The organism is Embleya hyalina, from assembly GCF_003967355.1.
Lineage (GTDB): Bacteria > Actinomycetota > Actinomycetes > Streptomycetales > Streptomycetaceae > Embleya > Embleya hyalina.
Genome location: NZ_BIFH01000028.1, coordinates 1 through 56,586, shown reverse-complemented (window position 1 = coordinate 56,586; position 56,586 = coordinate 1). Strand labels below are relative to the sequence as shown.

The window sequence follows — 56,586 nt, the reverse complement described above, 5'->3', positions numbered from 1 at the left end:
GGCCTGCGAGGTGTAGAGCCTTGCGGCGGTACGGGTGAAGTGCAGCTCCTCGCTCAGCACGACGAAGCACTCCAGCTCCCGAAACTCCACACTCATCCCGTTTCCCCTCCCGCGCTCGACCCCGGGCACCGAGCCCGAGCGGGCCGTCTCCCACGTGGCGACCTGCGAGCATAAGCCGCCCCTATGCTCGCATGCGATCTTCGCCGTTGTTCGGGATCGGGGCCGTGCCCAGGGTGGAGGGCATGTCCAACCCCGTCGTCGACACCGACGCACCCCTGCCCACTCCCGCCGAACCCGCCCCCATCGATCCGCCGCCCGAGAGCGCGTCGTTGCGGTCCTGGCTCGCCGTGGCCGCGATCGCCGTCGGCACCTTCGCGGTGGTCAGCACCGAGATGTTGCCCGTCGGCCTGCTCACCCCGATCTCGCACGGCCTGCACGTCTCCGACGGCGCCACGGGCCTGGCCATGACCCTGGCCGCCGTGGCCGCCGGATTCGCCGCCCCGACGGTGTTGGTCGCCGCCGGGCGGGTGGATCGGCGGATCGTGCTCGCCGCGATGATGATCGTGCTGTTCGCCGCCAACACGATCGCCGCCCTCGCGCAGAACTTCGCCACGCTGCTGGTGGCGCGCGTCCTGGTGGGCGTCAGCATCGGCGGCTTCTGGGCGATCGGCGCGAGCCTGCCGGTGCGACTGGTGCCGGCCGGTTCGGTCGGTCGGGCCTCGGCGGTGATCTTCGGCGGCGTGTCGGTGGCCTCGGTGGTCGGCGTGCCGGTGGGCACGATGATCGGCGAGTGGGCCGGCTGGCGGGTCGCCTTCGCCGCGATGGCCGGGCTCAGCGCCGCCGTACTGGTCGCCCTGCTCGTCCTGCTCCCGCCGCTGCCCGCCGAACGGGCGGTGCGGCCGCGCGACATCCCGGCGCTGCTGCGGCGCGGCGGGGTCGTGGCCGGTGCGGCGGCGCTGGTCCTGGTGATCGCCGGGCACTTCGGCGCGTACACCTACGTACGACCGGTCCTGGAGGAGGCGGGCGGCCTGGGCCCGGGGCCGATCGGCGCGCTGCTGCTGGGCTACGGCGTGGCCGGGGTGGTCGGGAACGTACTGGCCGGGGCATACGCGGCCCGCCCGCCGCACCGCACGCTCGCGTTGGCCGCCGGGCTGCTCGCCGCGGCGGTCGTGGTGCTCGCGGTGTCGGGGACGTGGACCCCCGGGACCGCGGCGGCGATGCTCGTGTGGGGGTTGGCGTACGGTGCGGTCCCGGTCGCCTTGCAGGGGTGGATGTCGCGGGTGGCGCCGGACGCGCCCGAGGCGGGCTCGGCGGTCTTCGTCACCGGGTTCCAAGTGGCCATCTCGCTGGGTTCGCTGCTCGGCGGGGTCGCGGTGGACGCGGTGGCCACGTCGAGCGTGTTGTGGTTCGGCGCCGTCCCGGCGGCGGCGACCACGCTGCTCGCGCTGGTGTGGGGCCGGCGTGCCGGGCGCTGAGCCGAGCCCGCCGGGCGTCGGGCCGTCTCGGCGACACGTCCGATTCGTTCAAGACCACGATCGCCGCGGCCGGCTAGCGTGCGGGCATGACTTCTCCCACTCCCCGCTTCCACTTCATCGGGCTCGTGGTCGCCGACATGGCCGCCTCGCTCGCGTTCTACCGGGCCCTGGGCCTGGCCGTCCCGGCCGACGCCGACGCCGAGCCGCACGTCGAAGTGACGCTGCCCGACGGCCCGTTGCTGGTTCTCGACACGATCGCGACGGTCCGCTCGTTCGCCCCGGACTGGACCCCGCCCACGGGCGGCCACCGGGCCTCGCTGGCCTTCGCGTTCGCCGACCCGGCGGAGGTCGACGCGAAGTACGCCGAGCTGGTCGCCGCCGGGTTCACCGGATACCGGGCGCCGTGGGACGCGTTCTGGGGACAGCGCTACGCCGTACTGCACGACCCGGACGGCAACGGCGTGGACCTGCTCGCACCGCGGACCGCGTAGCCGGCGCGGGGCCGCGCGCTCAGCCCAGCAGGGTGCGCAGCGGCACGCCCGCCAGTGCCTTGACGTCGCGGGCGAAGTGGGCCTGGTCGGCGTAGCCGGTGCCCGCCGCGACCCGGGCCGGCGGCATCCCGCCGCGGGCCAGGTCGAGCGCCCGTTCCAGGCGCAACACCCGGGCCAGCGTCTTGGGCCCGTAGCCGAAGGCGGCCAGCGAGCGGCGGTGCAGTTGGCGCTCGCTCAGTCGCACGCCGGCGGCGACCGTCGCGACGTCGGCGCCGGCCCGCAACCCGTCGACCACGGTGCCGGCGAAGCGGGCCGCCTCGGGGTCGCGGTCGCGCAGCCGCGCGGCGGCCAGTTCCTCCAGGAAGGCCGCCGGGTCGGGGGCGGCGGCGGCGCGTTCGCTCAGGATCCGCACGTCGCGCTCGCCCCACACGTCGGCCAGCGGGATCCGCCGGTCGCGCAGCGCGTCGGCGGGCGTCCCGAGCAGCGCCGGCCCGACCCCGGGGGCGCAGCGCACCGCCGCGTAGCGCGCCCCGACCCGGTCCTCCACGACGTGCGCCGACGTGTCGGGACCGGCCACGACCAGCTCGTCGCCGGACCAGATCAGGTCGATGCAGCCGTCCGGGAGCACCCGCGCGGATCCGTCCGCCTCGACGGTTCGGGTCCAGACGATCAGCGGAGCCAGGCGGGAACGACGTTCGACGTACACGACCCCATTATCCCCGCGCCGCCGGAGGTACCGTTGAGCCGTCAAGCGGGCACGGCCTGAACAGGGCAGGGGTTACTCATGGACAACGAACGACGGTCCGACCTCGAACGACAGCCGGACGGCGAAGCACGACCCGACACCGGACAACGACCCGACGCCGAGCGAGGCGACGACCACCCGCGACCGCCGGCCGCGGCGGGCACGGCGGCCGATCCGGACGCCGACCAGGCCGCCCGCGCCGCGCGTTGGGGGCACCTGCCCGAGCGGGTGGCATCGGCCGACCTGGTCGAGGAGAAGCCGGCCGACCCACCCAACGACCCCGACTTCGGCCGCGACCCGGACCGCGACTGGCTCCTGCGTTACACGCCCTGACCGGCGAAGCGCCGCGCCGAGCGATCGGGCACTACCCCGCCGCCCGGCGCGCCGCCGGCGCCGTCGGCCGCAGCGACGCGTATTCCAGCGGCGCCGACGGGTCGATCGAGACGTCGAGGGGGGCCGGGGCGGCGCCGGCGCGGATCAGCAGGTCGCCGACGGCGGCGATCATCGCGCCGTTGTCGGTACACAGGCGCGGCGGCGGTACCCGCAGTGCGATGCCCGCCGCCGCGCAACGCTCCGCCGCGAGCGAGCGCACCCGGGAGTTGGCCGCGACGCCGCCGACCACGACCAGGGTGCGTACGTCGTGGGCGCGGCAGGCCGCGACCGCCTTGCGGGTCAGCACGTCGGCCACCGCCTCCTGGAGCGCGGCGGCGCCGTCCGCGACCGGGAGTTCGGCGCCCTGCGCGCGCACGCGTTCGGCCCAGCGGGCGGCGGCGGACTTCAGGCCGGAGAAGGAGAACGCGTACGGGTCGTCGCGCGGGCCGGTCAGTCCGCGGGGGAAGGCCACGGAGTCGGGGTCGCCGTCGCGCGCCGCCCGGTCGATGGCCGGGCCGCCCGGGTAGGGCAGGCCGAACACCCGGGCCACCTTGTCGAAGCACTCCCCCGCCGCGTCGTCGAGGGTGTCGCCGAGGTGCACGATCGGGTCGCGGGCGAGGTCGCGCACCAGGAGCAGCGAGGTGTGTCCGCCGGAGACGATCAGCACCACGCTCGGGTCGGGCAGCGGCCCGTGTTCGAGGGTGTCGGCGGCGACGTGTCCGGCCAGGTGGTGCACCCCGTACAGGGGCACGTCCAGGGCGAGCGCGAAGCCCTTGGCGGCGGCCACGCCGACCTGGAGCGCGGTGGCCAGGCCCGGCCCCGTGGTCACCGCCACCGCGCCGATGTCGCCGCGCCGCAGGCCCGCCGACTCCAGGGCGGCCCGAACCGTCGGGGTCACCGCGTGCACGTGCGCGCGGGCCGCGATCTCCGGCACCACGCCGCCGAAGCGCACGTGTTCGGCGATGCTCGTGGACACGGCGTGGCCGAGCAGTCGGCCGTCGCGGACCAGGCCGACCCCGGTCTCGTCGCAGGACGATTCGATGCCGAGGACGATGGGTGATGCGCTCATGCGCCGAGCCTAGTTGCCCCACCGAGGTAATTGCACATCACACGCAACACGCCTGCGGCGGCGGCCCGGGCCACTCCGCGATCGCCGGCGAATCCTTGACATCACCTGTCAGGGACCCCTCCATACCGTGGCGGCATGAACTACGACGACATCGTGATCACCGGCGCCCGGGAACACAACCTCAGGAACGTCTCGCTCCGCATCCCCAAGAATCGGATCGTGGTGTTCACCGGAGTCTCCGGATCGGGCAAGTCGTCGATCGTGTTCGACACCATCGCCATCGAATCACAGCGGCAACTCGCCGCGACGTTCCCGGCGTTCATCCGCAACCGGCTGCCCAAACACGAGCGGCCCCGGGCCGATTCGATCGAGCACCTGTCCACGGCGATCGTCGTCGATCAGCGCCCGATCGGCGGCAACTCGCGGTCGACGGTGGGCACCATGACCGACATCCATCCGCTGCTCCGGGTGTTGTTCTCCCGGCACGGCACCCCGTCGGCGGGGCCGGCCAACCACTATTCGTTCAACGCGCCCGGCGGCATGTGTCCGACCTGCGAGGGGCTGGGCCGGACCGTACGGCTGGACCTGGACGCGCTGATCGACCCGTCCCGGTCGATCCGGGAGGGCGCGATCCGCCACCCGGGGTTCCCCGTCGGCGGCTGGCAGTGGCAGCTGTACTCGCACCACGGCCTGTACCCCACCGACGTACCCGTGCGCGAGTTCACCGACGAGCAGTGGCGGTTGTTCCTGCACGGCACCGGAGCCAAGGTGGAGATCGTCAACAGCAACGGCCGGCACCACATCGACTACGAGGGTCTGGTCGACCGGTTCAATCGGCTCTATCTCAAGCGGGACACCTCGGCGCTGGCCGAGAAGAGTCGCGAGACACTGGCCCGGTTCGTCACCGAAGGGCCGTGCCCGGACTGCGCGGGAGCCAGGTTGAACGCGGCGGCGCGGGCGTCGCTGATCGAGGGGCGCTCGTTGCCCGACTACGCGGCGATGGAGATCGCCGACCTGGTGCCGGTGCTCACGGGGCTGAGCGATCCGGTCGCGCGTCGGGTGGCCCGGCCGGCCGCCGTCGCGTTGGAGCGGATCGTCGCGATCGGGCTCGGCTACCTGCATCTGGACCGGCCCACCTCGACGGTGTCCGGCGGGGAGGGGCAGCGGCTGAAGATGGTGCGCCACCTCGGGTCGAGCCTGACCGGGATGACGTACATCTTCGACGAGCCGAGCGTGGGCCTGCATCCGCGCGACGTGGTCCGGCTGTGCGACCTGCTCACCCGGTTGCGGGACAAGGGCAACACCGTGCTCGTGGTCGAACACGACCCGGACGTGATCGCGATCGCGGACCACGTCGTCGACGTCGGCCCGGGCGCGGGCGTCCACGGCGGCACCGTGGTGTTCGAGGGCCCGTTCGCCGACCTGCGCACGGCCGACACACCGACGGGGCGGGCGCTGCGCCGGCCCGCCGCGCTCAAGCCGATCGTGCGCACCGCGACCGGCGCGCTGCCCATCCGCGGCGCGAACCTGCACAACCTGCGCGACGTCGACGCGGACATCCCCACCGGCGTGCTCACCGTGGTCACCGGCGTCGCGGGTTCCGGCAAGAGCACGCTGATCTCGGACGTCCTGGTCGCCGCGCATCCGGAGGCGGTGGTGGTGGACCAGTCCGGCGTGGGTACCACCTCGCGCTCGACGCCGATCACCTATGTGGGTGTCCTCGACCGGCTGCGCCGGTTGTTCGCCAAGGCCAACGACGTGGACGCGGGATGGTTCACCTTCAACTCGACCGGCGCGTGCCCCGAGTGCGAGGGGCGCGGCGTGGTCCGCACCGACATGGCGTTCATGGACCCGGTGACCACCCGCTGCGAGGTGTGCGAGGGACGCCGGTTCCGCAACGAGGTGTTGGCGTACACCCTGCGCGGCAAGTCGATCGTGGACGTGCTGGCGCTGACCGCGGACGAGGCGGTGCACTGGTTCACCGAACCGGAGTTGCGCGCCCGGGTGAGCACGCTGGTCGAGGTCGGCCTCGGCTATCTGACCCTGGGGCAGCCGCTGTCCTCGTTGTCCGGGGGCGAGGCGCAGCGACTCAAGCTGGCGAGCGAGCTGCACAAGACGGGCAGTGTGTACATCCTCGACGAGCCGACCACCGGCCTGCACATGGCCGACGTGGACACCCTGGTCGGGCTGCTCGACCGGCTCGTGGACGCGGGCAACACGGTGGTGGTGGTCGAGCACAACCTGGACGTGATCCGGCGCGCCGACCATGTGCTCGACCTGGGTCCGGGCGGCGGCAAGCACGGCGGCACGGTCGTGTTCGAGGGCACCCCGGCCGAGTTGGTCGAGGCGGAGCACTCGGCGACGGGCGAGTTCCTGCGGGCCGCGTCGGCTTCGGCCGAGCGGGCACGGGTGGGCTGACCCGCCCACCGGGGCCGCGGGCGGCCGGGGTCGCGGGTCGCCGGAGTCGCGGGGGTCGTGGGCCGCCGGGGCCGGCGTCGGGGCGACACGATAGGCATGTCGGATGGCAAACACGACTGTCGACCCCCGTGACCAGTGGTTCTCCTCCGCGCTGGGCGGCCTCGTCACCGGCTCGGGTATGTGGTACCACGGGATCCTGGCGGGTTTCACCCGGGTCGGCGGCTACCTCGGCGGCACCTGGACACCGTCCGCCGAGTCCGACGGGCCGGGTCGCGTCGGCGACGGGTCCTGGCCGGCGCTGATCGGCCGGATCGAGGCGGTCGCGCTGCGCGCGGCGGCACCGTCGACCGGGCCCGAGCGGCGCGAGGCGCTGCTCGCGCTGCTCGAGGTGTGGGCGGACACGGTGTTCGCCGACCCGACGGTACGGATCCGCACGGGCAACGCGCGCGCCGACGCGACGGCGGTGCGCGACGAGCGGGGGGCCACCATCGCGACCTCGTGGCCCCGGGACGGCCGCTGCGACGTGCTCCAGGTGTGGACCGGGGACGCCGCGCCGCCCGAGTTCGGAGGGCCGGTGGAGTGGGTCGACGCGCCGCGCGGCTGGGGGGACGCGGGGCAGTTGCGCCGGTTGGTCGAGACGGTGCGCGCCCGCGGGCCGATGCCGTGGGTGGCCGAAGCGGGCGCCCGGCTGGCCGAGGCGACCGGGGTGTCCCGCGCGGCGTCCGCGCTGCTGCTGACCGGCAACGCCGGGGGCATCAACACCCTGCCCCGGATGGAGCCGGACCAGCGCCGGGAGTTGGGCCTGGGCCCGGCCGAACTCGAAGCCGGCTTCGACGAGTTGCGCCGCCTCACCGAGACCGACCGACTGGAGGTGTGCGCGGGCACGCTCCCGGACGATCCGGCCGAACTGTGGGAGCCGACCGGCGCCGACGCGCTCGCCGAGCGCGTCGGCGCCGCGTGGGTGGCCCGGTTCGGGCGCACGATCCCGGTTCCGGAGGAGACGCTGGCGGTACTGGCCGAACTCGACCACGCCACCCTGCACACCCCGGCCGCGCAGATCTGTGGCGCGTTCCTGGCCCCGGCCGATCACCCGCTGAGCGGCGTGGACCACGACCCCTGGCTGGCCGAGGGCCTCGGCGGGGTGTACTGCACCAGCGAGGGACAGGGGGTGCGCTGGTTCGAGGAGTTCCTGAAGTCGCTCTCCGGCGCACTGCCCGTGGTCTACGCCGAGTTGCCCGCCGGGGACCCGGTCCGGGCCGGACTGCCCGCCCTGCTGGCCGAGTTGCGCGCCCGGTTCGACCACCCGGGCCTGCTCCTCGACGCCGGCTACACGGCGCGGATGCGCGACTCCGCCGACCGACTGCGCGCGTTGTTCGGCGATCGTCCCTACGTCGGCCCGATCCCGCTCACCACGGCGACCTTCGACGACGGCCTGACCATCGCCTCGATCGCCGAGCCCACCGAGCGCCACCCCGACCCGAGCACCCGTCTGTACTTCCGGCCCGCGTACTACGCCGACGACGAACGTTCGGCGCTGCTGCGCGAGGTGGCCTCCGGCGGGGCGTACACGCGAGACGTGGTCGACCTGATCCGGGGCGACTGGAGCAGGCGGGTGGCGGAGCGCATCACGAGCGACGCGCTGCCGCCGGGCGGATACGAGTGCGACCCGGCCGTCGCCGCGCCCGAGACGGTGGCCCGGGTCGCCAAGGCGCTGTCGGTGGACACCGACGCGGCGGCCCTGTACCTGCAACTCCTCGCCCTCGAACGCCCGAGCGATCGCCGGGTGCGCCGCTGGAACGGCTGGAACACCGCACGCCACAAGCGGGCCGCCGCCGCGCTGGAGACGGCCGGCGTCGTGGTCGCGGACAAGCGCGCCCGAGCCGGGCGCGGTGTCTTCCTGCCGGGCGACTGGGCCAGGGCGACGCACAAGTCGCTGTGGCCGATGGAGGTGTGGAAGGCGAGGCTGCTCGGCGTGCGCGTGATCGGCGACCGGGTCTGGGACCACCACACGTGGCACCTGACCCTGCCCGAGTTGTTCGCCCACGCCTGGGACGTCGTCGAGCGAGGCGACGGCCCGGCCTGACCGGGCCGCGCCGACCGCCGACCGCCGACCGCGAGGGAACTCGGTACGCTGTACGAAACCACTCCGCATGCCGTACGGTACGCCATACGGAGTTTTCGGCGAAGGGCGTACGAGTGGCACGGGAACGGGGTGGGCGCGCGGATCCCGCGCGTACGCTCGCACTGTTGTGGCGTACGGGCGAGGGGCCCACCCGGGGGCCGAAGCAGGGGCTGACCGTGGATCGTGTCGTGCACGCCGCGATCGAACTCGCCGACGCCGACGGGCTCGACGCGTTGTCGATGCGCGCCGTCGCCGAACGCCTCGGCGTCGGCACCATGTCGCTCTACACCTACGTGCCGGGCAAGGCGGAGCTGCTGCACGTCATGTTCGACACCGTGCTGGGCGAGTCCGCCCTGCCCGATCCGACCGGGATCGGCTGGCGCGCGGCGCTCGAACAGCGCGCCCGATCCGACCGGGAACTGGCCCGCCGTCATCCCTGGGTGGTGCGCCTGTGGGGCCCCGGGCTGCTGCTGATGGGCCCGCGGCTCACCGCCCGGGCCGAGGCGGGGCTGCGCACGGTCGCCGATCTCGGGCTGTCCGACGCCGAGATGGCGCACGTCGTCGACCTCGTCGACGGCTACGTGCGAGGCGTCGCCCAGGTCACCGTGGACGTCGGTCGAGACACGCTCGCCGGCGGCGCCGGCTACGACGACTGGTGGGCGGAGAGCACCCCCTACCTGGAGCAACTGATCCGGCCCACCCGCTTTCCCACCCTCACCCGGGTCTGGGAGGCCGGCGTCTACGACCAGGCCCCCGACGCGGGCTTCGAGCTCGGCCTGCGCCTGGTCCTGGACGGCATCGAGAACCTGATCCGCTCGCGGCGATCCGCCGCCGCGCCCCCGGCACCCCAGGAGTAACGGACATCGCCACCCACACCCCGCATCCCCCGCTCGATCCGACCCGCCACGCGGCCACCTTCGCGCCCGCCGATCCGCCACGCGCCGGCACCGTCGCGTTCTGGCCGCACGCGGACGGCCCGGACACGATCACGGTGCTCGACGCCGACGGGGTGGCCCACACCCATCCCGCCGTACGACTGCCCGTCACCGACGCGATCCGGGTGCTCTCCCGGGCCCGACGCGCCCCCGGCGCGCATCCGGCCGCCGCGTTCTGGGGCGCGGCCACCGTGCTCGCCCTGCAACTGGTGGCGCGCGGGCGCATGTTGCCCGGGATCTCCGCCGCCGACCACGACGCGTGGCGGGCCGGTCCGCTGGACGCCGCCGACGTCGAGCGGGTGCGGGCGCTGGCCGACGCGATGCCCGGCGAGGCGCGGGCCATCCCGACCGACGGCGGCACCCTGCTCCCGGCGGCGACCCCGCTGGTCCGGGCCTTCCTGGACGCGGTCGCCGACACCATGCCGCGCACCGCCGCCGGGCCGCACGCGGGCGACGGCGCGTTCGCCGCGCCCGCCGCGCGGAAGTTGCCCGCGCTGCGCCCCTGGTCGGACCGGGTGGCCGCCGGGCACGACCGGGGTGTGCGCGTCTCGTTGCGGCTGGAGAGCAACGACGTCGAGCGCGCGCCGTTCGTGGCGATCGTCCAGGCGCACTCGCTCGCCGACCCGACCGCCGTGGTCGACGCCGACACGTTGTGGACCGGCACCGACCCGCGCTTCGGCGAGCGGGCCCGGCCCGACGTGCTGGTCGCGCTGCGCCGGGCGGCCCGGATCTGGCCCGCCCTGGAGCCGCTGCTCACCGCGAGCGTCCCGGACCGCGTGGTGGTCGCCGACGACGACCTGGGCACCCTGCTCGGCGCCGCGACCGCCCGTCTCGCCGCCGCCGGCGTCGAGGTGCACTGGCCCCGCGACCTCGTCCGCGACCTCACCGCCCGGGCCGTGATCGGCGCCCACGACCACGCGCCCCGGGACCTGCGCGCCTTCCTCGGCGGCGACACCCCGCTCGGCTTCGACTGGCAACTCGCGCTCGGCGGCGCCACGTTGACCGCCGCCGAACTGGACGCGCTGGCCGAGTCGCACCGCCCGGTGGTGCGCCTGCGCGACCGCTGGGTACTGGTCGATCCCGCCCTGATGGCCAAGGCCCGCAATCGTTCGATCAAGCCGCTCACCCCGATCGAGGCCCTGACCGGCGCGCTGACCGGCGGCATCGAGGTGGCCGGCAAGCGCGTCGAGGTGGGCACGTCGGCGTGGCTGGACGAGTTGCGCGCGCGGATCGCCGACCCGGACGGCGGCGGCGAGCCGATCGGCGCGCCCGCCGCGCTCGCCGCGACGCTGCGCGACTACCAGCTGCGCGGGCTGCGCTGGCTGGACCGGATGACCTCGCTGGGCCTGGGCGGTTGCCTCGCCGACGACATGGGTCTGGGCAAGACGATCACGCTGATCGCGCTGCACCTGCACCGCGCGGCCGACGCCGAGGACCCGGCCGGCGCCGCACCGACCCTGGTGGTCTGCCCGGCGTCGCTGCTCGGCAACTGGGAGCGGGAGATCACCCGTTTCGCGCCGGGCACACCGGTGCGCCGCTTCCACGGCGGCGCCCGCAGCCTCGACGACCTCACCACCGGGTTCGTCCTCACCACCTACGGCACGATGCGCCTGGACGCGGCCCGCCTGGCCGCCGTGCCGTGGGGCCTGGTGGTCGCCGACGAGGCGCAACACGTCAAGAACCACACCTCCGCCACCGCCAAGGCACTGCGCCGCATCCCGGCGCGGGCCAGGATCGCGCTCACCGGCACGCCTGTGGAGAACCGGCTGACCGAGCTGTGGGCGATCCTGGACTGGACCACCCCGGGCCTGCTCGGCACCGCGAGCGTGTTCCGCCGGCGCTGGACCAAGCCGATCGAGGCGGACCGCGACGGGCCCACCGCCGAGCGACTGGCCAGGCTGGTCGCGCCGTTCCTGCTCCGCCGCCGCAAGTCCGACCCGGGCATCGCGCCCGAACTGCCCGCCAAGACCGAGACCGACCAGCCGGTCCCGCTCACCCGCGAGCAGGTCGGCCTGTACGAGGCGGCCGTGCGCGAGGCGCTGGCCGAACTCGACGCCGCCGGCTCCGACATGGCCCGGCGCGGGCGCATCGTCAAGCTGCTCACCGGCCTCAAGCAGATCTGCAACCACCCGGCGCAATATCTGAAGGAACCCGAGCCCCGCCTCGCGGGTCGCTCCGGCAAGCTCGAACTGCTCGACGAGTTGCTGGACACCATCCTGGCCGAGGACGGCTCGGTGCTGGTGTTCACCCAGTACGTGAGCATGGCCCGACTGCTGCGCACCCACCTGACCGCGCGCGGCATCGGCAACCAACTCCTGCACGGCGGCACCTCGGTGGCCCGCCGCGACGCGCTGGTCGCGCGTTTCCAGGAGGGCGCGGTCCCGGTCTTCCTGCTCTCGCTCAAGGCCGCAGGCACCGGGCTCAACCTCACCCGCGCCGACCACGTGGTGCACTACGACCGCTGGTGGAACCCCGCGGTGGAGGAGCAGGCCACCGACCGGGCGTACCGGATCGGGCAGACCCGACCCGTGCAGGTGCACCGCTTCATCGCCGAGGGCACCATCGAGGACCGGATCGCCGAGATGTTGCGGGACAAACGCGCGCTGGCCGACTCCGTGCTCGCCCACGGCGAGACCGCGCTGACCGAACTCTCCGACACCGAACTCGCCGACCTGGTCGAGCTGAGGAGTGCCCGATGACCGCCGCCGCGTCGGCCCGCGCCTTCCCCGCCTTCGCCCCGCGCACCGCCCAGCGGGTCACGGGCCGGACCTGGTGGGGCCGCGCCTGGACGGAAGCCCTCGAACACGCCGCGCTGGACGGCCGGCCGCTGCGCAAGGGTCGGGCGTACGCCGCCGCCGGCCGGGTCGGGCCGATCACGATCGCACCGGGCCGGATCACCGCGCGCGTGTCCGACGCCGACGGCACGTCGTACCGCACCGAGGTGCGGATCGAGCCACTGGACGACGCGCGCTGGGAGCGCCTGCTCGACCAGGTGGCCGCCGAGGCGGGGCACCTGGCCGCGCTCCTGGAACGGGAGTTGCCGCGCGAACTGGTGGCCGCCGCCGCGGACGCGGACGTGTCCCTGCTGCCGGGCATGGACGAGCTGGATCACGAATGCGACTGCCCCGACTGGGAGTTGCCGTGTCTACACGGCGCCGCTCTGGGCTACCAGACGGCCTGGTTGCTGGACGCGGACCCGTTCGTGTTGTTGCTGATGCGCGGCCGGGACGAGCCGGCCGTGCTGGAGCGGTCGCGCGCGTGGCGGCCACGTCCCACCGCGCCGCCGGGGGACGCGGTCGGGGTCGACGCGCGTGCGGCGTACCGTGCGGTCGACGCCCTGCCGGCCGACCCGCCGCCGGTGCACGAACCCGCCGCGCCACTGCGCGTCGCCCCCGCCCCGGGCATCCCGGCCGGCGAGCTGGAACGCCTGGCCGCGGCGGCGGCGCTGCGGGCCCGGGAACTGCTCGCGGAGCGGGACGAGACCACCATCCACAATCCGCCGGCGGGGGAGGAGGAGATAATCCGATGATCGTGCGCGGGCTCCGGCTCTAGGATGATCGGCGCAGTGTCGCCGACCGGACAGAGATGAATCGAACATGCACACGACACCGGCCTCCCCTCGTCAGGTCCTGATCTTCGACGCCGACGACACGCTGTGGGAGAACAACATCCTGTTCGAGCGAGTCATCGAGAACTACCTCGACTGGGTCGCCCATCCCACCCTGGACCGGACCCAGATCCGGGCGATCCTCAACGACGTGGAGGCCGCGAACGCGATCACCCACGGCTACGGCAGCAAGATGTTCCTGCGCAGCCTGGGCGAAACGCTGGAGCGGCTGTACGCACGCTCCGCGACCGAGGCGGAGTTGCGGCACATCGACACGTTGGCGGTCGCGCTCCTGGAGGACCGGATGGAACTGGTGCCCGGCGTGGTGGAGACGCTCACCACGCTCGGCGCCCGGCACGACCTGATGTTGCTCACCAAGGGCGACACCGAGGAGCAGCAGCGCAAGATCGACGCCTCCGCGCTGGCCCCCCATTTCCGCAGCACGCACATCGTGCCGGAGAAGGGCGTCGACACGTACGTCGACCTGATGCGCGCCCACGAGCTGGCGCCGGAAACCACGTGGATGATCGGCAACTCCCCCAAGTCGGACATCCTGCCGGCGCGCGGCGCGGGCCTGGGCGCGGTGTTCATCCCGAACGCGCACACCTGGGTCCTGGAGCAGAGCGAGCTGGATCCGCACGACGAACGGGTACTGACGCTGACCGCGTTCCCCGACCTGCTCCGGCACTTCTGATGGCCGCCGACCGGGCCGCGGACCGGCCCGCCGGGCCCTCGGTGTCCTGCGTCTTCGTCTGCCACGACGGCGCCGGGCGGGTGCTGCTGGCCCGTCGGGCGGCCGCCGCCCGGGACGAGCCCGGCACGTGGGACACCGGTGCCGGCGCGCTGGAGTGGGGCGAGACGTTCGAGGAGGCGGTCACGCGCGAGGTGCGCGAGGAGTACGGCACCGAGCCGCTGTCGATCGAGCCCCTCGGCGCCCGCAACGTCCTGCGCGGCGACCCGATCGCGTCGCACTGGGTCGCGGTCGTCTTCGCGGTCCGCGTCGACCCGGAGCGGGCGACCATCGGCGAACCCAACAAGTTCGACGCCCTGGGCTGGTTCACCCCCGAAGCCCCGCCCGCACCGCTGCACTCGCAGTGTCCGGCCACGCTCGACCTCTTCCGCACCCACTCCCCCTCGGCGCGCCGACCGCCCGACTCCGACGCATGACCCCGGTCGACCGCCTGCCGCTCTTCATACGACACGTGTCAATGCGCGCCGGTTGACCGAAAAGCGGTCGATATTCAGTGAATGAGCCAATCATGCGGATCTCGATGCCATCGATCGATCCGCCTGTGTACGTTCGTGCTCGGCCGGGGGACGTACCGCGTCACCTCGGCCGAGCAAGGCTCTTCACTGGAGGGCGGGCGTGTGCGATCGGACCTCGGGCACGGAACAGCGGTCGAGGTCCGGGACGGGACACGACCCGCCGGGGAAAGAGGGGAAGCCTCATGGCGGACATCGATCTCGGACTTGCCTCGGACTGGGAAGAGGGCGACACCCACGGCCGCGTCAAGCTGCGGCAGAACCAGGTCTACCCGACCTCGCCCAAGAAGGACGTGCTGATCAGCTCGCCGGTGAGCATCGAGCTGTCGGTGAACACGAACCACTCCACCTCCCAGGAGGCGGACAAGATCTACTTCACGACGTACCACGGCTCCACGAAGAAGATCATCGCGGTCCTCGACTCCGAGGGAAACCTGCACATCCGCGGCAAGGTGATCACGGACCAGACGAACCTGTCGTACTGACGGGTGACGCGGGTCGACCTCCCCGTGCCGGCGACGCCACACACGACACGCGACGCGGCACACCGGCACCTCATCGACATCGGCGGTAGCGCCGTGGGTGAGCCCCGGGGAGCGTGAACGGCACCAGGGCGCCCGAGCGCGCGCGAACGATGGTGGGGGTGGAGGCAAGGGCCCGCCACCGCTCCCACCGTCGTTCCCGACCGGCCGAGGTCCCGCGGGGTCGCCTGGGTCAGGCGGGCTCGGCCGCGCGGGCGTGGAGGCGGAAGCGCTCCAGGGCCGGGCCGACCCGGGCGGCGAGGATGCCGGCGGCGGTCGCCTTCGACAGCAGCGGGGCCACGCCGGGCACCGCCGGCAGCACGAACGAGGCGGGGATCGCGACGGTACGGGCCGCGCCCAGTACGCGGCAGCGCTCCAGGGCCCGGCCCAGGTCCGGGTCGCCGCCGAGCAGCGCGACCTCGACGATCCGGTGGGTGCCGTACTGCCACACCAGCCGGGCCAGTCGGTACAGTTCCGCGTCCTCGTCCGGGCGCCCCGCCGGCGCGGTGACCAGGATGGCGGCTCGCACGGGCACCCGTGCCGCCGCCGCGCGCAACCACCCGATCAACTGCCCGGCGGCGCCGAACGGCCGGCCGAGCACCACCCGCGAGCGCTCCGCCGCCGGCAGCGCACGCAGGGTCCGCGTGGTCTCCGCGAGCAGCCCGGCGTCCCGGCCCAGGGTCATCGGCACCACGCACACCCGGTCCGCCCCGCCGCCCAGCAGCGCGGACACCGCCCGGTGCGTCTGCCTCCCGGCGGCCACCGAGGTCACCTCGGGGCCGAGCAGTCCCGGCAGCGCCGCGCCGTGCGCGCTCTCGTGCCCGCCGACCGCCACCACCGCCACCCGCTCCGCCACGACTCAACCGCCGTTCGGGGCACGATCGGACCCGGGCCGGCCGGCTGCCTCGCGGGGTTCGGGGTTCATCGTGGATTCCTTTCTCGGATGGCGGCGCCCGGGCTGCCGGATGGCGGCGCCTCGGACGTCGGCGCGCGTGCGGGCGCGCCGGGTCGCGGGCTCCGGACACCGCCGGACCCGGCCCTTCCGCGCACCCGTCGAGGGCGTACACGGCACCCACCGGGAGCCCGCGGACGCCCGATGGACGGTTGTCTCGTCCCGGTTATCCGCCGAACCGACGCACCAACCCCGGCCATCGGAGTGAAATCCGACCATCCGCCGATCCGCTCGTCATCCGACCACACGACACCGCGAGCACGATCCGGATCAACCCGCCGGATCGGGGCGGTCCGCGAGTTCGTCGACGACGAGGTCGCCGGTCGGCAGGTGCGGCAGGCGGTACACCGCGTGGCCCACCAGGTGGGTGGCCACCGGGACCGTGGTCAGTTGGAAGAACGCCACCATCACCAGCATCCCGACGTCGATCCCGCTGCGCAGCCGCAGGCCGAGGCCGAGGGTGACCAGGAGCAGCCCGAGCACCTGCGGCTTGGCCACGGTGTGCATCCGCGACAGGGTGTCCGGGAAGCGCGACAGGCCCACTCCCGCGACGAAGGCGAGCGCGCAGCCCGCGAGCAGGCAGCCCACCGCCGCGCCGTCGGCGAACTCACCCGCGCGCACGTCGGCTCCCCTCACGGGCGGAGAAGCGCACGATCGACACCGAGCCCAGGAAGCCGACCAGGGCGAGCGCGAGCAGCACCGGAACGGTGGTGGTGTGCCGGTTCAGCGTGGCCTCGGCGGCGATCGCGGCCAACATCACCGCGAGCAGCATGTCCACCGCCACCGCCCGGTCCAGTGTGGACGGCCCGCGCACCAGCCGGATCAGCGCCATCAGCGCGGCCGAGCCGAGCAGTACGATCACGGCGCCGCCGACGAGTGGATTCATGGTTGCTCCCCGGGAGTTCGAGCGGACAGGGACGGATCCTCCAGGCCGGCACGGTCCGCGCGGGTCCCGAACGCGCCGACCACGCGGGCCGCCAACCGCACCACCGCACGGCGGGCCGCCGCCACCGCCGCCGGTGTGTCGGCGCCGAGCGCGTGGATGAACAGCGTGGTCGGCCGACCCCGACCGATCTCGATCACGATGCTGCCGGGCAGCACGTTCAGGGCCAGCACGGTGAGTGTGAGCAACAGGTCGGATCGGGGCGCCAGTTCCACCGCGAGAACCGAGTTGCGCGGCAACTTCCCCGGCCACGACGCCTGCCACGCGACGCGCAGCGAGGACACCACCAGGTCGAGCGCGAAGCGCAGCACGAAGCGCGCCAGCCCCCAGGGACGGAAGGCGAGCCGATCCCGCGCCGGCGACAACGGCAGCAGGACGAGCATGAGCACCGCGGACACGATCCCGGTGAGCACGTTGGCCACGGTCAAAGTGCCCCACAGCGCCACCCATACGGCGGTCAGCCACCCCACGAGCAACGGCGACACGCGCCGGCGGCGGCGCACCGCGTCGAGTCGGGTGGCGTTCATCGGCCTCCGCTGCGGTGCACGCCGCCGGGCAGCGGGACGGCGTCGACATAGGCGGCGCGGCCCACCAGTTCGACCCCCGTACGATCGGCCAGCGCGACCAGCGGGCCGGCCCACACGGTGAAGGCCAGCGCCACCGCGACCAGCGCGCAGGTCGCCAGCGTCATCGCGCGCGGCAGCACGCTGGTGGTCGCCGCGACGTCGCGCCCGCTCAGGCTCGCGCCCGAGGAGTAGGCGGTCGCCCCCGAGTGGTCGGCCGTGCCGCCGAACACCTGCCCCCACACCCGGGCCATCGCGTACAGCGTGAGCAGGCTGGTGGCCACCGCCGCGCCGATCAGCACGTACGAGGTGACCGTGCCGAACTCCGCGCCCGCCCGCAACAGCAGCCATTTGCCCAGGAATCCGGACAGCGGTGGGATCCCGCCCAGGTTCATCGCGGGCACGAAGAACAACACCGCGAGCACCGGCGACAGCCGGGCGAGACCGCCGAGCCGGCCCAGGTCGGTGCTTCCGCCACGCCGCTCGATCAGCCCGGCGACCAGGAACAGCGAGGTCTGCACGGTGATGTGGTGGACCGCGTAGAACACCGCCCCGGCCAGGCCCGCGGCACTGGCGAGGGCGATCCCGAACACCATGTAGCCGATGTGGCTGATCAGCGTGAACGACAACAACCGGTTCAGGTCGCTCTGCACGATCGCGCCCAGGATGCCGACGATCATCGTCGCCGCGGCGACCACGAGCAGCAGTTCGCGCATCCGCCCGTCCGGGAACAGCAGCGTCTGCACCCGGATGATCGCGTACACCCCGACCTTGGTCAGCAGCCCGGCGAACACCGCGGTGACCGGCGCGGGCGCGGTCGGGTACGCGTCGGGCAACCATGCGGACAGCGGGAACACCGCCGCCTTGACCCCGAATCCGATCAGCAGCATCGATTCCAGGATCAGCAGCACCCCGGGGTCCACCTCGGGCAACCGCACCGCGAGCTGGGCCAGATTCACCGTGCCGGTGGCCGCGTACACCATCGCGATCGCGGCCAGGAACACCAGCGAGGACAGCAGGCCCACCACCACGTAGCCGGCGCCCGCGCGCACCCGTGCGGCGGTGCCGCCGACGGTCAACAACACGTAGCTGGCCGCGAGCAGCACCTCGAAACCCACGTACAGGTTGAACAGGTCGCCCGCCAGGAACGCGTCGGCCACGCCGGCGACCAGGATCAGGTAGGTGGGGTGGAACACCGACAGCGGCGTGGCCTCGTCCGCGTCCGCGCGTCCCTGGCCGATCGAGTAGACCAGCACGCCCAGGGTGACCACGCAGGAGACCACCAGCATCAGCGCGGAGAGCCGGTCCGCCACCAGCACGATGCCGGTCGGCGCGGGCCAGCCCGCCATCCGCGCCACCACCGGACCGTCCCGGTCGGCCGACACGAGCAGCGCGACGGCCACGCCGAGTACGGCGGTCAACACGGCGACGCTGATCACCCGCTGGCCCCGGGGCAACCGGCCGCCGATGGCCAGCTTGAGGCCCGCGCCGAACAGCGGCAGCAGCACCGGCAGCGGAACCAGGTGATTCATCGGGGCGGCTCGTTCCCGGCGTGGTCGCCGCCCCGCCCCGCTCCGAACGCCGTCGAGCCGTTGCCGGAGCCGATCGCGGTCGAGCCGTGGCCGGAGCCGATCGCCGTCGAACCATGGCCGGACCCGATCGCCGTCGAACCGTGGCCGGAGCCGATCGCCGTCGAGCCGTGGCCGGCCCCGATCGTGCTCGTGCCGCGCGGAAACTCGGTGTCCGGCACCGCGTCCACCACGCCGTCCGCCCGTGCCACCGCCGCCCGCTCGGCCCGCGCCTGCCGGTTCAACTCGCGCCGCGCGGCCCGGAAGCGGCTGCGCAGCTCGTCCTGCTGGACCCGATGTTCGGACTTGATCCCGCGCAACCGCAGACGCAGCTCGGCGCGCCGCTCGCGCGCGATCCGCTGCTCCTCCGGCTGCCCGCCGTGCCCGCGCTCGTCCACGCCGAGCCGCCGGCACTCGGCCGCGTAGTTGGCCCGCGCCTCGATCGCGAGCCTGCGCACCACCTCCCGCCTGGCCGTGGTCTGCTCGCGCAACTCGCGCCGCAGCCGCCGGTGTTCGGCCCGCAGGTCGCCGCGTTCGGCGCGGCGCACCACGCGCAGGTCCTCGGCGTCGTCCTGGATCTCGTCGGTCCCGGTCAACTCCCAGTGCCGGTGCACCATCGACAACACGAACGCCGTCACCGCGAGGGTGATCACGATCGCGGTCAGCACCATCGCCTGGGGCAGCGGGTCGTTCATCCGGCCCGGGAGCGTGACGCCGAGCACCGGCGCGCCGCCCGCGCGGCCACCGCCGGAGAGCACGATCAGGTTGGCTCCGTTGCCGATCAGCACCACGCCGAGGAGCACGCGCGTGAGGCTGCGTTCGAGGATCAGGTACACCCCGACGCCCACCAGGACGGCCGCGGTGAGTACCAGGATCAGGGTGGGGCTCTTCATACGATCACCGTCCGTTCGGCGTCGGGGTCGCGGGTTTGTTCGATGCGTCGGTCCAGCTCCGCGCCCAACGCGCTCAGCACGTCCTGCACGAGGCCGACCACGAGGAGGTAGACGCCGATGTCGAAGAACACCGACGTCGCGATGTGCACACCGCCGAACACCGGCAGATCGGCGTCGAGCACGGTGCTGCGCAGCGGCGCGCCGCCGACGATCAGGCCGACCAGGGCGGCGCCGGCGGAGACCACCAGGCCGGTGCCCAGCAGCCGCCCGGCGGGCAGCGGCGCGGCTTCGGCCAGTTCGTACCGGCCGCCCGCGAGGTAGCGCACCAGGAGCGCGAGTCCGGCGGTGATCCCGCCCGCGAAGCCGCCGCCCGGCGTGGAGTGGCCGCTGAACAGGAAGTAGAGGGAGAGCACGAGTACGGTCGGGAAGGCCACCCGGGCCACCACCTCGAACAGCACCGTGCGCCGCCCGGGGGCGAGCGTGCGGGCGGCGACGAGTCGGCCGTCCGGCTCGGGGGCCGGCTCGCGTTCGTGCCCCGGATGCGCGTCGTCCCCGTCGGCGGGCAGCGGCGGCGCGTCGGGCGCGCGGTCGGCGAGTCGGGGCAACTCCCGGGTCCGGCGCACGAAGATCAGGCTGGTCACCCCGATCGCGGCGACCGCGAGCACCGCGATCTCGCCCATCGTGTCCCAGGCCCGGATGTCCACGAGCAGCACGCTGACGATCTCCTTGCCCCCGGCCTCCTCGGCCGCGGCGGCGAACACGTCGGATACCGGGGGCCGGGTCCGCGCGGCGTACGCCGACACCGCGACGCTCCCGAGCACGCCGCCGGTCAGCACCGCGATCACGATGTGCACGGCGCGGCGCACGGGTCGGGTGGTGTCGCGGAAGCGGCTCGGCAGTCGGCGCAGCACCAGCAGGAACACCACCAGGCTGACCGTCTCCACCAGGGCCTGGGTGAGCGCGAGGTCGGGGGCGCCCTGGAGGACGAACAACGTCGCGCAGCCGTAGCCGGTGACACCGACCAGCAGCACGGTGGGCAGCCTGTGTCGGGTGCCGGCGGCGATCAGCGCGGCGGCCACGACCAGGAGCGCGACCACGACCTGGGCGGCGGAGTCCCACCAGCGCGGCGTGTCCGGGAAGGGCAGCGGGAGCCGGCCGAGCGCGGCGGCGGCGGTGATCGCGATCAGGCTGAGCAGGATCACCCCGACGTACACCGGCATCGAGCCGCGCTGGGTGGTGCCGGTCAGCTGCAACGCGCCCCGATCGACCCCGCGCACCAGCAGGTCGTACAGCCGTGAGGGCTCGATCCGCGCGGTGGCCAGTTGTACCCGCACCACCGGTTCGCGGGCCAGGAACAGCACGATGCCCAGGCAGACCGCGGCGGTGGACAGGTTCAGCGCGATGCCCGGGCCGTGCCACAGGGCCAGGTGGTAGTCGGTGCCGTCGGCCGGGAACAGGTCGGCGTACGAGGAGATCCAGTGGTCGAGCGAGGGCGCGGCCAGGCCGAGCCCGAGACAGCTCGCGCCGAGCAGCAGGGCCGGGGCGAGGAGCAGTCCGCCCAGGGGCGCGCACGTGGTGGTGGGCACGCCGGGCTTGCGGGCGAAGGCGCCCCACACGAAGCGCAGGCTGTAGCCGGCGGTCAGCGCCGATCCGGCGACCAGGGCACCGAGCACGACGGTGTCGGCCCGGCCCCGGTGCAGGAACGCCTCGTACACCGCCTCCTTGGCGACGAACCCGGCCATCGGCGGCAGTCCGGCCATGGACATCGCCGCGACCACCGCGACCAGGCAGGTGACCGGCATGGCGCGGGCCAGGCCGGAGAGTCGGCGCAGGTCGCGGGTACCGGCGCCGTGGTCGATGATGCCGACCACGAGGAACAGGGTGGCCTTGAACAGGGCGTGCGCGACCAGCATCGCGATGCCGGCGAGCGCGGCGTCCCGGGTGCCGGCGCCGGTGACCACGGTGAGCAGGCCGAGTTGGCTGACCGTGCCGTAGGCGAGGACCCGTTTCAGGTCGTTCTCGCGCAGCGCGCGCCACCCGGCCAGGAGCAGCGCGGCGCAGCCGGTGATCAGGACGATCGGCCGCCAGGGCGAGAGTTCGGCGAAACCCGGGGCGAACCGGGCGATCAGGTACACGCCGGCCTTGACCATCGCGGCGGCGTGCAGGTAGGCGCTGACCGGGGTGGGCGCCACCATCGCGGCGGGCAGCCAGGATCCGAACGGCACGATCGCCGACTTGGCCAGCGCGCCGACCAGGATCAGTACGATCGAGGCGGTCACGAGCGTGCCGCCGGGCGGGTCGGCCAGGATCTCGGAGAGCCGGTAGGTCCCGGCCCGTTCGCCGAGCAGGATCAGCCCGACCAGCATCGCCAGGCCGCCGAAGGTGGTGATGGTCAGCGCCTGCATCGCGGCCCGGCGCGAGCCCCGGTGCTCGCTGCGATGGCCGATCAGCAGGTAGGAGAAGACCGTGGTCAACTCCCAGAACACGTACAGCAGGATCAGGTCGTCGGTGGTGACCAGCCCGATCATCGCGCCGGCGAAGGCGACCAGGACCCCGGCGAACGCGCCGAGCCCGGGCTCGTCGTCGTCGAAGTAGCGCGCGCAGTAGACCAGGACGAGTACACCCACGCCCGCCGCGAGGAACACCATCAGCAGCGCCAGGGCATCGCACCGGAAGGCCAGATCGACGCCGTACTGCGGAATCCACGCGCGCGACTCGACCACGGCGTGGCCGTCGAACACCGACCCGGCCCGGGAGAGCGCCCAGCCGGTGGTGGCGACCGGCAGCGCGGCGAGCACCACGAAGGCGTTGCGCCCGAGGCGGCGGACCAGCCACGGAGCGATCGCCGCGACCACGAAGTACGAGGCCACCGAGAGGATCATGGCGCTACGTTATGACGCGATCACCACAAATCATCTCAAATCGGACAAATGTCTCCCGATTTTCCACCCGCTCCGACGAGCGCCCGCGCTCACCCGAGAACGGAGCGCACCGCCTCGGGGCTGCGTCCCACCACCGCGTGACCGTCGTCGGCCGTGATGATCGGCCGCTGGATCAACACCGGATGCGCCGCCAGCGCCGCGACCCAACGCGCACGATCCCCGGCCTCCCGCCCCCAGTCGGCGATGCCGAGCTCCGCGGCGACCGCCTCCCCGAGGCGGGTGAAGTCCCACGGCTCCAGCCCCAAGCGCCCGAGCACCGCCTCGATCCCCGCCCCGGACGGCGGCTCCTCCAGGTACCGCCGCACGGTGTAGGAGGCACCTTCCGCGTCCAACAGATCCACGGCGGCCCGACACTTCGAGCACGCGGGATTGAGCCAAACCTCCACGCCGAACCCCTCCCGACCCAACCGACAAGACCCGCCATTCAACCCCACCCCAACCCACGCGAGCGACCCGGCGCCACCACAAGGCCAACCAGCCCAGCCGACGCCGAGACCACCCAACCCGGCCGGCCCATGAGGCGAACCAGCCCGGCCGGCGCTTGAGGCAACCAGCCCCGCCGGCGTTTGAGGCGAACCAGCCCCGCCGGCGCTTGAGGCGAAACAGCCCGGCCGGCGCTTGAGGCCAACCAGCCCCGCCGGCGCATGAGGCGAAACAGCCCCGCCGGCGCATGAGGCGAAGGTGATCGGCCCGGCCGGCGGCCCCGGCCAAGGCCGCCCGGCTGCGCGCCGACTTCGGCTACGACGTCGCGCTCGACTACCGGGCCGGTGCGATCGCCGAGCAGTTGGCCCAGGCCGCGCCCGAGGGCATCGACGTCTACCTGGACCACGTCGGCGGCGACCATCTCGAGGCGGCGATCGGCAACGTGAAGGTCGGCGCCCGGCTCGCGCTGATCGGCGCGATCAGCGGCTACAACGCGACCGAGCCGGTGCCCGGCCCGAGCGCACGACGGCGACATCCCGGCCGCCGCCGAGGCGGTGATCGCCGAACTCGCCCCGACCACCGTCTGATTCATCCGGTCCACCCGATCGACCCGACTCCCCACGACACAACGCCGGCCGGGCCACCCGTGGCCCGGCCGGCGTTCCCCCGTTCACGCGACGATCAGTCGCGCAGCCCCATCGTGTCCGCCGGGTTCCCGCGCAGCGCGACCCGCGCCGGCACCACCGTCGACAACAGCGCCAACACCGCCGCCACGACCACCACGGTCGCGTAGGTCAACGGCGGCGCGTACGGCGACGCGCTCTTGGTCATGCCCATGCTGTACGCGGTCAGCGTCGCGTAGGCGACCAGCGAGCCCAGTCCGGTGGCGAGCAACACCACCGCCCCGGTCTCCCAGCGCAACATCCGCATCACCTGTCGGCGCGTGGTGCCCACCAGGCGCAGCAGCGCGAACTCGCGCCGCCGGGCCGAGGTGGCCATCACCAGCGTGTTCACCACGGCGATCCCGGTGAACGCGATGATCAGCCCCATCGCGACATAGTTGACCTGGGCCTGGGTGCCGGCCTGGTCCCGCCGGGCCTGCTCGACCTCGCCGCGGTCGAGCACCCGGACCCCGGGGAAGTCGGCGATCGCGTGCCGCAGCGGCTCCCGGGACAACGCGGGTGTCCCGGAGATCAGCACCGCCGCGGCGGCCGGCCGGTCCACGTGCGCCGCCGTCACCGCGTACGGCAGGGTCAGGTCGCCGAAGCCGAGGCCGCGTTCGTAGACCGCGACCACCTCGAGCGTGACCACCACGCCGTCGCCCATGGTGACCTCGAGGTCTTCGCCGACCCCGACCCCCTTGGTCCTGGCGGCCAGGTCGCTCACCGCGATCGTCGTGTCGGTCATCGCCGCCAACGAGCCGGACCTCGTCTTCAAGTCGAGCGTGCGCTCCAGGCCCTCGGGCGTGACGCCCTGGGCGGGGAACTTGTCCTGACCGGCCCGCACGAGCGTGTGCAGCACCTCGGTGACCGCCTCGACCCCGGGCACCGCGCGCGCCGCCTCGGCCGCCCGGCCGGGTACCCCGGGGCCGGCGGCCAGCGTGTAGGACGCCAACGTGCCGGACTTCGCCTGCTCCTGCGCGGCGTGGCTCGCGGTGGTCTGGGTGAACAGGATCGTGGAGGCCATCGCCACCGCCAGGCTCAGCGGGGTGACCACGGCGGCCACCCGCTCGGCCGCGGCCCGGGCGTTGCGCGCGGCCAGGAATCCGCTCACCGGCGACAGGCGCCCGACCACCGCGCCGAACACGGCGGTCGCCGCGCGGGCCACGATCGGACCGAGCAGCGCGATCGCGACGGCGGCCAGGATCACCGTGAGGAAGGTGACGGGGGTGGACTTGGGCTCGGTGTCCAGCCCGCTGAGCACCAGCAGCAGCACGGCGTAGCCGGCCGCCGCGATCAGCCCCCCGATCAGTCGCCCGACGCCCACCCGGGGCCGTTCGATCGCCGCGTCGGCCAGGGCCTCGGTGGGTCGCACCCGCGCCGCGCGCCGGACCGACACCCGGGCCGCGGTCCAGGCCGCGACCAGGGTCAGCAACGCCGCGCCGATCGGCGGGAACGGGCCGAGCCGCAATTCCAGCGTGTCCGGCATCGCGCCGAACGCGACGAACCGCCCGTGCAGCCAACGGGCCAGGCCGAGTCCGGCGAACGCGCCGAGCGCGCCCGCGAGCAGACCGACCACCAGCGCCTCGCGACCCACCATGCGCCGGATCTGCCGGGGCGTCGCGCCGATCGCGCGCAGCAGCGCGATCTCCCGCCGACGCTGCTGGACGGACAACGCGAACGTGCCCACCACGACCAGGACGGCCACCAGGAGCGAGGTACCGCCGAGCGCGCCGCCGAGGCTGATCAGGGTGACCCGGGCCTTGGCCGCCGCCGGGAACTCCGCGGGGCCGCGATCGGTACCGGTCCGTACCTGCGCCCCGGTCCCCGCGAGGGCCGTCCTCGCGGCCTTGCGCACGGCGCCCGGGTCCGCGCCGGGGGCGGGGAACAGGCCCACCGCCGCGACCTGTCCGGGGTGTCCGGCCAGCCGCCGGGCGTCCTCTGCGCCGAAGAACACGGTGGCCTGCCGGGCCAGCGCGTCCCGACCGGGCGGCGTCGCGACGCCCACCACTCGATAGGTGCCGGGGGCCTGTCCGGCCTGCACGGTGACCGTGCCGCCGACCTCGACCCGGGCCCGCCGGGCCAGGTCCGCGTCCAGCACGATCTCGCCGGCCGCCGCCGGGGCGCGACCCGCGCGCAGCCCGAACGGGGTCAGCCGGGCCGACTCCCACGCGTGCCCCCACGCGTTGTCGTCGGTGTCCAGGGCCCGGCCGCCGGCGGTGAGCACGTGGGCGGAGAAGGTCAGTTCGGGCACCACCTCCACGCCGGGGATCGTGCGCAGCCGGTCCACGGCGGCGCCGTCCAGCCAGGCGTGCTCGGTCAGCGGCTTGGATTTGACCTTGGTCTTGCCCTTCTTGTGCTTGGTCCAGTGCAGGTTCTGGTCGGCGGTGACCACGGTGTCGGTGGCGGCGTAGCGTTCGATGCGGATGTCGCCGCGCAGGCCGGTCTCCAGGAGCGCGCCACACGCGGTGACCAGGGCGGCGGCGCAGATCAGCGCGACGAACGCGCCGACGAAGCCGCCTTTTCGGGCGCGCAGCGTACGCAGGGCGAGGAAGAGCATCAGGCGGCCCACGCGCCCAGGTGGGTCATCCGGTCCGCGATCCGCTCGGCGCTCGCTCCGGCGAGCCGGTCGGTGATCCGGCCGTCGGCGAGGAACAGCACCTCGTCGGCGTAGGAGGCGGCGACCGGGTCGTGGGTGACCATCACCACGGTCTGCCCCATCGTGTCCACGGTGTCGCGGAGCAGGACCAGCACCTCCTTGGCGGTGACCGTGTCCAGCGCGCCGGTGGGTTCGTCGGCGAAGACCACCTCGGGCCGGGTGACCAGCGCGCGGGCGATCGCGACGCGCTGCTGCTGGCCGCCGGACAACTCGGCCGGGCGGTGTTCGGTGCGCCCGGTCAGGCCCACCCGCCGGACGATCTCGGCGAGCCACTCGCGGTCCGCCTTGCGGCCGGCCAGGCGCAGCGGCAGCGTGATGTTCTCCAGCACGGTCAGCGAGGGCATCAGGTTGAACGCCTGGAAGACGAAGCCGATACGTTCGCGGCGCAGTTCGGTCAGGCCGGTCTCGTTCAGTCCGGACAGGTCGGTCTCGCCGAGCCGCACGGTGCCGCTGGTCGGCCGGTCCAGCCCGGCCGCACATTGCAGGAACGTGCTCTTCCCGGAGCCCGAGGGGCCCATGACCGCGGTGAAGCTGCCGCGATGGATGCCGACGGTGACGTCGCTCAGCGCGGTGACGGCCGCGGTGCCCTTGCCGTGCACGCGTCCGACTCCGATCAGGGACACGGCTTCGGGTATCTGCTGGTGGGAACTCATGGTGCGGCGTCGCCCTTGTCTCGGGTGTCGGGGATCGTGGTGGTGCGCGTGCCGCCGGTGCCGCCCGCGCGGGAATGAGGACACGGCCCGGACCGCGCCGGGCGGGCCGGTACGCGGTGGGTCGCCGGGGGTGTCGCGGACGCGCCCGGTCGCTCAGGACTCGGCCGCCCCCGGCTCGTCGGTCCCGGGCAGGTTCGTTCCCGCCCCGGTCACCGGGGACCGGTACGTGAAGAGGCGGGTCTGTACCGCCCGTGCCCCGTCGGGCAGCGGGCCGGTGCGCTTGTATCGGTTCAGGAGGGCGATGTACTCCTCGAAGAACTCGCCCAGTTCGGCCGGGGTGACGTGGATGATGCCGCGGGAGTAGGGCATGTCCGTCTCGTCCTCGGCCTCGGGTGCGGTGTTCGCGTCGAGGAAATCCTGGAGGTCGGCGGCGAAGACCAGGCGGGTCATCTCGTCGACCACCGGGCGGACCTCGGCGCTCTGCTCGCCGCGCGGCGGGAACCGCAGGTCCCGACGCACGGCGCGCCACCACCGCTCCCGGCCGTGCGCCTCGTGGTCGTCGAAGTCCTCCACGAAGCCGTGCCGGGCCAGTTCCCGGAGGTGGTAGCTGGTCGCGCCGGTGTTCAGGCCCAGGGAGCGGGCCAGCGTGGCGGAGGTGGCCGGACCCTCCACCTCCAGATGTCGCAGGATCCGTTGCCGCCGGGGATGGGCGAGTGCCTTCAGCGCTTCGAGTTCGGTGACCTCGCGGCGTTCCGGCGTCGCTCCCATGTGTGCACACTAATCTGTGCACACGAAATTGTGCAACGGTTTCGGGTGGCCCCGCGCCATCCGGACGACACCGCGTTTTTCGGCTGCCCCGGTACCCGGGGCGGGCGGTTCAGGTCGCCGGTTCCAGCAGCGCGAGCAGCCTGGTCACCGTGTTCCAGTTGCGCACGGTCGCCCCGTCGCCCAGCCGACGGGACAGGATCGGCGTCAGCCGCGCCTTCCCGAGGCCGTCCGGGAAGTACATGTACAACTCGCGCCCGCCGGCGCTGAACTCCTCCGGCGCGTAGTCGGCCGGATCGACTCCGGCCAGCACCGCCGGGTCGAACGGCGCGCGCAGGAACGCCACCGCGAGCTTCGCCGGATCGCGCACCTCCAGCGGATTGGCCGCCACCACCGCCCGCCACTCCGCGTCGTCGCGCACCATCACGTCCACCGCGAAACCGAACTCGGCCGCCAGACCCGCCTCGATCGTCGTCACGAGTTCGTCGGTCGGCCGCTCGGCGGCCGCGAAGACCGCGTTCCCGCTCTGCAGCAGCGTGCGGACCTCGGTGAAGCCGAGTCCCGTCAGCACCCGGCGCAGATCCGCCATCGGCACCCTGCGGTGTCCGCCCACGTTGATCCCGCGCAACAGCGCCACGTACCTCGTCACCACACGCCTCCCTCGAACCCGGTGCCGCCGACCGGCGACCCGTCGCCGGGCACCATGATCGAACCGCGCGCCGGGCGCGCCGGCAAGCGCTCAGTCGGGCCAGCGCTCCAGCGCCGCGTGCAGCGCCCGCACGGCCCGCTCGAAGGACTCCCCCGGCGGGCGCACGTGGCCGAACCCGCCATTGGCCTCCAGGACCGCGAAACCGTGGAAGGTGCTGCGCAACAGCCGCCCCGCGTCGGTCAGATCCGGTTCCTCCAGGCCGTAGGCGCGCAACATCGCGTAGGTGTAGTCGACGTTGCGCCGGTGGCCGTCGGAGCAGGCGAGCAGGGCCGGATCGATCCGCGCCTGGGTGGCCGCGTAGCGACCGGGGTGTTCCAGGGCGAAGTCGCGGTACGCCCGGGCGAACGCCGTCAGCGCGTCGCGTCCGGCCCGGCCGGCCACCGCCGCGCCGATGCGATCGGCCAGTTCGGCGGCGGCCAGCAGGGCGACCCCCACCCGCAGCTCCTGGAGGTTGCGCACATGGGAGTACAGGCTCGCGTCCTTCACTCCGAAGCCGCGCGCCAGCGCGGTCAGGGTGATGTTCTCGAAGCCGACCTCGTCCGCCAGATCCGCGGCGGCCCGGGTCACCCGTTCCGCCGTCAGCCCCTTGCGCGCCACCCGCCACCTCCGTCGAGGCGCCGGCCACCGCGCCCTCCGCGTTTCCTAGTCCCTCTAGGTAGTTGCCTAGACTACACAGGCACTGTTAGTTTCCGCCGCATGAACCCACTGACCGAGCAGGACATCCGCACGTCGTTCGTCAACTGTTCCAAGGGCGAGGCGCAACGCCTGCCGATGCCCCGTGACCTGGCCGAACGCCCATGGGCCGAGCTGGACTTCCTGGGCTGGGGCGATCCCGGCGCACCGGATCGCACCTATCTGGTGACCGAGCGCGCCGGCGACCTCGTCGGCGTCACCCTGCGCTTCCCCGCCCAGCGGCGCGGCTACCTGCACCGCAGCATGTGCTCGTTGTGTCTGACCACACACCCGGGCAGCGGCGTCTCGCTGATGACCGCGCGCCGCACCGGCCGAGCGGGCCGCGACGGGAACTCGGTCGGCGTGTACATGTGCACCGACCTGGCCTGCTCGCTCTACGTCCGAGGCTTGAAGAAGCCGGCCCCCGGCGGCCGGTTCGAGGAATCGCTGACCATGGCCGAGCAGATCGAGCGCACGAAGGACAACCTGTCCGCGTTCTTGGCCAAGGTCCTGGAATAAGCCGCGCGGCACCCGGGCTTGACCTCTCGTCCGCGTCGGTCGCGCGAGCGTCCGACGGCGGAGGGCGGCACACCTCCCTCCGCCCGACGGCACGAAAGGGACGATGGATGATTCTGGTAACGGGGGCAACCGGCAACGTCGGCCGCCACGTGGTGGCCGAACTGCTCGCCGCGGGAGTCGGGGTACGGGCGCTGGTCCGGCGTCCCGATACCGCCGACCTGCCGCCCGGCGTCGAGGTGGTCGCCGGCGATCTGGCCGATCCGGCCGGCCTCGCCGCGGCGCTGAGCGGGGTCGAATCGGTGTTCCTGGTCTGGCCCTTCCTCACCGCCGAGGGTGCGCCCGAGGTGCTGGCGGCGGTCACCGAGCACACCGACCGGGTCGTCTACCTCTCCTCGTCGCGGGTGCGCGACGCGCTCGCCGGGCGGGACGACCCGATCGGCGCCCTGCATGCCGATCTGGAGCGCACGATCACCGGGTCCGGTGCGACGTGGACCTTCCTGCGCGCCGAGACGATCGCGAGCAACACGCTGGGCTGGGCGGGCCAGATCCGCGAGACGGGCGTCGTGCACGGGCCCGACCTGCCCGCCAAGCCGGTGGTGCACCCGGGGGACATCGCCGCGGTGGCGGTCCGGGTGCTGACCGAGGACGGCCACGCGGGCGCCGGCTACGTACTGACCGGCCCGGACGTACTCACGCGGGCCGACCAGGTGGCCCTGATCGGCGCGGCGATCGGCCGTCCGCTGCGGTTCGAGCCGGTCCCGCCGGCCGTCGCCCGGGCCCGGATGCTCGCCGACGGTCGCCCGCCCGCACTGGTGGACGCGCTGTTGGCGGGCGCCGACGCCCCGCCGCAGCCGGCCGTGCCCACCACCACGGTGCGGGACCTCACCGGCACCCCGCCGCGCGACTTCCGGGACTGGGCGAAGGAACACGCCGCCGACTTCACCTGAGCCCCTCCGGGCGCCCGCCCGCCCCGTCGCGGGCGCGCTAGCCTCACCGCCATGATCGACATCGACACGCACGTCCGCATCGCCCGCCCCTCCCTCGATCTCGCCGCCGCCGAGCGGTTCCACGTCGAGGGGTTGGGCCTGAGCGTGCTGTGGCGCACCACCGAGCGGGTCGCCGGCGAGCACGACCTGGTGATGGTCGGACTGCCCGGGGGCGGCTGGCACTTCGAACTCACCCGGGACCCGGAGAACCCGCTGACGCCGACGCCGACCGTCGACGACCTGTTCGTGCTCTACCTGGGCGGCCCGATCGACCCCGAGCTGGTCGACCGGCTGATCGCGACGGGCGGCACCCGCGTCGCCGCGCACAACCCCTACTGGGACAGGTTCGGCGTCACCGTCACCGACCCGGACGGCTACCCGCTGGTGCTGTGCACCCGCGGCTGGAACGCGTGAGCGGCGGTCGGCTCAGACCGATCCGGCGCCGATCCCGGTGGACGCCTCCAGCGGGCGGCCACCGGCGAGGGCCCGGCCGAGCGGGTAGGCCAGCGCGTTCGGCGGGAGCGCGCCCGGGCGCCCGCTGAGCAGCACCTCGATGCCGCCCGGCGTCGCCCCCGCGTGCTCGCTCAGGCCGAGCCGGCGCAACGTCTGCCGCGCGACCGCCTCGGCGCTGTCGTACAGCAGCACCTCGGCGGGCAGCGCGGCGGCGATCCGCTCGGCGACCAGCGGGTAGTGCGTACAGCCCAGGACCACGCCCGCGCAGTGGGCGGGCGTGCGGCGCGCCGCGTCGGCGAGGGCCACCTCGATGGCCGGCTCATCTGCCCGGTCGATCGCCTCGGCCAGGCCCGGACAGGCGATCCGGACCACGGTGTGCCCGGCGGCGAACTCCTCGATCAGCCGGGCCTGATAGGCACTCGCGGTGGTCGCCGCGGTGGCCCACACCGCGAACGGCGCGCCGGCCGCCGCGGCCGGCTTGATCGCGGGCACCGTGCCCACCACCGGCACGGCGGGCTCGTGCCGGGCACGCAGCGTGTCGAGCGCGGTGACGGTGGCCGTGTTGCACGGCACCACCATGCCGTCGACACCGCGCGCGACGGCCAGTTCACCGGCGGCCAGCACCCGTGCGGTGATCACCGCCTCGCTCCGGTCGCCCCAGGGCATGTGATCGGGGTCCATGCACAACAACAGGTCCAGATCGGGCCGCAACCGCCGCAACCACCCGGCTGTCGGCAGCAACCCCGTCCCCGAATCGATCAACGCCACACGCATGCGCTCCAACCTAGCCTCCCGTGCCCGCCGACGCCCACGAGGGGCGCATCCGTGGGCGTGGTGTGCGCCGTCCTCAGAGGCCGGGGGGTTCGGGGCGCACCAGACCGCTCTGGTAGGCGATGACGACGAGTTGGGCGCGATCGCGGGCGCCGAGTTTGGTCATGGCGCGTTGGATGTGGGTGCGGACGGTCAGCACGCTCAGGACCAGCTCCGCGGCGATCCGGTCGTTGGACTTGCCGTGCGCCGCCAGGATCGTGACCTCCTGTTCGCGCGGTGTCAGGTCGGCGAGGCGTTCGACCGGGGCCAGGGGCGGTCCGGCGGCGGGCGTGGTGAGGAAGCGGGAGATCAGCGCCCGGGTGGCGCCCGGGGACAGCAGCGCCTCGCCCCCGGCGACGGTTCGGATGCCGTCGAGGAGCGCGTCCGTGGTGACGTACTTGCCGAGGAAACCGCTGGCACCGACGCGCAGCGCCCGGGCGACGTATTCCTCGGTCTCGAACATGGTCAGGATCAGCACGCGGGTGCCGGCGAGGTCGGGATCCTCGCAGATCGCGGCGGTGGCGGCGAGGCCGTCGGTACCGGGCATGCGGATGTCCATCAGGACGACGTCGGGCCGGTGGGCACGGGCCGCCGCCACCGCCTGCCCGCCGTCGGCGGCCTCGCCGACCACCTCCATGTCGGCGCAGGAGTCGATCAGGAGCCGGAAGGTGCCGCGCAGCAGGGCCTGGTCGTCGGCGAGCAGGACACGGATGGTCAACGGGTTTCCTCGTGTCGTCGTCCCGCCGGGGCGTCCGCCGGGGTGCGGGGCTGGAAGGGGAGGGCGGCCGCGACTTCGAAGCCGCCCTCGGGTCGGGGACCGGCGCGCAGGTCGCCGCCGACGGAGTGGGCGCGTTCGCGCATCCCCATCAGTCCGTATCCGCCACCGGGCACCGGCGGCACGGCCCCGCCGTCGGTCGTGCCGTCGTTGGTGACGGTGATCAGCAGGCGCGCCTCGTCGTAGCGGAGCCGGACCCGGGCCACGTGGTCGGACGCGTGTTTCGTGGCGTTGGTCAGGGCCTCCTGGATGATCCGGTAGGCGGTCAGGTCCACGCCCGGGGACAGCGGTCGGGCCTGTCCTTCGGTGTCGACGGTGACCGTCAGGCCGGCCGACGCGCAGGCCGCGACCAGCGTCGGGAGGCGGTCCAGGCCCGGGGCGGGCTCCAGCGGATCGGCCTCCGGATCGGCGGTGCGGCGCAACACACCCACCGTGGCGCGCAGTTCCAGGAGCGCGGCGGTGGTGGTGCCGACCAGGTCGGTCAGGATCTGCCGGGTCTGCTCCGGGTGTGTGTCGGCGAGGTGGGCGGCGGTACCGGCCTGGGCGTGGGCGACGGCCATGTGGTGGGCCACGGCGTCGTGGAGTTCGCGGGCGATGCGCATACGTTCCTCGGCGACACGCAGCCGGGCCTCCTCCTCGCGGGTGCGCTCGGCGTGCGCGGCGCGGGCCTGGACGGACTCGACGTAGGCGCGCCGCAACCGGCTCCAACTGCCCAGGGACACCGGCAGCAGCAGCCACAGGACCGTGCCCACGGTCCGCAGCGTGAAGTCGTCGCCGATCGGCGCGCCGGCCAGCGAGGTGGCCAGGAGCACGGTCATGGTCGCCGAGCCGTAGACGCCGACGGTCCGCGAATCGGTGAGCGCGGCGAGCCAGTACAGGGCGGTCATCACGGGGGCCAGCAGCAGGGGGCTGGGCAGGTAGCCCAGCGCGGTCAGCACGGCGGCCGAGGCGGCGGTGACCACGAGGGCGGCTCGCGGCCGGCTGCGGGAGGCCATCACGGCCACCCCGGACAGGACCAGGATCCAGGCGGGCCACAGGGCGTGCGGGGGCGCGGACTCGGAGGTGCTGATCCGGGCCCCGAAGACCGTGCAGACGCCGGACGCCACCGCCGTGACCACGTCCGCGACCCGGGCGTGGCGTTCCGCGTACCGTTCGAGGTTGCCGGTCATCGTGCTCTCCGTGAGGGGGCGTGCCGAGGTCCATGGTCGCCGATGACGGCGCGAGCGGGCGCCGCGGACCGCCCGAGACGACGTACTCGGGCGGAATCCGCGGCGAAAGGCGTCACACGTGTGCCCGGACCGGCCCGTCCGGGTCGGGGCGCCGGTCGTGCGAGCGCGCGTGGCCGAGTGCCGCGCCTTCCACGTCGACGCGGGGCAGGACGCGCCCCAGCCACGTCGGCAACCACCAGGCCCGGTCGCCGAGCAGGGCCAACACCGCGGGCACGATCGCCATCCGGACCACGAAGGCGTCGAAGAGCACCGCGGCGGCCAGGCCGAACCCGAGCATCTTGATCAGCGACCCGTCCTCCCCGATGAATCCGGAGAAGACCGCGACCATGATCAACGCGGCGGCCGTCACCACCCGGGAGCTGTGCCGGAACCCGGACACGACGGCTTGGTGGGCGCCCTCCCCGTGGGTGTACGCCTCCCGCATCCGCGAGACCAGGAACACCTCGTAGTCCATGGCCAGTCCGAAGACGATGCCCATCATGAAGATCGGCATCAGGCTCATGATCGGCCCCGTCTGCTCCACGCCGAACAGGTCCGCCGCGTGTCCCTTCTGGAAGACCAGCACCAGTACACCCAGCGCCGCCAGCACCGACAGCACGAAGCCCAGGGCCGCCTTCACCGGCACCAGCACGGATCGGAAGACCACGAGCAGCAGGACCACCGCCAGGCCGCCCACCACCGCGAGATACGGCACCAGCGCGGCCTGCACCTTGGCCGCGACGTCGATGTTCAGCGCGGTCGTTCCGGTGACCTCGAACGTCGCCGACGCCTGTCGTTCCACGTCCGCGCGGTTGCGGCGGATCGTCTCCACCAGGTCCTTGGTCTTCTCGTCCGTGGGGCTGGTCGACGGGGTGGCCCGGAAGACCGCCGTGTCGCCGGCCTCGTTGAAGCGGGCCGGCGCGACCGACACGATGCCGTCGGTACGGCCGATCCGGTCGCCGACGGCGCGCACCGCGGCCTGCGGGTCGGCCGCGCCCTTCGCATCCACGACGATGGTCAGCGGGCCGTTGAAGCCCGGGCCGAAGCCCTCGGCGAGCGCGTCGTAGGCACGCCGCTCGGTGGTGGCGGTGGACTTGGCCTCGTCGCCCGGCATGCCGAGTCGCAGCGACACCATCGGCACGGCGAGCGCGACCAGGGCCACCACGCCGAGCACCAGCACCGCCACGGGACGACGCAGCACGAAACGCGCCCAGCGGGTACCGAGGTTGTCCCGCCCGGCGGCCGGGCCGCCCCGCGCGCGGCCCTTGCGCACCCGGCGGGCGAGCACCGCGTTCGGCCAGAAACCGAGCAGCGCGGGCACCACGGTCAACGCGACCAGCACGGCGACCGCGACGGCTCCGGCGGCGGCCAGGCCCATTTTCGTCAGCGTCGGAATCCCGACCACCGACAGGCCGGCCAGCGCGATGATCACGGTGACCCCGGCGAACACGACCGCCGATCCGGCGGTACCCACCGCCACCCCGGCCGCCTCGTGCGGCGCCCGGCCGCGCCCGCGCTCCTCCCGATAGCGGGAGACCACGAACAGCGCGTAGTCGATGCCCACCGCCAGGCCCAGCATCATCCCGAGGGTGAGCGTGTCCGAGGACAAACCCAGAGGGCCCGCGAGGAGCAGGATCCCGAACAGGCTCACGGCGATCCCCACGATCGCGGTCAGCAGCGGCAGGCCCGCGGCGGCCAACGACCCGAAGGTGAACAGCAGCACGACCGCGGCCGCCGAGAGGCCGACCAGTTCCGCGCTCCCGTCGGGTCCGCCGCCGTCGTCCATCGCCGACCCGCCGGTCTCCACCGTCAGGCCCGCCGAACGCGCCTGCTCCGCCGCCTTGTTCACCGCCGCGCGGCCGGCGTCGGTGACGTCGTTGGACTCCACCTTGTAGGTGACCGTCGCATACGCGGTCGCACCGTCCTTGCTCACCGCCTTCGACGCGAACGGGTCCGCGACACCGGCCACCTGCGGACCCTCGCCCAGCGATTTCACCGCGCGCTCGACGGCCTCGCGCAGGTTGCCCTCGGTCACCTTGCGTCCGTCCGGGGCAACGAAGACGATCCGGGCGGTGGCGCCGTCGGCCGCGGTTCCGGGAAAACGCTCCTCCATGAGATCGAACGCCTTTTGCGACTCGATCCCCGGCATCGAGAACTCCTCGTCCGAGGGCCCCGACGCCTGCGCGGCGCCCACCGCGACCACGACCAGCACCCCCAGCCACACCAAGAGCACCCGACCGCGCCGCCGAAAGCCCGCGAGGCCGAGCCGATACAGAAAAGTCGCCACGTCAGGGTCTCCATATCCACGAGCGATGACCCTTCGAGGTTCGTTCGGGAAGACCCCTCCCGTCGTCATGCCGCTACGGACACCGCGACCTACCGAAACCGCACGACGGCCTACCGGGATCGCAGTAGTCGCCCAGGTCGGCGGCCCCTTCGGCCCACCCGGAACACCGGCCCGCGCGGGGAGAACGGCGGCCGGGCGCAACACGTCGCAGCGCCCGTCGGTGATCACCGGGATCGGCCCGTCGGCGGGGAAGTCGGCGGCGCCCTCCCGAAGACGGATCCCCGGTTGCGGGACCGTGCCGCCGCGCCCGCGCACGGCACGCCGGTCGATGTCCTCGACCGACAGGTAGCCGGCGTCGCCGTACACCACCCGTGCGGCCGGTACGTCCCGGGCACTCGCGCAGGAGGCGATCGCGCCCGGGGCCTTGCGGTGTCCAACGATCCGGAGCCGTCCAGGACCACACCGAACGCACACAGCCGGTCGACGTCCTGCGGCCGCACCCGCCCGGGCCGGGGATGTCGGGGGCGGCGGCCTGGCGGCGGCCCGCCCGGGCGTAGGTGCGCACGGTCTCGGACCGGCGTACGTGTTCGTCGAACCGGTGGGCCGGCCGCACGTCCCAGGCCGGTGGCGGCTGTGCCGGCGTGCGGATCCCCTCGACCGGCCGGCGGGCAACAGGCCGCGCCCGACGTCGTGGTGGGCGAGACCGGCGGTCGGCGCGCGCCGATGGAAGGCGTCCGGGTCGACCGAGCAGACCCGGGGCCCTGGCCGCGCGGGCAACGGTCCGGGGGCTGCGCCGCCCGGACCGCCGCATCGCCGCAGCCGGTAGCGGCCCTCGCATGATGCCGCCGCGACAACAGGCCGCGCCCGGCGTCGTGGTGGGCGAGACCGGCGATCGGCGCGCGCCGATGGAAGGCGTCCGGGTCGACCGAGCAGACCCGGGGCCCTGGCCGCGCGGGCAGCGGCCCGGGGGTGGTGCGCCGCCTGGAGCGCCGCATCGCCGCGGCCGGTAGCGGCCCTCGCGTGATGCCGCCGCGAGACCGGGCCTGTCGTGCTATTTTTCGCGCCCCACACGCCCGCTCACACCGACCGCGAGGGAGGCCCGGACCGGGCCGGCGAGGCCCGTCCCCGGAGGGCATGCCGAGGCTCGGCCGAACTCTGCCGCGCACACAGCCCGGAGGCACGGTGAACCCGAACCGCATCGACAACTACCTGGCCCTGCTCGGCGTCCCTCGCCCGCCGTCCCCGGATCCGGAGACGTTGGCCGAATTGCAGTGGCGGCATCTGCTGACCGTCCCGTTCGAGAATCTGGACATCCACATGGGTCGCCCGCTCTCGCTCGACGAGGACGCGCTGCTCGCGAAGATCCTGGATCGGCGGCGCGGCGGCCTGTGCTACGAACTCTGCGGTGCGTTCGCCGTGTTGCTGCGCGAACTCGGCTACCGCGTCACGCTGTCGTCCGCGTACACCTACGACGGCTCGGGGTGCGTGGGGATCCCGTTCGACCACCTCGCGCTGCGCGTCGACCTGGAGCATCCGTGGCTGGTCGACGTCGGCTTCGGGCGGTTCACCCACCGCCCGATACGGCTGGACCTGCGGACGGACCAGGTGGACCCCGGCGGGGTGTTCCGGATCGTCGACGGCGAGCACGGCGAGGTCGACGTCCTGCACGACGGCAAGCGCGCGTACCGCCTGGAACCCCGCCCACGCGTGTCGGGCGACTTCGTCACCGGGTGCTGGTGGCACCAGACCGCGCCGACGTCGCGCTTCACCCACTCCCCGGTGTGCTCGCTCGCGCTCCCGGACGGGCGGATCACCATCTCCGACCGCACCCTGATCCGGACCACCGGCACCGACCGCCACGAGGAGCGACTCGTCGACGACGCCGCGCTCCTGGCCGCCTACCGCGAGTACTTCGGGATCACCCTGGACCGCGTTCCGGGTCGGCCGACGAATGCGTCGATCCCCGTCGACGCCCCCTGACCGCAGGTCGGTCGCGCGCTCCGCCGGGGGCGCGGTCGACCCGTCGCTGTGATCGGCGCCACAGGAAATTCCGGGGGCTCACCCGTTGGATCGCCGCCCGCTCGACTCGTCTGGTCACCAGTGGGTTCGGCCGCCGCACCCGCGCGCCGAGCCACCCGCCGGTCTCCCCGACCCCGAGCCCCCGTTCGCCCGATTTCCTTCGCGCTCCTCCTCCGTCGGGGCGCCGACGGTGAGGTCAGCCATGCCCGAAACGTGTTGTGAACCGGTTGTTCGGCCGGTCGTGCGAGCGATGTCCGCGGGCGTCTCCGCGCCGGCCGCGCCCCGCCGACGGCGCCTCTCCGCGCCCACCCGCCGGGGGCTGCTCCTCGTGGCGTGCGTCGTCCTGGCCGCGTACACCGGGATCCGGGCGCCGAGCGCGTGGACCGCGACGTTGCGTCGATCTCGCTCCAGGACGGCTTCCACCGGCGGTTCGTGGTCGGCACGGTGCCGCATCCGGTCGCGGAGGCGACGGACTACCCGTACGCGCTGTTCGCCGGCACGTCGTTTCTGATCCTGGCCGCGCTGCTCGCGGTCGTGGTGGTCGCGGCGGCGCGCACCCGGCTGCCGGCCCGGCGGGCCCTGGTGGCCGGGTGGCTGGTGCTGCCCACCGGCGGCTATCTCTTCCACGAGGTCGGCTACTTCGAACAGCTGCTGTTCCTGGCCCTGTTCGGCGCGTGGTGGCTGCTCGCCCGAGGTCGTACGGTCGCCGCCGCGCTGCTGATGGCGGTCGCGGTGTGCGTGCACGAGATCGCGATGCCGACCGTGATCCCGCTGTTCACCCTGCCGGTGGTGGACCGGCTGCCGATCCGCCGGGCGGCGGCCGTGCTCGCGCCGTCCGTGGTGGTCGGCGGCGTCGTGCTGCTCGTGTCGCCCGCCTCGGACGGGGCGGTGCCCGGTCTGCGGGCTCGGCTGCGCGAGGGCGGATTCCCGGCCCGGGCCGACGTGTTCGAGATCTTCGGCCGGACCCAGGCGGAGAGTCTGCGGATGTACGAGCCGTTCGAGGTGTTGTGGTTCCTGGTCCCGCTCGCGGTGCTCCTCGCCGCGGCGCCGGCCCCGGCGTTCGCCGGGGGCACGGTGGTGGGGCCGCGCCGGCTGCCGGCGATCGCGGCGGCCATCGCACCGCCGGCGGCCGCGTTCGCCGGATGGGACACCCACCGCTGGGCGTTCCTGCTCCTGGCCAACACGGCCGTGGTGGCGTGGTGGTGGCTGGGAAAGGAGCGGCCCGACGCGACCTCGTCCCGGACGCGCACACGCCATCGGGTGCTGGTGGCCGCGGCACTGGTGTGTGTACACGTACCACTGGCCTACTTCGACGGCTTCGCCCCTCGCGAGCTCACCGGCCCGGGAATCCGCACCTTCGTCGACGACACGACCTCCGGCGACCTGCTGCGCACACCGACCCGATAGCGCCGAACCCGGGCCGGACCCCGACCGATCGACGCCCGAACACCTTCGGCACCACCTCGGCGACCCGGGCGCGGCACGACTCGCCCGGCGATCGGTGCCCGCGGGTGTCCGGCATCGCGTGGATCGCCTCGGCACACCGCGCCCGGCACCCGCCGCCCGGCGGTCAGTGCCCGTGGGTGGCCAGCGTCGCGAGGACCGCCTCGGCCACGTGGTCGCCGTCGGGGGTCGCCGGCAGGTTCAGCGGATCGGTCCAGAGCGCCGCGGCCGGCTCCACCACGCCGTACACGTGCGGGAACAGCGCGCCGCCGCGCGAGGGTTCCCAGCGCAGCGCCGCGCCCAGGGCGGCCGGATCCAGCGCCACCAGGACCAGATCGTCGCGGCCGGCGAAGTGCCGCCGGGCGGTCTCGGCCACCTGCGCGCCCGTGGACAGGTGCACGTAGCCGTCCACCAGGTCGATCCCGGACCCCGCGAACCGACCGGCCCGCACCGCCTCGGCCCACTCGTCGGCGCCGACCAGCTTGTAGACGATCTCCTCGCTCATGCCCCGACCCTAACCCCGTGCCGCCGACGACCCGGGCGGCCGGTCCCCCGGCACCGGCGAGCGCGCGCGGCGACCGCGGCGCGGGTCACCGGTCCCGTGCGCCGCCGGGAACGCTCGCCGATCGTGGATTACCGCGGCCCTTCGTCGACGTTGTGTCCCTCACACGCAGCACACGGCAGACGACGGACCCGGCCAACCACGGCGACGGGTGCCCAGAACTCGGGAGACGCACCTGATGACCACCGACCCCCGCACCGACCCCCCGGGGCGGAACGCGGGCCCGCTCCTCGAACGCGAGGCCGAGCTGCACGCCCCCTTCCTCGAGGAGGCCGCCGCGCGACTGCGCGATCTGGCGCTGTACGGCGACCGCACGCTGACCCGGGTGGACCGGATCCTCGATCTGGGCGGCGGCCCCGGGGTCGCGTCCTGCCTGCTGGCCCGCTACTTCCCCAACGCCGACGTGGTCGCCGTCGCGCCGAACCCCGCCCTGCTGGCCCGCGCCGGCGCCCGCGCGCACCGGGAGGGACTGGGTCACCGGGTGCACACCCGGCACGTCGAACTGCCCGCCGACCTGGACACCCTGGACAGCGCCGACCTGATCTGGGCGGGCGACGTCGTCCACCACCTCGGCGACCAGCAGGCCGCGCTGGACGCCCTGGCCCGGGTGCTTCGTCCCGGCGGGATGATCGCGATCGCCGAACGCGGCCTGTCCACCCGCTTCCTGCCCCGCGACATCGGCATCGGCCGCCCCGGTCTCCAGGCCCGGCTCGACGCCGCCCACGAGGACTGGTTCGCCGAGTTGCGCGCGAACCTGCCCGGCGCCCGGGCGGCGGTCGAGGACCGGCCGGCCATGCTGGCCCGCGCGGGCCTGGTCCCGACCGGCACCCACTCGTTCCTGATCGACCTGCCCTCACCGCTGGACGCCCTGCCGCGCGAGCACCTGTACGCCGAACTCACGCACCGCCGCGCCCTGTTGGCCGACCGCCTGGACGCGGAGGACCTGGCCACCCTCGACACCCTGCTCGATCCCGACACGGACACCGGCATCCTGTGGCGCCCGGACGCCTTCTACCTGGCCGCGACCACGATCCACACCGCCCGCGCCTGCCCCCGCCGCTGAGCCGACGACCGAGCGCCGGGGTCAGCGCGCGTCGACCGGCGCGTCGACCGGGGGCACGTCGGCGATCGGCGCGTCGGCGAGCGCCGAACCCGCCTCCCCCGCCCCGGCGTCGGCCACCGGCACCCCGCGCAGGAAGCGCACGCAGTAGCCCGCCCCGACCACCATGACCACCGCCGCGCCGATCGCCGCGGCGTTCATCCCGTCGCAGAACGCGTCCCTGGCCGTGTCCAGCAGGGTCCGCCCCGCGTCCCCCGACAGCCGGGCCGCGGTCGCCTGCGCCCCGCCCAGGGTCTCCCGCGCCGGCCCCGCGGGACCGGTGTCGGCCATCGCCCGGTGGTAGACCGCGTCGCCGATCGTGCCGAGCAGCGCCATGCCCAGCGCGCCGCCGAGTTCGCTGCCCGACTCCAGCACGGCGGAGGCGGAGGCGGCCCGGTCGGCGGGCGCGACGCCCATCGCCATCTCGGTCACCTGCGTCATCACCGCGACCACGCCGGCCGCGTACACCGCCGCGCCGCCGAGCAGCAGTGCGAGCGACGAGTGCGGCCGGGCGGTGGCCAGCACCGCGAACCCGCCGATGGCGACCGTGAATCCGCCGGCCATCACCCAGGCCCGATCGATCCGCCGGGCCAGCACGGTGGCCACGGGCGTGGCCACCGCGACCGCCAGCGACGGCACCAGGCTCCACAGCGCGGCGCGCAGCGGGCTCATCCCGAGCACCGACTGGAGGTATTGCGTGGTGAAGATGGCGAATCCGACGATCGCGAACATCGACATCACATTGGCGAGCACCGCCCCGCCGAACGCCCGCATCCGCAACAGTTCCAGGTCCAACAGCGGATGCTCGGCGGTGAGTTGACGCCGTACGAAGAGCGCGCCGACGATCAGCCCGAAGCCGATGCTCGCGATCGGCGACGTCTGTGCCCCGGACCGGGCGATCTCCTTGATCCCGTACACCACCGGCAGCAGCGTGCCGAGCGAGAGCACCGCGCCGATCAGGTCGAACGACCCGTGTGCGACGCCGCGGTGACGCGGGACGAAGACCGGGACCAGGATCAGCAGGACCGCCATCGCCGGCACGTTGATCAGGAAGATCGAACCCCACCAGAAGTGTTCGACGAGCACCCCGGACAGGATCGGCCCGAGGGAGATGCCGCCGGTCATCACTGCGGTCCAGATCGCGATCGCCGTCCCGCGCTGCCGGGGGTCGACGAACATGGTGCGGATCAGCGCCAGCGTGGACGGCATCAGCGCCGCCCCGCCCACCCCGAGCAGGGCCCGTGCGGCGATCAGCGTCCGCGCGTCGTGTGCGTACGCCGCGAGCAGCGACGCCCCGGCGAACAGCGCCGCCCCCACCAGGAGCAGCCGACGCCGACCGATCCGGTCGCCGAGCGCGCCCATCACGATCAGCAGGCCGGAGAGCACGAACCCGTACATGTCCAGGATCCACAACTGCTGCGTGCCGGTGGGCTCCAGCGCCCGGCCGATGAACGGCACCGCGAAGTAGAGCACCGACACGTCCATGCTCACCAGCAGCAGCGGCACCAGCAGGACGGCCAGTCCGACCCATTCCCGCCGCCCCGCCGACGGCGCCGCCCCCGGCTTTCCGGTCGTCTCGTCGATCACCACTGGAATCCCCCGTTGTTCGCACGGTCCCGCCGCACTACGTCCGTACGGCGTACGCTTCATCGCGTACAGAGTAAACACACCGTACGCCGTGCAGCAACAGCCCCATATTCAGCGAGAATAAAGGCTTCACCAAGTAGTGCACCAGAACTAGTGCACCAGCCCGTTGGCGAGGGTGCCCTATAGTGCACTGACCAGGACAGGGAGTACCGACAGCCCCGGGAGGCCCCGATGCCCCGCGACGCCACGCCCTCGATCCGGATCGCCGACGAGTTGCGTCGACGGATCGAGACGGGCGAGCTGCGTCCCGGCGATCGGGTGCCCTCCACCCGGGCGATCACCGCGGAGTGGGGGGTGGCCATGGCCACCGCCACCAAGGCGCTGACCGTGCTGCGCGAGGCGGGACTGGTCCGGGCGGTACGCGGAGTCGGCACCGTGGTCGCCGACCGCCCCGACGCCCCGCGCGCCCGGGTCCGGGCGATCGCCGTCCCGCCCACACACCCGCCGCGCACCGACGCCGAACTCACCCGGGAGCGGGTGGTCGCGGCCGCGATCGCCATCGCCGACGAACGCGGCCTGGCGGCGGTGTCGATGCGGCAGATCGCCGCCGAGGTGGGGGTGGCTCCGATGAGCCTGTATCGGCACGTGCCCGGCAAGGAGGACCTGCTCACCGCGATGGCCGACAGCGTGTTCGCCGGGGCGCCGCTCCCCGTCGGGGAAAACATCGGCTGGCGGGCCCGCCTGGAGACCTCGTGTCGGATGCAGTGGGCGATGTACCGCCGCCATCCGTGGCTGGCCCAGGTCATGTCGATGACCCGCCCGCTGCCGACGGTGCGCGGCATGCGGCATGTGGAGTGGGCGATGGGCGAGTTCGAGGGACTGCCGACGGGCGTGATGATCCACATCGCGGTGACGATGCTCAACTACGTACGCGGCACCGCGATCAATCTCGCCGGCGAATCCGAGGCCGAACGCGCCACGGGCGTGTCCAGCGAGGAATGGATGCAGGCCCAGGACGAGACCCTGGACCTGATCCTGGCCGGCGGCGAATTCCCGATGTACTCCGCCGCGTTGACCGACCCCGACCTGGAACTGGACCTCGAATCGTTGTTCACCTTCGGGCTGGACCGCCTCCTCGACGGCATCGCCGGCCTGATCCCCGGGGGCGGGTGAGCGCGCCGCGCCGGGACGGCGGGCGCGCCCGCGCTCACCCGCGCGGCAGCGTCACCAGGCTCAGGAAGAACTCGTCGATCCCGCGCACCGCCTCCAGGAACGACTCCAACTCGACCGGCTTGGTCACGAACGCGTTGGCGTGCAGGTCGTAGCTGCGCCGCACGTCGTCCGGCGCGGCCGAGGTGGACAGCACCACCACCGGGATCGTCCGCCACCGCTCGTCGGCCTTCATCGCCGACAACACCTCGCGGCCGTCCATCCTCGGCATGTTCAGATCCAGGATCACCAGATCCGGCCGCGCGTGCGTACGCAGCCACTCCAGCGCCTCCATGCCGTCCGCGACCCGACACAGGGTGTGCCCTCGCTCCCGGTCCAGCAACGCCTCCTCGATCATCAACGCGTCGCCCGGATCGTCCTCCACCAGCAACACCGTCAGCGTTCGTGTCATCGCGGTCTGGCTCATCGCACCACCTTCGGATCACGGCCCACGGCCGACCCTCGACCGGACCGACACCCATCCATCGAACTCGGCGCGCACGCACCACCGACCCGCCTCCGAAGGCTAACGCCTCCGGTCCACCGATACGGAGAGCACACCGGCACCGCCCGTCCCGGTCCTTGACGCATATCACGCGATGGCCCATCGTGGGGCGTCGGTCACACTCGGCAACCGGGCGGATGCGCGAACCGGTGCTCGGCGAACCAGGGGGGAACCGCCATGCGGATGAACACGGTCGAGAAGATGGTCGTGGCCAGTCCGCTGCGCCGGGGCCCGCAGATCTGGTACGAGACCCCCCTGCTGCTGCGCCTGGGCGGCCGGCTCGACCCGGGCGCACACGCGCTGGAGATCGGCTGCGGCACCGGCCGGGGCATCGAGCTGATCCTGAACCGCTTCGGCGCCGCGCGGGTGGACGGCGTCGACATCGACCCCGACTCGCTCGCCCGGGCCCGGCGGCGCTGGCACGGCAACAGCCGGGTCGCCATCGTCCAGGGTTCGGCCACCGACCTGCGCGCCGCCGTCGACGCGGCGGACGCGAGCTACGACGCGGTGTTCGACTTCGCGATCGTGCACCACATCCCGGACTGGCGCGCCTGCCTGGCGGAGGTGGGCCGGGTGTTGCGCCCGGGCGGGCGGTTCTACTTCTCCGAGATGACCGCCCGCGCACTGGCCCGCCCCACCCTGGCCCTCCTGTTCGACCACCCCACCGAGGACCGCTTCGACGCCCGCGACTTCCTCACCGAACTCCCCCGACACGGTTTGCACGTCATCGGCAGCAAGTCCCTCCTGGGTGACTACTTCTTCGGAGTGGCCCAACGCCGCCACCCGGAGTCGCCGGGCCGAGGGGCGTGACCGGGCCGGCCCGACCGACACACGACCGCGACCCGCACTAGGCTCGCGAGGCGATGCTCAACACACACCCCACTTTCGAGACCTTCGTCGCGGTAGGCGACTCCTTCACCGAAGGAATGTCCGACCCGGACGCCCACGGCAACTATCGAGGCTGGGCCGACCTGCTCGCGGACCGGCTGGCCGTCGACACGCCGACGCTGCGCTACGCCAACCTGGCCGTGCGCGGGAAGCTGATCCGGCAGATCGCGGACGAGCAGGTCGACACCGCCGTCACCCTCGACGGCGCGCTGATCAGCCTCGCCGGCGGCCTCAACGACGTGCTGCGTCCGCGCTGCGACGTCGGCGCGGTCTGCGCGGTATTCGAACAGGCCGCGGCCAAGCTCGCCGGCGGCGGCGGACACCTGGTGCTGTTCCGCAGCACCGACCCCACCCGCCGACTGCGCTCCTCCGCCCGGCTGATGCCCCGGATCGAACGCCTGGTCGAGTTCGTGGACACCGTCGGCGCCCGCCACGACGCCACCGTGGTCGACCTGTTCACCGCGCGCGTCTTCGACGATCCCCGGATGTGGGCGGACGACCGGCTGCACCTGTCCACCGAGGGACACCGCCGCGTCGCCGAGGCCACCGCGCGGGCGCTCGGCCTGCCCGGCGACGACGACTGGCGCGCGCCGCTGCCCCCCGCCGCGCCACGCACCTGGGGCGACCGCAGACGCGCGGACGCGCGCTGGGCCCGCACCCACCTCGGCCCCTGGCTGGCCCGCCGCGCCACCGGCCGCTCCTCCGGTGACGGCCGCGCGCCCAAGCGCGCCGAACTCACTCGGTGGCGATAGCGCGACCCGGCGAGGATCATTCCGGCCCTGGGCGACCGACGGCGCGCGAGTCAGGTTAGGGTTACCTAACAAAGACACGCCGAGTCGCACAGTGCAGGCGAGGAGAACCCCCATGGCGGACAGCCCGGTACGCAAGCCCCGCAAGCTGATCGAACTCCAGGTGCGCACCACCGAACAGGTCGGCCCGCACCTCATCCGGATCGTCGCCGGTGGCGAGGGCCACCGGAACTTCACCGACAACGGCTACACCGACGCCTACGTCAAGGTGCTTTTCCCGCTGCCGGGCGTGACCTACCCGGAGCCGTTCGACATGGAGGTCATCCGGGCCGAACTCCCGCGCGAGGACTGGCCGCGCACCCGTACCTACACGGTGCGCGCGAACAACCCGGCGGCCGGCGAACTGACCATCGAATTCGTGCACCACGGCGACGAGGGCCTGGCCGGCCCCTGGGCGGCGCGCGCCAAGCCGGGCGACACGCTGCGCCTGCTCGGCCCCGGCGGCGCCTACGCGCCCGACCCCGAGGCGGACTGGCACCTGTTCGTCGGCGACGAGAGCGCCTACCCGGCGATCGCCGCGTCGATGGAGCGGCTGCCCGCCGCCGCCCGGGCGATCGCGCTCCTCGAGGTGGGCACCGCGGCCGAGGCGCCGACCGGCCTCCTGCCCGCGACCCATCCCGACCTGGACCTCGACCTCACCTGGATCACCCGCGACGCCGGCCCCGGCCTGCTCGACGCGCTGCGCGCGCTGGAGTTCCCGACCGGCCGGGTGCACGCGTTCGTGCACGGCGAGGCCGGCGTGGTCAAGGAACTGCGCCGACACCTGGTCGACGAGCGCGGCGTCGACCGCACCGACATCTCCTTCTCCGGCTACTGGCGCAAGGGCCGCGACGAGGACGGCTTCCAGGCGGACAAGGCCGCCGAAAAGGCGGCCGAACGCGCCACCGAACAGCGCGCCTGAACCCGTCCCGACCATCGGCGGTCCGGGATCCGCACCCGCCCCCGGACCGCCGCCGCGCCCCGACCACACCCGGATCGAACTCCCGGACCACCAACGCCCAGACAAAACCCGGCCCGCCCTCGGGGCGCACGCGCTCGGGCGAACTCCCGGGCCGGCCGGGTGAAACCGTGCGTGGGGCACTACCGCGGGCGATCGGGCCGGCACAGGGTGGTGCCCATGAGACGTCCACCACATCCCGTCGGATCCCTCGTCGCCCTCGCGACCGCCCTCACCCTCACCGCGGCCGTCGCCCCCGTGGCCCACGCCGAGGACGCCCGGCCCACCCCCGGCGCGGCCGGCATCGGCGATCCGCTGTTCCCGCTGAGCGGCAACGGCGGCTACCGCGCCGACCACTACACGCTCGCCTTCGACTGGCAGGCGCCCGGCGCCGCGTTCCCGGCCGTCACCACCATCGAGGCCACCGCCACCCAGGCGCTGTCCCGGTTCGACCTCGACTTCGCGGGCAACACCCTCGGCCGGGTCACCGTCGACGGCCGCCCCGCCGAAACCCGCCGCGACGGCGACGAGTTGGTGATCACCCCGGCCCGGCCACTGCGCAAGGGCCGCTCGTTCACCGTCCGGGTCGAGTACACCGCCGACCCCACCCAGCAGCGCCACCGCGACGACGCCATCGAGACGTTCGGCTGGATCCCCACCCCCGACGGCACGGTGATCTACCCGCAGCCCGACGGCGCCAAGATGATCTTCCCGAGCAACGACCACCCGAGCCTGCGCACCCGCACCACGGTCGAGATCACCGCGGCCGACGACCTCACCGCGCTGTCCAACGGCACCCTCGTCGACAAGCGCCCCGCCGCCCCCGGCCGCACCCGCTGGACCTACGACAGCCGGCAACCGGTGGCCGGCCAGCTCTTCCAGCTCGCCGTCGGCAAGTACACCCTGATCGACGGCGAAGCCGCCGACGGCACCCGGCTGCGCGACGCGATCCCGCCGGACCTGGTCGACCGGGTCGAGCAGTACCGCTCGCTGACCCCGCGACACCTGGCCTGGGTGACGGACAGGCTCGGCCCGTACCCGTTCGACGGCTACGGCCTGCTCGTCGCGCACACCGATCTCGGCGTCGCCCTGGAGACCCAGGGGTTGTCCCTGCTCCCGAAGGCGGACCTGCTCGGCGACAAGGTCAACGCCGAACGCAACATGGTGCACGAGCTGGTGCACCAGTGGACCGGCGACAGCGTGGCCATCGAACGCTGGTCCGACCTGTGGCTGAGCGAGGGCCACGCCCGCTACTACGAGCGCGTCTACAGCGAGGAGAACGGCGGCGCCAACCTGGAGGCGCTGATGCGCGAGGCGTACCGGCAACACGACATCTGGCGCCGGGACGCCGGCGCGCCGGCCGAGCCCACCGAGCCGAACCTGTTCAAGCGCATGCGCTACGACGGCTCGGCACTGGTCTTCTACGCGCTGCGCACCGAGGTCGGCGCGGACACCTTCGCCCGGATCGAACGGGCCTGGACCACCCGATTCCGGGGCCGCGCCGCAGGCACCGCCGACTACGTGAAGCTGGCCTCCCAGGTCGCCCACCGCGACCTCGCCCCGTTCCTGACCCCGTGGTTGTACGGCGCCAAGACCCCGCCGATGCCGGGCCACCCGGACTGGACCGTCGACCCGGCCTGACCGCCCGATCCCGACATCCCGGGCACGGCGGCCGACAATCGCCGCGCCCGGGCCGGTTCGGCGTGCTCCCGCGCGAAACAGCGCCGGTAAAGCCGCTTTGCCGACCGCCCCTCCCGTGATAGAAACTGGAACGAACGTCCCACTTTATTTTCTATCGACGGGAACTCCCGTGCGTAACCCCTACCGAGACATCTTCACCGCGCCCGGCGCCAAGGGATTCTCGGCGGCCGGCTTCATCGCCCGCATGCCCATCTCGATGACCGGCATCGGCATCGTCACCATGCTCTCCGAACTGCGCGGCGAATACGGTCTGGCCGGCGCCGTGGCGGCCACCTTCGCACTGGCCACCGCGCTGATCGCGCCGCAGGTGTCGCGGATCGTGGACCGCTACGGGCAGGGCCGAATACTTCCCCCGGCCACCGCCGTCAGCGTGTTCGCGATGGGCGCCCTCCTGCTGTGCGCCCGCTACGACGCCCCCGCGTGGACCCTGTTCGTCTGCGCGGTGCCGGCCGGCTGCATGCCCAGCATGGGGGCCATGGTCCGCGCCCGCTGGCTGGTCCTGTACCGCGGCTCGGCGCACCTGCACACCGCGTTCTCGTTCGAGTCCGTGGTCGACGAACTGTGCTTCATCCTGGGCCCGATCATCGCCGTCCAGCTCTCGGTGTCCGCGTTCCCCGAGGCGGGACCGCTGGCCGCGATCGTCTTCTTCGCCATCGGCGTACTGCTGTTCACCGTGCAGCGCGGCACCGAGCCCCCACCCCACCCGCGCGCCGCCGGCCCGACCAGGTCGGTCATGCGGATCCGGGGTCTGCAGGTGCTCGTGGTGACCCTGATCGCGATCGGCGCCATCTTCGGCACCGTCGACGTGGTCACCATCGCCTTCGCCGAGGAGCACGGCCAACGCAGCAACGCGAGCTTCGTACTGGCCACCTACGCGGCCGGCTCCTGCGTCGCCGGGATCGCGTTCGGCGCGTTCAAGTTCGCCGCCCCGCTGCCCCGGATGTTGCTGATCAGCGTGGGCTGCACCGCCGTCACCATCCTGCCGCTGCTGCTCGTGGGCAACCTGCCCGCGCTCGCGGCGACCGTGTTCGTCGCGGGCATGTCCATCTCGCCCACCATGATCCTCACGGTCAGCCTGGTCGAGCGCCTGGTGCCGCCCGCGCGGCTGACCGAGGGCATGACCTGGACCACCACCGGCATCGGCATCGGCGTGGCCACCGGCTCCTCGCTGTCCGGTCTGGTCGTGGACCACTTCGGCGCCCGGGCCGGCTTCGGCGTCGCGGTCGGCGCGGCCCTCGTGGCCGTCGCGATGGCGCTCGGTGGATACCGTGTGTTGCGGCGGACCGCCCCGCGCGTGGTCGGCACGACCGTCGCGCACGGCGGCTCGCTGCCCCAGGCCGCACCCGTACGAGAAGGTGAGTCCCACTGACCGAGGAAGCCGTCGACGGCCGGCGGGCCAAGGGCGAACGCCGGCGCCGCGCGCTGATCGAGGCCACCCTGCGGGTCGTCGAGCGGGACGGCGCCGCGGGGGTCAGCCACCGCTCCGTCTCGCGTGAGGCGGGCCTGCCCACCAGCGCGTCCACGTACTACTTCGCCGGCGTCGACGACCTGCTCACCGCCGCGCTCACCACCTGCATGACCGAGGACGCGGCGCACATCCGGGGGCTCGTCGACACCCCCGGCGACCCCCGGCGCGCGCTGGCCGAGCATCTCCGGCACATCTGCACCGCCCCCGGCCGACTGGTCGCCGAGTACGAGTTGTTCCTGCTCGCCGCCCGCCGCCCCGAGTTGCGCGAGTCGACCGACCACTGGACGGCCGCCGTCACCGACTTCGCGCTGCGCTTCAGCGGCGATCCGGTCCGGGTCCGGGTCTTCGTCGGCGCCCTGGACGGGCTGCTCATCCAGGCCCTGCTCACCGACGCGCCGCCGAGTACCGACGAGTGGGAGGCGATGATCCGCGACCTGCTGCCGGGCCCCTGCCTGACGCCCGCCTGAGCCTCACCCGACCGGCCCGCGGTGTGGTCGCCGGCTCCCCCGCCCGCCGGATGGGCCAGAATCGGATCATGTCCCGACGCACCTCGCGGCCCCGACCGGACGCCGTCACCGCCGCCTCGCCCTGCCCCTGCGGCCTGTCCGCGACCTATGGCGAGTGCTGCGGCGCCCGCCACGCCGGTTCCCCCGCGCCCACCGCCGAGTCGCTGATGCGCTCGCGCTACAGCGCCTTCGTCGTCGGCGACGAGCCGTACCTGCTGCGCAGCTGGCACCCGGACACCCGGCCGGACCGGGTCGGCCTCGACGACCGCACCCGCTGGCTGGGCCTGGAGGTGCACGGGAGCACCGACGGCGGTTCGTTCCACCAGGAGGGCACGGTCGAGTTCACCGCGACCTACCTCGAACGGGGACAGCGGGGCGCGGTGCGCGAGCACAGCCGCTTCGTCCGGCACGAGGGCGCGTGGGTGTACGTCGGCCCGCTGCCTCCGTCGGCGTAGGGCAGGCCCCGACCGGCTCGGGCTCGGGCCGATTTCGGCCCCGGCCGGTTCAGACTCCGACGAGGCGGCTTTCGACCCGGACCGCCCGGTCCAGGTCGCGCAGCCGCTCGGTCAGGTCCTCGCCCGCCTCGTGCAGCGCGTCCAGCGTCATCGGCGCCAGGCGCTCGAACAGGAACAGCGCCTCGGTGGTGTGCTCGGTGATCCGAGTGCGCACGCACTGCCGCCAGTTCCACCGACGGCACGTGACGCCCTCGTCGTCGCGCCAGACCACCTCGCCGGGCGCGGGATGGTCGATCGCCGGCTCCCCCGCCTCCACGACCTCGAACGGCTCGTTGCCCTCGGCCCGGATCAGCCGGGCCGCGCCGCGGTAGCGGGCCAGGTCCTCGCCGCCGACCGGGAGCACGTGGCGCACCGAGACCGCGTTGTACAGGTCGACCACGCGGTTGACCTCGGGCGGCCCGCCGCGGCGCATCAGCGCCTCCACCGAGCAGCGGGTGCGTTGCGGCTTGGCGCCGAAGGCCCGGTACGCCTCCCGCCACGCGGCCACGTTCGGGTGCTCCTCGGGCGGGCCGGCGGGCAGCGCCAGGGCCGCCTCGGCCAGTGCCGCCCGCGACCCGTCGTCGCTCGGGCCGCCGGGCAGACCGGTGGCCACCAGGGCGAGCACCACCGCGTCGGGGCGCAGCGCGTGGACGGCGGGGTCGATGGTGATGGACGCGAGCACGTTCGGGTTCTCCTCGGAAGACGGCGACTTGCGGCCGGGCCTCGGACGACGGCGACCACGACCACGACCACGACCACGACCGAGCCATGGTCCACTACAGTAGACCGCATGGAGCAGAATAATGACCAGTCGGCCGATCCCGGTCAACCGGCGGTCAGCCGGGCGATCGCGGCCAACGTGCGCGCCGCGCGCACCGCGCGCGGGTGGTCCCTGGAGGCGCTGGCGGCCCGCGGCGGCCTGAGCAAGGGCGCGCTCGTGGGCGTCGAACAGGGCCGGGGCAACCCGGGCGTGCTCACCCTGGCCCGGATCGCCGACGCGCTCGGCCTGCCGCTCACCGGTCTGGTCGACGGGGCACCCGCGCCGCTCGTCGAGGTGCTGCCGGCGGCGGGCGGGACCCGGTTGTGGCGGGGCGAACACGGCGGCCACGGCGACCTGTTGATCGGCAGCGATCCGCCCGTGTCGGCCGAGCTGTGGCGCTGGACCCTGGCCCCGGGCGACGCGCACGTCAGCGCGCCGCACGGCGCGGGCGTCCGCGAACTGCTCACCGTCCTGGCCGGCGTACTCACCCTGGACGTGGCGGGCACCCGCGTCGACGTGCCCGCCGACGCCTGCGCCCGCTTCGCCGCCGACCGCCCGCACACCTACCGCAACGACGGCACGAGCGCCGTGCGCTTCGTCGGCGTCGTCCTGCTGCCCGGCCGCCCCGATCCGGCTACATCTCCGACTCGCCCCACCGGGTGACCGTGAGTTCGTCGCCCACCGCCACCTTGCCGGGGCGCAGCACGGCGAACTTGCCGCCGAAGGCCACCCCGCCCTGCGGAGCGCGACGGTATCCGGCGAAGGTGCGCAGCGGTTCCGGGCCGGCCTTGGCCCCCGTCCGCTGGTCGACCAGGGTGACCGCGCACCGGATCGCGAGCTTGGCGTAGCCCAGTTCGGCCTCGCCGATCGTGAATCGGCGGATCCGGTCCTCGGTGTGCGGTTCGGCCCAACCGTCCACCACGACGTTCGGCCGGAAGCGGCTCATCGGCAGCGGCGCCTCCCCGCGCTCGGCCAGGCGCGCGTGCAGCAGCGCGAGCGAGGCGCGGGAGAGCACGTGCAGGGGCGAGCTGTCCGCGTAGCCGCAGGTGCCCGGTATCGCGCCGTCGGTCACCCGGTCGTGCTCCGGCGGCACCCGGACCAGCCGGCTCGGCACGCCGAGCGCGTCCGACAACCACGCGGCGGGCGCGTCGCCCTGGTCGATGCCCCGATAGGGATTGCCGAACAGGTCCACGTCCCGGCGCGGGCCGTCGGTGTCCACCTCGATCTCCACCGGGTCGGCGTCCGGGCGACGCAGGATCAGCCGGGTACCGTCGGCGTCGATCTCCGGTCGGATCGACGCCAGGCGCGGATCCCGTCGCTGGGTGCGGAAGACGCCGTCCGGATCGGTCACCATGAAGACCCGGTCGTGGGCGAGTCCGGCGGGGGTGAGCGAGGCCCGCTCCACCGGGATGCCGGCGCAACCCTTGACGGGGTAGTGAATCAGTTCGACCACGGAGACCATCGCCCGAGCCTATCGACGGCCGGCGGCCCCCGGGGCGGGGGTGGCCGGCGGCCGGGGACGTGCGGCGACGCGCCGCGACGGCCGCGCGGGCGCGGCACGGCGAGGCACGGCACGGCACGGCACGGCACGGCGAGACGCGTGTCCGCACGCGCCGCGACACGTGCGCCGAGCGGCCGCGGGACCCTTGTTACCGACGCGTAGCACTGCTTGACTAACGGACATGTCGACGCACGAGGTCACCAATCAGGTCCCGGCTCCGACCGCGCGGGAGGCCGCCGCCGACCCGGCCCTGTTCGAGGCCCTGCACCGCGAGCGGGCGGGCTGGGCCGAGGCCGAGGTCCGCGAACTCGGCCTGCGTGCGTGGGACGAACCGGCGCAGGAGTGGGGCCGGTTGGCCAACGAGCACGAGCCGATCCTGCGCAGCCACGACCGCACCGGACACCGGATCGACGAGGTCGAGTTCCATCCGGCCTGGCACGAGTTGATGACCGTCGCGATCGAGCACGGCCTGCACGCGAGCCCGTGGCGCGAGGACCGGGTCGGCACGCACGTCGCGCGCGCGGCGAAGCTGTACGCGTGGGGTCAGGTCGAGGCGGGCCACATGTGCCCGCTGTCGATGACCTACGCGTCGGTGCCGGTGCTCCGGGTCGAGCCGGAACTGGCCGAGCGCTACGAGCCGTTGCTGGCGGCGCGGACGTACGACTTCGGGTTGCGCGAGCCGACCGGCAAGCGCGGGCTGCTGGCCGGCATGTCGATGACCGAGAAGCAGGGCGGCTCCGACGTACGGACCAACACCACGCTGGCGGCTCCGACGGCGGACGGGTCGTACCGGCTGACCGGGCACAAGTGGTTCACCTCCGCGCCGATGTCCGACCTGTTCCTGACCCTGGCCCGGACCCCCGGCGGGTTGTCCTGCTTCCTGGTCCCGCGGGTGCTCCCGGACGGCACGCGCAACACGTTCCGGCTGATGCGGCTCAAGGACAAGCTCGGCAACCGGTCGAACGCGTCGGCCGAGATCGAGTACGAGGGCGCGTACGCCCGCCTCGTCGGCGCCGAGGGCGAGGGGGTGCGGACCATCGTCACCATGGTCAACGCCACCCGGCTCGACTGCGTGATCGGCGCGGCCGTCGGGATGCGGGTCGGCGCGGTCCGCGCGGCGCACCACGCGGCGCACCGGTGGGCGTTCGGCGCGGCGCTGATCCACCAACCGCTGATGCGCAACGTGCTGGCCGACCTGGTGATCGAGTCGGAGGCGGCGACCACCGTGGCGATGCGGCTCGCGGGCGCGGCCGACCGGGCGCTGCGCGGGGATCCGGCCGAGGCGGCGTTTCGCCGGATCGCGGTCGCGGTGTCGAAGTACTGGGTGTGCAAGCGCGGTCCGATGCACGCGGCCGAGGCGTTGGAGTGCCTGGGCGGCAACGGCTACGTCGAGGAGTCGGGGCTGCCGCGGCTGTACCGGGAGGCGCCGCTGGTGTCCGTCTGGGAGGGCTCCGGCAATGTCGCCGCGCTCGACGCGTTGCGTGCGATGGCCCGCGAACCGGCGTGCGTGGACGCGTACTTCGCCGAGGTCGACGCGGTGGCCGGGGCGGATCGCCGGCTCGACGCGGCGGCCGCGGCGCTGCGCAAGGAACTGGCCGATCCGAGCGAGGCGGAGTTCCGGGCCCGGCGGATCGTCGAGTCGATGGCGGTGCTGCTCCAGGGCGCGCTGCTGGTGCGGTACGCGAGCCCGGCGGCCGACGCGTTCTGCGCGACGCGGTTGGCCCGCGAGGGCGGCCACGCCTTCGGCACACTGCCTGTCGGCACCGACACGGCGCCACTACTGGCCCGGGTCCCCGGCGCGTAGTCGACGGGAACCGGAACGGGACGGGGGCAGGGACGGGAGCAAGGACGGGGACGGGGGCCGGAACGCACGCCCTATGCTCCCGATCATGATCAACTCTGTCGGACTTGTCATCTTCGACTGCGACGGCGTCCTCGTGGACAGCGAACCGATCGCCATCCGGGTGCACGTGGCGCTCGGCGCCGAGCACGGCTGGCCGCTGACCCCCGCCGACGTGATCGAGCGGTTCGTCGGCCGCTCGTCGGCGGCGATCGCCGAGCAGATCGCCGAGCGGGTGGGGTCGGACGTGGCCGCCGAGTGGACCCGGGGCTTCGAGGCGCGGCACCGGGACGAGGTGGACGCGGGCCTGAGTCCGGTCGAGGGCATCGAGTACGCCGTGGACACCCTCGCCGACCTGGGCCTGCCCACGTGCGTGGCCTCCAGCGGCAGCCACGACAAGATGGCCCACACCCTCGGCCGAACCGGCCTCCACGACCGCTTCGCGGGCCGGATATTCAGCGCGACCGAGGTCGCCCACGGCAAGCCCGCCCCCGACGTCTTCCTCCACGCGGCCGCCCGAATGGGCGTCCCCCCGGAACACTGCGTCGTGGTCGAGGACAGCCTCAACGGCCTGCGGGCCGCCCGCGCGGCGGGCATGCGCTCATTCGCCTACGCGGGCGACCTGATCCCCCCACATCTACTGGAGGGCCCGACCACCACGGTCTTCAAGTCGATGCGAGACCTACCGACCCTGATCACCGACACCCCCTGACCCGGCCCCGGCACCGAGCCGGGCCCGGGTAGTCCACCTCACCGGCCGAACCACCGACACGCCACGCGCCGCCACGGTCGCCGACGTCC

Annotated in this window: 54 protein-coding genes (1 of these 54 only partly in view); 29 read left to right on the top strand and 25 right to left on the bottom strand. The window is 73.6% G+C overall.

All coding sequences use genetic code 11. The features are described from left to right. Positions 1–96: the start of a LysR family transcriptional regulator gene (locus EMA17_RS30565; RefSeq protein ID WP_126640392.1), read on the bottom strand. It extends 798 nt beyond the left edge of the window; 96 of the gene's 894 nt are visible here — the first part of the coding sequence; its start codon is at positions 94–96; the stop codon falls past the left edge of the window. Between the two features lie 146 nt (positions 97–242). On the opposite strand from EMA17_RS30565, the gene EMA17_RS30560 reads away from it, so the two are divergent. Further along, positions 243–1,475, top strand: coding sequence for an MFS transporter (locus tag EMA17_RS30560; RefSeq protein ID WP_246126997.1), 1,233 nt, complete (start codon positions 243–245; stop codon positions 1,473–1,475). Positions 1,476–1,561: 86 nt separating this feature from the next. Next, the gene (locus tag EMA17_RS30555) at positions 1,562–1,966 is read left to right on the top strand and encodes a VOC family protein (protein ID WP_126640390.1); all 405 of its coding nucleotides are present in this window, start codon (positions 1,562–1,564) and stop codon (positions 1,964–1,966) included. Positions 1,967–1,985: 19 nt separating this feature from the next. Here EMA17_RS30555 and EMA17_RS30550 read toward each other — a convergent pair whose 3' ends face one another. After that, positions 1,986–2,672 (bottom strand): helix-turn-helix transcriptional regulator, encoded by a 687-nt coding sequence (locus tag EMA17_RS30550; protein ID WP_126640389.1) that lies wholly within the window; start codon positions 2,670–2,672, stop codon positions 1,986–1,988. Between the two features lie 78 nt (positions 2,673–2,750). On the opposite strand from EMA17_RS30550, the gene EMA17_RS30545 reads away from it, so the two are divergent. Beyond that, positions 2,751–3,044, top strand: coding sequence for a hypothetical protein (locus EMA17_RS30545; RefSeq protein WP_126640388.1), 294 nt, complete (start codon positions 2,751–2,753; stop codon positions 3,042–3,044). Between the two features lie 31 nt (positions 3,045–3,075). Here the strand turns inward: EMA17_RS30545 and tsaD are convergent, their stop codons facing one another. After that, positions 3,076–4,152, bottom strand: a complete 1,077-nt coding sequence (gene tsaD, locus EMA17_RS30540; RefSeq protein ID WP_126640387.1) for a tRNA (adenosine(37)-N6)-threonylcarbamoyltransferase complex transferase subunit TsaD — start codon at positions 4,150–4,152, stop codon at positions 3,076–3,078. A 135-nt stretch (positions 4,153–4,287) separates the two neighbouring features. Between tsaD and EMA17_RS30535 the strand changes: the two genes are divergently transcribed. The 8 genes from EMA17_RS30535 (at position 4,288) to EMA17_RS30500 (ending at position 14,982) form a co-directional block, all read left to right on the top strand. After that, the gene (locus tag EMA17_RS30535) at positions 4,288–6,570 is read left to right on the top strand and encodes an ATP-binding cassette domain-containing protein (RefSeq protein ID WP_126640386.1); all 2,283 of its coding nucleotides are present in this window, start codon (positions 4,288–4,290) and stop codon (positions 6,568–6,570) included. A 103-nt stretch (positions 6,571–6,673) separates the two neighbouring features. Next, positions 6,674–8,653, top strand: a complete 1,980-nt coding sequence (locus EMA17_RS30530) for a hypothetical protein (RefSeq protein ID WP_126640385.1) — start codon at positions 6,674–6,676, stop codon at positions 8,651–8,653. 164 nt (positions 8,654–8,817) lie between these two features. Further along, a complete protein-coding gene (locus tag EMA17_RS30525; RefSeq protein WP_246127015.1) occupies positions 8,818–9,549 on the top strand; it encodes a TetR/AcrR family transcriptional regulator in 732 nt (243 codons plus the stop codon). A 5-nt stretch (positions 9,550–9,554) separates the two neighbouring features. After that, positions 9,555–12,326: an SCO1167/SCO6262 family helicase gene (locus EMA17_RS30520; RefSeq protein WP_170222273.1), complete on the top strand. Its 2,772-nt coding sequence runs from the start codon at positions 9,555–9,557 to the stop codon at positions 12,324–12,326. Continuing rightward, entirely contained in the window at positions 12,323–13,156 is an 834-nt protein-coding gene (locus EMA17_RS30515) for an SWIM zinc finger family protein (RefSeq protein ID WP_126640382.1), read from the top strand. Before EMA17_RS30520 ends, EMA17_RS30515 begins: the two co-directional genes overlap by 4 nt. 67 nt (positions 13,157–13,223) lie before the next feature. After that, positions 13,224–13,928 carry an HAD family hydrolase gene (locus EMA17_RS30510; RefSeq protein ID WP_126640381.1) on the top strand — a complete coding sequence of 235 codons (705 nt, stop codon included), beginning with the start codon at positions 13,224–13,226 and terminating at the stop codon, positions 13,926–13,928. Next, positions 13,928–14,401 carry an NUDIX hydrolase gene (locus EMA17_RS30505; RefSeq protein ID WP_126640380.1) on the top strand — a complete coding sequence of 158 codons (474 nt, stop codon included), beginning with the start codon at positions 13,928–13,930 and terminating at the stop codon, positions 14,399–14,401. The genes EMA17_RS30510 and EMA17_RS30505 overlap by 1 nt, the downstream gene beginning before the upstream one ends. Before the next feature lie 281 nt (positions 14,402–14,682). After that, positions 14,683–14,982, top strand: coding sequence for a DUF6342 family protein (locus tag EMA17_RS30500; RefSeq protein ID WP_126640379.1), 300 nt, complete (start codon positions 14,683–14,685; stop codon positions 14,980–14,982). A gap of 229 nt (positions 14,983–15,211) precedes the next feature. Here the strand turns inward: EMA17_RS30500 and EMA17_RS30495 are convergent, their stop codons facing one another. From EMA17_RS30495 to EMA17_RS30460, 8 genes are all read right to left on the bottom strand, one after another. Next, entirely contained in the window at positions 15,212–15,874 is a 663-nt protein-coding gene (locus EMA17_RS30495) for a sirohydrochlorin chelatase (protein WP_126640378.1), read from the bottom strand. A gap of 366 nt (positions 15,875–16,240) precedes the next feature. After that, positions 16,241–16,591 (bottom strand): cation:proton antiporter, encoded by a 351-nt coding sequence (locus EMA17_RS30490; protein WP_126640377.1) that lies wholly within the window; start codon positions 16,589–16,591, stop codon positions 16,241–16,243. Beyond that, positions 16,578–16,856 (bottom strand): MrpF/PhaF family protein, encoded by a 279-nt coding sequence (locus EMA17_RS30485; RefSeq protein ID WP_126640376.1) that lies wholly within the window; start codon positions 16,854–16,856, stop codon positions 16,578–16,580. Before EMA17_RS30485 ends, EMA17_RS30490 begins: the two co-directional genes overlap by 14 nt. After that, complete coding sequence (locus EMA17_RS30480) at positions 16,853–17,440, bottom strand: Na+/H+ antiporter subunit E (RefSeq protein ID WP_126640375.1); 588 nt, start codon at positions 17,438–17,440, stop codon at positions 16,853–16,855. The genes EMA17_RS30485 and EMA17_RS30480 overlap by 4 nt, the downstream gene beginning before the upstream one ends. Then, positions 17,437–19,008, bottom strand: coding sequence for a Na+/H+ antiporter subunit D (locus EMA17_RS30475; RefSeq protein ID WP_126640374.1), 1,572 nt, complete (start codon positions 19,006–19,008; stop codon positions 17,437–17,439). The genes EMA17_RS30480 and EMA17_RS30475 overlap by 4 nt, the downstream gene beginning before the upstream one ends. Beyond that, positions 19,005–19,937 carry a Na(+)/H(+) antiporter subunit C gene (locus EMA17_RS54425; protein WP_246126996.1) on the bottom strand — a complete coding sequence of 311 codons (933 nt, stop codon included), beginning with the start codon at positions 19,935–19,937 and terminating at the stop codon, positions 19,005–19,007. The genes EMA17_RS30475 and EMA17_RS54425 overlap by 4 nt, the downstream gene beginning before the upstream one ends. After that, complete coding sequence (locus tag EMA17_RS30465) at positions 19,934–22,819, bottom strand: Na+/H+ antiporter subunit A (RefSeq protein ID WP_126640373.1); 2,886 nt, start codon at positions 22,817–22,819, stop codon at positions 19,934–19,936. Before EMA17_RS30465 ends, EMA17_RS54425 begins: the two co-directional genes overlap by 4 nt. Before the next feature lie 89 nt (positions 22,820–22,908). Then, positions 22,909–23,265, bottom strand: a complete 357-nt coding sequence (locus tag EMA17_RS30460; RefSeq protein WP_126640372.1) for an ArsC/Spx/MgsR family protein — start codon at positions 23,263–23,265, stop codon at positions 22,909–22,911. A 335-nt stretch (positions 23,266–23,600) separates the two neighbouring features. Here EMA17_RS30460 and EMA17_RS55810 point away from each other — a divergent pair, with 335 nt between their 5' ends. Continuing rightward, positions 23,601–24,095: an MDR/zinc-dependent alcohol dehydrogenase-like family protein gene (locus EMA17_RS55810; protein WP_307721573.1), complete on the top strand. Its 495-nt coding sequence runs from the start codon at positions 23,601–23,603 to the stop codon at positions 24,093–24,095. Here the strand turns inward: EMA17_RS55810 and EMA17_RS30450 are convergent. The 5 genes from EMA17_RS30450 to EMA17_RS30430 form a co-directional block, all read right to left on the bottom strand. Beyond that, a complete protein-coding gene (locus tag EMA17_RS30450) occupies positions 23,984–26,521 on the bottom strand; it encodes an ABC transporter permease (RefSeq protein ID WP_371863062.1) in 2,538 nt (845 codons plus the stop codon). The two genes, EMA17_RS55810 and EMA17_RS30450, sit on opposite strands and share 112 nt — an antisense overlap. Beyond that, on the bottom strand, positions 26,521–27,273 hold the full coding sequence (locus EMA17_RS30445; protein WP_126640370.1) for an ABC transporter ATP-binding protein: 753 nt from the start codon (positions 27,271–27,273) through the stop codon (positions 26,521–26,523). The genes EMA17_RS30450 and EMA17_RS30445 overlap by 1 nt, the downstream gene beginning before the upstream one ends. A 153-nt stretch (positions 27,274–27,426) precedes the next feature. Continuing rightward, positions 27,427–28,041: an ArsR/SmtB family transcription factor gene (locus tag EMA17_RS30440; RefSeq protein ID WP_126640369.1), complete on the bottom strand. Its 615-nt coding sequence runs from the start codon at positions 28,039–28,041 to the stop codon at positions 27,427–27,429. Between the two features lie 109 nt (positions 28,042–28,150). Beyond that, on the bottom strand, positions 28,151–28,687 hold the full coding sequence (locus tag EMA17_RS30435; protein WP_126640368.1) for a DUF1697 domain-containing protein: 537 nt from the start codon (positions 28,685–28,687) through the stop codon (positions 28,151–28,153). Between the two features lie 90 nt (positions 28,688–28,777). After that, a complete protein-coding gene (locus EMA17_RS30430; RefSeq protein ID WP_126640367.1) occupies positions 28,778–29,344 on the bottom strand; it encodes a TetR/AcrR family transcriptional regulator in 567 nt (188 codons plus the stop codon). Positions 29,345–29,443: 99 nt separating this feature from the next. On the opposite strand from EMA17_RS30430, the gene EMA17_RS30425 reads away from it, so the two are divergent. From EMA17_RS30425 to EMA17_RS30415, 3 genes are all read left to right on the top strand, one after another. After that, positions 29,444–29,938 (top strand): FBP domain-containing protein, encoded by a 495-nt coding sequence (locus EMA17_RS30425; protein ID WP_126640366.1) that lies wholly within the window; start codon positions 29,444–29,446, stop codon positions 29,936–29,938. A gap of 107 nt (positions 29,939–30,045) precedes the next feature. Beyond that, positions 30,046–30,885 (top strand): NmrA family NAD(P)-binding protein, encoded by an 840-nt coding sequence (locus EMA17_RS30420; RefSeq protein ID WP_174861453.1) that lies wholly within the window; start codon positions 30,046–30,048, stop codon positions 30,883–30,885. Positions 30,886–30,936: 51 nt separating this feature from the next. Beyond that, entirely contained in the window at positions 30,937–31,338 is a 402-nt protein-coding gene (locus tag EMA17_RS30415) for a VOC family protein (protein WP_126640365.1), read from the top strand. Positions 31,339–31,350: 12 nt separating this feature from the next. Here the strand turns inward: EMA17_RS30415 and EMA17_RS30410 are convergent, their stop codons facing one another. From EMA17_RS30410 to EMA17_RS30395, 4 genes are all read right to left on the bottom strand, one after another. Then, the gene (locus EMA17_RS30410) at positions 31,351–32,151 is read right to left on the bottom strand and encodes a glutamate racemase (protein WP_126640364.1); all 801 of its coding nucleotides are present in this window, start codon (positions 32,149–32,151) and stop codon (positions 31,351–31,353) included. Positions 32,152–32,224: 73 nt separating this feature from the next. Next, positions 32,225–32,905, bottom strand: coding sequence for a response regulator transcription factor (locus tag EMA17_RS30405; protein WP_126640363.1), 681 nt, complete (start codon positions 32,903–32,905; stop codon positions 32,225–32,227). Next, positions 32,902–34,131 carry a sensor histidine kinase gene (locus tag EMA17_RS30400; protein WP_126640362.1) on the bottom strand — a complete coding sequence of 410 codons (1,230 nt, stop codon included), beginning with the start codon at positions 34,129–34,131 and terminating at the stop codon, positions 32,902–32,904. The genes EMA17_RS30405 and EMA17_RS30400 overlap by 4 nt, the downstream gene beginning before the upstream one ends. 112 nt (positions 34,132–34,243) lie before the next feature. Then, positions 34,244–36,457: an MMPL family transporter gene (locus EMA17_RS30395; protein ID WP_126640361.1), complete on the bottom strand. Its 2,214-nt coding sequence runs from the start codon at positions 36,455–36,457 to the stop codon at positions 34,244–34,246. A 1,182-nt stretch (positions 36,458–37,639) separates the two neighbouring features. Here EMA17_RS30395 and EMA17_RS30390 point away from each other — a divergent pair. Both EMA17_RS30390 and EMA17_RS30385 read left to right on the top strand, forming a co-directional pair. Continuing rightward, positions 37,640–38,437 carry an arylamine N-acetyltransferase family protein gene (locus EMA17_RS30390; protein WP_126640360.1) on the top strand — a complete coding sequence of 266 codons (798 nt, stop codon included), beginning with the start codon at positions 37,640–37,642 and terminating at the stop codon, positions 38,435–38,437. Between the two features lie 417 nt (positions 38,438–38,854). Further along, positions 38,855–39,883: a hypothetical protein gene (locus EMA17_RS30385; RefSeq protein ID WP_126640359.1), complete on the top strand. Its 1,029-nt coding sequence runs from the start codon at positions 38,855–38,857 to the stop codon at positions 39,881–39,883. A 163-nt stretch (positions 39,884–40,046) separates the two neighbouring features. Here the strand turns inward: EMA17_RS30385 and EMA17_RS30380 are convergent, their stop codons facing one another. Continuing rightward, positions 40,047–40,424, bottom strand: a complete 378-nt coding sequence (locus EMA17_RS30380) for a DUF952 domain-containing protein (RefSeq protein ID WP_126640358.1) — start codon at positions 40,422–40,424, stop codon at positions 40,047–40,049. A gap of 235 nt (positions 40,425–40,659) precedes the next feature. Between EMA17_RS30380 and EMA17_RS30375 the strand changes: the two genes are divergently transcribed. Continuing rightward, positions 40,660–41,544 (top strand): class I SAM-dependent methyltransferase, encoded by an 885-nt coding sequence (locus EMA17_RS30375; RefSeq protein WP_126640357.1) that lies wholly within the window; start codon positions 40,660–40,662, stop codon positions 41,542–41,544. A gap of 21 nt (positions 41,545–41,565) precedes the next feature. Here the strand turns inward: EMA17_RS30375 and EMA17_RS30370 are convergent, their stop codons facing one another. Next, positions 41,566–43,164, bottom strand: a complete 1,599-nt coding sequence (locus EMA17_RS30370) for an MFS transporter (protein WP_371863061.1) — start codon at positions 43,162–43,164, stop codon at positions 41,566–41,568. 234 nt (positions 43,165–43,398) lie between these two features. On the opposite strand from EMA17_RS30370, the gene EMA17_RS30365 reads away from it, so the two are divergent. Beyond that, a complete protein-coding gene (locus EMA17_RS30365) occupies positions 43,399–44,340 on the top strand; it encodes a TetR/AcrR family transcriptional regulator C-terminal domain-containing protein (protein WP_126640355.1) in 942 nt (313 codons plus the stop codon). A gap of 34 nt (positions 44,341–44,374) precedes the next feature. Here EMA17_RS30365 and EMA17_RS30360 read toward each other — a convergent pair whose 3' ends face one another. Further along, entirely contained in the window at positions 44,375–44,803 is a 429-nt protein-coding gene (locus EMA17_RS30360; protein WP_078978849.1) for a response regulator, read from the bottom strand. Between the two features lie 255 nt (positions 44,804–45,058). Between EMA17_RS30360 and EMA17_RS30355 the strand changes: the two genes are divergently transcribed. The 7 genes from EMA17_RS30355 to EMA17_RS30325 all read left to right on the top strand — a co-directional run bounded on the left by EMA17_RS30355 (position 45,059) and on the right by EMA17_RS30325 (position 51,645). Then, entirely contained in the window at positions 45,059–45,691 is a 633-nt protein-coding gene (locus EMA17_RS30355; protein WP_246126995.1) for a class I SAM-dependent methyltransferase, read from the top strand. Between the two features lie 53 nt (positions 45,692–45,744). Beyond that, positions 45,745–46,521: an SGNH/GDSL hydrolase family protein gene (locus tag EMA17_RS30350; RefSeq protein ID WP_126640354.1), complete on the top strand. Its 777-nt coding sequence runs from the start codon at positions 45,745–45,747 to the stop codon at positions 46,519–46,521. Positions 46,522–46,633: 112 nt separating this feature from the next. After that, positions 46,634–47,479: a siderophore-interacting protein gene (locus tag EMA17_RS30345; protein WP_126640353.1), complete on the top strand. Its 846-nt coding sequence runs from the start codon at positions 46,634–46,636 to the stop codon at positions 47,477–47,479. Positions 47,480–47,695: 216 nt separating this feature from the next. Continuing rightward, positions 47,696–49,156: a M1 family metallopeptidase gene (locus EMA17_RS30340; RefSeq protein ID WP_126640352.1), complete on the top strand. Its 1,461-nt coding sequence runs from the start codon at positions 47,696–47,698 to the stop codon at positions 49,154–49,156. A gap of 169 nt (positions 49,157–49,325) precedes the next feature. Continuing rightward, the gene (locus EMA17_RS30335) at positions 49,326–50,585 is read left to right on the top strand and encodes an MFS transporter (RefSeq protein WP_126640351.1); all 1,260 of its coding nucleotides are present in this window, start codon (positions 49,326–49,328) and stop codon (positions 50,583–50,585) included. A 206-nt stretch (positions 50,586–50,791) separates the two neighbouring features. Then, on the top strand, positions 50,792–51,151 hold the full coding sequence (locus tag EMA17_RS54420) for a TetR/AcrR family transcriptional regulator (protein ID WP_246126994.1): 360 nt from the start codon (positions 50,792–50,794) through the stop codon (positions 51,149–51,151). A 68-nt stretch (positions 51,152–51,219) separates the two neighbouring features. Then, entirely contained in the window at positions 51,220–51,645 is a 426-nt protein-coding gene (locus EMA17_RS30325) for a YchJ family protein (protein ID WP_126640349.1), read from the top strand. 49 nt (positions 51,646–51,694) lie between these two features. Here EMA17_RS30325 and EMA17_RS30320 read toward each other — a convergent pair whose 3' ends face one another. Next, positions 51,695–52,366: a B3/B4 domain-containing protein gene (locus tag EMA17_RS30320; protein WP_126640348.1), complete on the bottom strand. Its 672-nt coding sequence runs from the start codon at positions 52,364–52,366 to the stop codon at positions 51,695–51,697. A gap of 108 nt (positions 52,367–52,474) precedes the next feature. Here EMA17_RS30320 and EMA17_RS30315 point away from each other — a divergent pair, with 108 nt between their 5' ends. Then, entirely contained in the window at positions 52,475–53,107 is a 633-nt protein-coding gene (locus EMA17_RS30315) for a helix-turn-helix domain-containing protein (protein ID WP_126640347.1), read from the top strand. Here EMA17_RS30315 and EMA17_RS30310 read toward each other — a convergent pair. Then, positions 53,079–53,906, bottom strand: coding sequence for an MOSC domain-containing protein (locus EMA17_RS30310; protein WP_126640346.1), 828 nt, complete (start codon positions 53,904–53,906; stop codon positions 53,079–53,081). The two genes, EMA17_RS30315 and EMA17_RS30310, sit on opposite strands and share 29 nt — an antisense overlap. Before the next feature lie 220 nt (positions 53,907–54,126). Between EMA17_RS30310 and EMA17_RS30305 the strand changes: the two genes are divergently transcribed. After that, positions 54,127–55,749 (top strand): acyl-CoA dehydrogenase family protein, encoded by a 1,623-nt coding sequence (locus EMA17_RS30305; RefSeq protein ID WP_126640345.1) that lies wholly within the window; start codon positions 54,127–54,129, stop codon positions 55,747–55,749. 85 nt (positions 55,750–55,834) lie between these two features. Next, positions 55,835–56,497, top strand: a complete 663-nt coding sequence (locus EMA17_RS30300) for an HAD family hydrolase (RefSeq protein WP_126640344.1) — start codon at positions 55,835–55,837, stop codon at positions 56,495–56,497. Positions 56,498–56,586 lie beyond the last annotated feature (89 nt).

What these genes read in the sequence shown, in the direction of transcription:
- EMA17_RS30530 (WP_126640385.1), top strand. Translation starts at nt 6,674, where the DNA reads ATGGCAAACACGACTGTCGACCCCCGTGACCAGTGGTTCTCCTCCGCG.
- EMA17_RS30475 (WP_126640374.1), bottom strand. Translation starts at nt 19,008, where the DNA reads ATGAATCACCTGGTTCCGCTGCCGGTGCTGCTGCCGCTGTTCGGCGCG.
- EMA17_RS30465 (WP_126640373.1), bottom strand. Translation starts at nt 22,819, where the DNA reads ATGATCCTCTCGGTGGCCTCGTACTTCGTGGTCGCGGCGATCGCTCCG.
- EMA17_RS30425 (WP_126640366.1), top strand. Translation starts at nt 29,444, where the DNA reads ATGAACCCACTGACCGAGCAGGACATCCGCACGTCGTTCGTCAACTGT.
- tsaD (WP_126640387.1), bottom strand. Translation starts at nt 4,152, where the DNA reads ATGAGCGCATCACCCATCGTCCTCGGCATCGAATCGTCCTGCGACGAG.
- EMA17_RS30535 (WP_126640386.1), top strand. Translation starts at nt 4,288, where the DNA reads ATGAACTACGACGACATCGTGATCACCGGCGCCCGGGAACACAACCTC.
- EMA17_RS30310 (WP_126640346.1), bottom strand. Translation starts at nt 53,906, where the DNA reads ATGGTCTCCGTGGTCGAACTGATTCACTACCCCGTCAAGGGTTGCGCC.
- EMA17_RS30345 (WP_126640353.1), top strand. Translation starts at nt 46,634, where the DNA reads ATGGCGGACAGCCCGGTACGCAAGCCCCGCAAGCTGATCGAACTCCAG.
- EMA17_RS30415 (WP_126640365.1), top strand. Translation starts at nt 30,937, where the DNA reads ATGATCGACATCGACACGCACGTCCGCATCGCCCGCCCCTCCCTCGAT.
- EMA17_RS30440 (WP_126640369.1), bottom strand. Translation starts at nt 28,041, where the DNA reads ATGGGAGCGACGCCGGAACGCCGCGAGGTCACCGAACTCGAAGCGCTG.
- EMA17_RS30505 (WP_126640380.1), top strand. Translation starts at nt 13,928, where the DNA reads ATGGCCGCCGACCGGGCCGCGGACCGGCCCGCCGGGCCCTCGGTGTCC.
- EMA17_RS30500 (WP_126640379.1), top strand. Translation starts at nt 14,683, where the DNA reads ATGGCGGACATCGATCTCGGACTTGCCTCGGACTGGGAAGAGGGCGAC.
- EMA17_RS30420 (WP_174861453.1), top strand. Translation starts at nt 30,046, where the DNA reads ATGATTCTGGTAACGGGGGCAACCGGCAACGTCGGCCGCCACGTGGTG.
- EMA17_RS30450 (WP_371863062.1), bottom strand. Translation starts at nt 26,521, where the DNA reads ATGCTCTTCCTCGCCCTGCGTACGCTGCGCGCCCGAAAAGGCGGCTTC.
- EMA17_RS30300 (WP_126640344.1), top strand. Translation starts at nt 55,835, where the DNA reads ATGATCAACTCTGTCGGACTTGTCATCTTCGACTGCGACGGCGTCCTC.
- EMA17_RS30400 (WP_126640362.1), bottom strand. Translation starts at nt 34,131, where the DNA reads ATGACCGGCAACCTCGAACGGTACGCGGAACGCCACGCCCGGGTCGCG.
- EMA17_RS30380 (WP_126640358.1), bottom strand. Translation starts at nt 40,424, where the DNA reads ATGAGCGAGGAGATCGTCTACAAGCTGGTCGGCGCCGACGAGTGGGCC.
- EMA17_RS30365 (WP_126640355.1), top strand. Translation starts at nt 43,399, where the DNA reads ATGCCCCGCGACGCCACGCCCTCGATCCGGATCGCCGACGAGTTGCGT.
- EMA17_RS30480 (WP_126640375.1), bottom strand. Translation starts at nt 17,440, where the DNA reads ATGAACGCCACCCGACTCGACGCGGTGCGCCGCCGCCGGCGCGTGTCG.
- EMA17_RS30360 (WP_078978849.1), bottom strand. Translation starts at nt 44,803, where the DNA reads ATGAGCCAGACCGCGATGACACGAACGCTGACGGTGTTGCTGGTGGAG.
- EMA17_RS30340 (WP_126640352.1), top strand. Translation starts at nt 47,696, where the DNA reads ATGAGACGTCCACCACATCCCGTCGGATCCCTCGTCGCCCTCGCGACC.
- EMA17_RS30355 (WP_246126995.1), top strand. Translation starts at nt 45,059, where the DNA reads ATGCGGATGAACACGGTCGAGAAGATGGTCGTGGCCAGTCCGCTGCGC.
- EMA17_RS30545 (WP_126640388.1), top strand. Translation starts at nt 2,751, where the DNA reads ATGGACAACGAACGACGGTCCGACCTCGAACGACAGCCGGACGGCGAA.
- EMA17_RS30325 (WP_126640349.1), top strand. Translation starts at nt 51,220, where the DNA reads ATGTCCCGACGCACCTCGCGGCCCCGACCGGACGCCGTCACCGCCGCC.
- EMA17_RS30410 (WP_126640364.1), bottom strand. Translation starts at nt 32,151, where the DNA reads ATGCGTGTGGCGTTGATCGATTCGGGGACGGGGTTGCTGCCGACAGCC.
- EMA17_RS30315 (WP_126640347.1), top strand. Translation starts at nt 52,475, where the DNA reads ATGGAGCAGAATAATGACCAGTCGGCCGATCCCGGTCAACCGGCGGTC.
- EMA17_RS54420 (WP_246126994.1), top strand. Translation starts at nt 50,792, where the DNA reads ATGACCGAGGACGCGGCGCACATCCGGGGGCTCGTCGACACCCCCGGC.
- EMA17_RS30510 (WP_126640381.1), top strand. Translation starts at nt 13,224, where the DNA reads ATGCACACGACACCGGCCTCCCCTCGTCAGGTCCTGATCTTCGACGCC.
- EMA17_RS30515 (WP_126640382.1), top strand. Translation starts at nt 12,323, where the DNA reads ATGACCGCCGCCGCGTCGGCCCGCGCCTTCCCCGCCTTCGCCCCGCGC.
- EMA17_RS54425 (WP_246126996.1), bottom strand. Translation starts at nt 19,937, where the DNA reads ATGAAGAGCCCCACCCTGATCCTGGTACTCACCGCGGCCGTCCTGGTG.
- EMA17_RS30375 (WP_126640357.1), top strand. Translation starts at nt 40,660, where the DNA reads ATGACCACCGACCCCCGCACCGACCCCCCGGGGCGGAACGCGGGCCCG.
- EMA17_RS30350 (WP_126640354.1), top strand. Translation starts at nt 45,745, where the DNA reads ATGCTCAACACACACCCCACTTTCGAGACCTTCGTCGCGGTAGGCGAC.
- EMA17_RS30305 (WP_126640345.1), top strand. Translation starts at nt 54,127, where the DNA reads ATGTCGACGCACGAGGTCACCAATCAGGTCCCGGCTCCGACCGCGCGG.
- EMA17_RS30555 (WP_126640390.1), top strand. Translation starts at nt 1,562, where the DNA reads ATGACTTCTCCCACTCCCCGCTTCCACTTCATCGGGCTCGTGGTCGCC.
- EMA17_RS30445 (WP_126640370.1), bottom strand. Translation starts at nt 27,273, where the DNA reads ATGAGTTCCCACCAGCAGATACCCGAAGCCGTGTCCCTGATCGGAGTC.
- EMA17_RS30560 (WP_246126997.1), top strand. Translation starts at nt 243, where the DNA reads ATGTCCAACCCCGTCGTCGACACCGACGCACCCCTGCCCACTCCCGCC.
- EMA17_RS30485 (WP_126640376.1), bottom strand. Translation starts at nt 16,856, where the DNA reads ATGAATCCACTCGTCGGCGGCGCCGTGATCGTACTGCTCGGCTCGGCC.